General features: G+C 60.8%; 48 protein-coding genes (2 of these 48 only partly in view). 17 read left to right on the top strand and 31 right to left on the bottom strand.

Annotation, left to right across the window (positions count from 1 at the left end):
* From BUE92_RS22110 to BUE92_RS22080, 7 genes are all read right to left on the bottom strand, one after another.
* Positions 1-3604, bottom strand: partial view of a dermonecrotic toxin domain-containing protein gene (locus BUE92_RS22110; RefSeq protein ID WP_073526273.1) — the 5' portion only. 1010 nt of this gene lie to the left of the window's left edge; 3604 of the gene's 4614 nt are visible here — the first part of the coding sequence; the start codon lies at positions 3602-3604; its stop codon lies off the left edge, out of view.
* A 115-nt stretch (positions 3605-3719) separates the two neighbouring features.
* The gene (locus BUE92_RS22105; protein ID WP_073526272.1) at positions 3720-4811 is read right to left on the bottom strand and encodes a polyamine ABC transporter substrate-binding protein; all 1092 of its coding nucleotides are present in this window, start codon (positions 4809-4811) and stop codon (positions 3720-3722) included.
* Positions 4808-5842, bottom strand: a complete 1035-nt coding sequence (locus tag BUE92_RS22100) for a histone deacetylase family protein (protein ID WP_073526270.1) — start codon at positions 5840-5842, stop codon at positions 4808-4810. Before BUE92_RS22100 ends, BUE92_RS22105 begins: the two co-directional genes overlap by 4 nt.
* A 127-nt stretch (positions 5843-5969) precedes the next feature.
* Positions 5970-6962: an AraC family transcriptional regulator gene (locus tag BUE92_RS22095; RefSeq protein WP_073526269.1), complete on the bottom strand. Its 993-nt coding sequence runs from the start codon at positions 6960-6962 to the stop codon at positions 5970-5972.
* A gap of 62 nt (positions 6963-7024) precedes the next feature.
* A complete protein-coding gene (locus BUE92_RS22090; protein WP_073526267.1) occupies positions 7025-11620 on the bottom strand; it encodes a hypothetical protein in 4596 nt (1531 codons plus the stop codon).
* Between the two features lie 93 nt (positions 11621-11713).
* The gene (locus BUE92_RS22085) at positions 11714-12697 is read right to left on the bottom strand and encodes an asparaginase (RefSeq protein ID WP_073526265.1); all 984 of its coding nucleotides are present in this window, start codon (positions 12695-12697) and stop codon (positions 11714-11716) included.
* Positions 12698-12774: 77 nt separating this feature from the next.
* A complete protein-coding gene (locus tag BUE92_RS22080) occupies positions 12775-14220 on the bottom strand; it encodes an alanine/glycine:cation symporter family protein (protein WP_073526476.1) in 1446 nt (481 codons plus the stop codon).
* 800 nt (positions 14221-15020) lie between these two features.
* On the opposite strand from BUE92_RS22080, the gene BUE92_RS22075 reads away from it, so the two are divergent.
* Complete coding sequence (locus BUE92_RS22075; RefSeq protein WP_073526264.1) at positions 15021-16433, top strand: PAAR domain-containing protein; 1413 nt, start codon at positions 15021-15023, stop codon at positions 16431-16433.
* Positions 16430-16819 (top strand): hypothetical protein, encoded by a 390-nt coding sequence (locus BUE92_RS22070; RefSeq protein WP_073526263.1) that lies wholly within the window; start codon positions 16430-16432, stop codon positions 16817-16819. Before BUE92_RS22075 ends, BUE92_RS22070 begins: the two co-directional genes overlap by 4 nt.
* 163 nt (positions 16820-16982) lie before the next feature.
* Here BUE92_RS22070 and BUE92_RS22065 read toward each other — a convergent pair whose 3' ends face one another.
* From BUE92_RS22065 to aspA, 18 genes are all read right to left on the bottom strand, one after another.
* The gene (locus BUE92_RS22065) at positions 16983-18209 is read right to left on the bottom strand and encodes a hypothetical protein (RefSeq protein ID WP_073526262.1); all 1227 of its coding nucleotides are present in this window, start codon (positions 18207-18209) and stop codon (positions 16983-16985) included.
* A gap of 450 nt (positions 18210-18659) precedes the next feature.
* Positions 18660-19619, bottom strand: a complete 960-nt coding sequence (locus tag BUE92_RS22055; RefSeq protein ID WP_073526260.1) for a PDR/VanB family oxidoreductase — start codon at positions 19617-19619, stop codon at positions 18660-18662.
* Entirely contained in the window at positions 19616-20650 is a 1035-nt protein-coding gene (locus BUE92_RS22050; RefSeq protein WP_073526259.1) for an aromatic ring-hydroxylating oxygenase subunit alpha, read from the bottom strand. Before BUE92_RS22050 ends, BUE92_RS22055 begins: the two co-directional genes overlap by 4 nt.
* Positions 20651-20669: 19 nt before the next feature.
* Positions 20670-20897 carry a recombinase-like helix-turn-helix domain-containing protein gene (locus BUE92_RS22045; RefSeq protein WP_073526258.1) on the bottom strand — a complete coding sequence of 76 codons (228 nt, stop codon included), beginning with the start codon at positions 20895-20897 and terminating at the stop codon, positions 20670-20672.
* Positions 20898-20914: 17 nt separating this feature from the next.
* Positions 20915-22057 (bottom strand): FAD-dependent monooxygenase, encoded by a 1143-nt coding sequence (locus BUE92_RS22040; RefSeq protein WP_073526257.1) that lies wholly within the window; start codon positions 22055-22057, stop codon positions 20915-20917.
* A gap of 13 nt (positions 22058-22070) precedes the next feature.
* Complete coding sequence (locus tag BUE92_RS22035) at positions 22071-23036, bottom strand: VOC family protein (RefSeq protein ID WP_073526256.1); 966 nt, start codon at positions 23034-23036, stop codon at positions 22071-22073.
* Positions 23033-24529 carry an aldehyde dehydrogenase gene (locus tag BUE92_RS22030; protein WP_073526255.1) on the bottom strand — a complete coding sequence of 499 codons (1497 nt, stop codon included), beginning with the start codon at positions 24527-24529 and terminating at the stop codon, positions 23033-23035. Before BUE92_RS22030 ends, BUE92_RS22035 begins: the two co-directional genes overlap by 4 nt.
* A 9-nt stretch (positions 24530-24538) precedes the next feature.
* Complete coding sequence (locus BUE92_RS22025) at positions 24539-25342, bottom strand: aspartate dehydrogenase (RefSeq protein WP_073526254.1); 804 nt, start codon at positions 25340-25342, stop codon at positions 24539-24541.
* Between the two features lie 10 nt (positions 25343-25352).
* Positions 25353-27038, bottom strand: a complete 1686-nt coding sequence (locus BUE92_RS22020; RefSeq protein WP_073526252.1) for a thiamine pyrophosphate-binding protein — start codon at positions 27036-27038, stop codon at positions 25353-25355.
* The gene (locus BUE92_RS22015; protein WP_073526250.1) at positions 27031-27828 is read right to left on the bottom strand and encodes an SDR family oxidoreductase; all 798 of its coding nucleotides are present in this window, start codon (positions 27826-27828) and stop codon (positions 27031-27033) included. Before BUE92_RS22015 ends, BUE92_RS22020 begins: the two co-directional genes overlap by 8 nt.
* A 1-nt stretch (position 27829) precedes the next feature.
* On the bottom strand, positions 27830-28663 hold the full coding sequence (locus tag BUE92_RS22010) for an IclR family transcriptional regulator (RefSeq protein ID WP_003195671.1): 834 nt from the start codon (positions 28661-28663) through the stop codon (positions 27830-27832).
* Positions 28660-29538 carry an alpha/beta fold hydrolase gene (locus BUE92_RS22005; protein ID WP_073526249.1) on the bottom strand — a complete coding sequence of 293 codons (879 nt, stop codon included), beginning with the start codon at positions 29536-29538 and terminating at the stop codon, positions 28660-28662. Before BUE92_RS22005 ends, BUE92_RS22010 begins: the two co-directional genes overlap by 4 nt.
* 4 nt (positions 29539-29542) lie before the next feature.
* The gene (locus BUE92_RS22000; RefSeq protein ID WP_014720525.1) at positions 29543-30082 is read right to left on the bottom strand and encodes a cupin domain-containing protein; all 540 of its coding nucleotides are present in this window, start codon (positions 30080-30082) and stop codon (positions 29543-29545) included.
* Positions 30083-30095: 13 nt separating this feature from the next.
* Positions 30096-30863, bottom strand: coding sequence for an SDR family oxidoreductase (locus BUE92_RS21995; protein ID WP_143170014.1), 768 nt, complete (start codon positions 30861-30863; stop codon positions 30096-30098).
* A complete protein-coding gene (locus tag BUE92_RS21990) occupies positions 30860-31636 on the bottom strand; it encodes an ABC transporter permease (RefSeq protein ID WP_073526248.1) in 777 nt (258 codons plus the stop codon). The genes BUE92_RS21995 and BUE92_RS21990 overlap by 4 nt, the downstream gene beginning before the upstream one ends.
* A gap of 27 nt (positions 31637-31663) precedes the next feature.
* Positions 31664-32656, bottom strand: a complete 993-nt coding sequence (locus tag BUE92_RS21985; protein WP_073526247.1) for an ABC transporter substrate-binding protein — start codon at positions 32654-32656, stop codon at positions 31664-31666.
* A 39-nt stretch (positions 32657-32695) separates the two neighbouring features.
* A complete protein-coding gene (locus BUE92_RS21980) occupies positions 32696-33532 on the bottom strand; it encodes an ABC transporter ATP-binding protein (RefSeq protein WP_050499539.1) in 837 nt (278 codons plus the stop codon).
* Positions 33533-33941: 409 nt separating this feature from the next.
* Entirely contained in the window at positions 33942-35366 is a 1425-nt protein-coding gene (gene aspA, locus BUE92_RS21975; RefSeq protein ID WP_017739004.1) for an aspartate ammonia-lyase, read from the bottom strand.
* A gap of 181 nt (positions 35367-35547) precedes the next feature.
* On the opposite strand from aspA, the gene BUE92_RS21970 reads away from it, so the two are divergent.
* The 7 genes from BUE92_RS21970 (at position 35548) to BUE92_RS21940 (ending at position 41068) form a co-directional block, all read left to right on the top strand.
* Positions 35548-36468: a LysR substrate-binding domain-containing protein gene (locus tag BUE92_RS21970; protein WP_073526246.1), complete on the top strand. Its 921-nt coding sequence runs from the start codon at positions 35548-35550 to the stop codon at positions 36466-36468.
* A 168-nt stretch (positions 36469-36636) separates the two neighbouring features.
* The gene (locus tag BUE92_RS21965) at positions 36637-37017 is read left to right on the top strand and encodes a helix-turn-helix domain-containing protein (protein WP_073526245.1); all 381 of its coding nucleotides are present in this window, start codon (positions 36637-36639) and stop codon (positions 37015-37017) included.
* A complete protein-coding gene (locus tag BUE92_RS21960) occupies positions 37014-38318 on the top strand; it encodes a type II toxin-antitoxin system HipA family toxin (protein ID WP_081372210.1) in 1305 nt (434 codons plus the stop codon). The genes BUE92_RS21965 and BUE92_RS21960 overlap by 4 nt, the downstream gene beginning before the upstream one ends.
* A 196-nt stretch (positions 38319-38514) precedes the next feature.
* A complete protein-coding gene (gene purE, locus BUE92_RS21955; RefSeq protein WP_003195648.1) occupies positions 38515-39006 on the top strand; it encodes a 5-(carboxyamino)imidazole ribonucleotide mutase in 492 nt (163 codons plus the stop codon).
* An 11-nt stretch (positions 39007-39017) separates the two neighbouring features.
* Positions 39018-40103: a 5-(carboxyamino)imidazole ribonucleotide synthase gene (locus tag BUE92_RS21950; protein WP_073526243.1), complete on the top strand. Its 1086-nt coding sequence runs from the start codon at positions 39018-39020 to the stop codon at positions 40101-40103.
* Positions 40104-40208: 105 nt separating this feature from the next.
* On the top strand, positions 40209-40454 hold the full coding sequence (locus BUE92_RS21945) for a GlsB/YeaQ/YmgE family stress response membrane protein (protein ID WP_073526241.1): 246 nt from the start codon (positions 40209-40211) through the stop codon (positions 40452-40454).
* Between the two features lie 77 nt (positions 40455-40531).
* The gene (locus BUE92_RS21940; RefSeq protein ID WP_073526240.1) at positions 40532-41068 is read left to right on the top strand and encodes a DUF3299 domain-containing protein; all 537 of its coding nucleotides are present in this window, start codon (positions 40532-40534) and stop codon (positions 41066-41068) included.
* A gap of 116 nt (positions 41069-41184) precedes the next feature.
* Here the strand turns inward: BUE92_RS21940 and BUE92_RS21930 are convergent, their stop codons facing one another.
* Together BUE92_RS21930 and BUE92_RS21925 are read right to left on the bottom strand one after the other, a co-directional pair.
* A complete protein-coding gene (locus BUE92_RS21930) occupies positions 41185-42084 on the bottom strand; it encodes a D-hexose-6-phosphate mutarotase (RefSeq protein WP_073526239.1) in 900 nt (299 codons plus the stop codon).
* Between the two features lie 58 nt (positions 42085-42142).
* Entirely contained in the window at positions 42143-42547 is a 405-nt protein-coding gene (locus BUE92_RS21925; protein WP_003176975.1) for an acyl-CoA thioesterase, read from the bottom strand.
* A gap of 403 nt (positions 42548-42950) precedes the next feature.
* Between BUE92_RS21925 and BUE92_RS21920 the strand changes: the two genes are divergently transcribed.
* The 7 genes from BUE92_RS21920 to BUE92_RS21890 all read left to right on the top strand — a co-directional run bounded on the left by BUE92_RS21920 (position 42951) and on the right by BUE92_RS21890 (position 52486).
* Entirely contained in the window at positions 42951-44240 is a 1290-nt protein-coding gene (locus BUE92_RS21920) for an MFS transporter (RefSeq protein ID WP_073526238.1), read from the top strand.
* A gap of 186 nt (positions 44241-44426) precedes the next feature.
* The gene (locus BUE92_RS21915) at positions 44427-45413 is read left to right on the top strand and encodes a phosphate ABC transporter substrate-binding protein PstS (protein ID WP_073526237.1); all 987 of its coding nucleotides are present in this window, start codon (positions 44427-44429) and stop codon (positions 45411-45413) included.
* Between the two features lie 483 nt (positions 45414-45896).
* Positions 45897-47930: an ABC transporter permease subunit gene (locus BUE92_RS21910; RefSeq protein WP_178380742.1), complete on the top strand. Its 2034-nt coding sequence runs from the start codon at positions 45897-45899 to the stop codon at positions 47928-47930.
* 15 nt (positions 47931-47945) lie between these two features.
* Positions 47946-49616, top strand: a complete 1671-nt coding sequence (pstA, locus tag BUE92_RS21905) for a phosphate ABC transporter permease PstA (protein ID WP_073526232.1) — start codon at positions 47946-47948, stop codon at positions 49614-49616.
* Positions 49617-49756: 140 nt separating this feature from the next.
* Positions 49757-50590, top strand: a complete 834-nt coding sequence (gene pstB / locus BUE92_RS21900; RefSeq protein WP_003195626.1) for a phosphate ABC transporter ATP-binding protein PstB — start codon at positions 49757-49759, stop codon at positions 50588-50590.
* 70 nt (positions 50591-50660) lie between these two features.
* Positions 50661-51422, top strand: a complete 762-nt coding sequence (gene phoU / locus BUE92_RS21895) for a phosphate signaling complex protein PhoU (protein ID WP_034129125.1) — start codon at positions 50661-50663, stop codon at positions 51420-51422.
* A gap of 164 nt (positions 51423-51586) precedes the next feature.
* Entirely contained in the window at positions 51587-52486 is a 900-nt protein-coding gene (locus BUE92_RS21890) for a response regulator (protein ID WP_073526229.1), read from the top strand.
* Positions 52487-52625: 139 nt separating this feature from the next.
* On the opposite strand, the gene BUE92_RS21880 is transcribed toward BUE92_RS21890, so the two are convergent.
* The 3 genes from BUE92_RS21880 to phoB all read right to left on the bottom strand — a co-directional run bounded on the left by BUE92_RS21880 (position 52626) and on the right by phoB (position 56337).
* Positions 52626-53966, bottom strand: coding sequence for a hemolysin family protein (locus BUE92_RS21880; protein ID WP_005792528.1), 1341 nt, complete (start codon positions 53964-53966; stop codon positions 52626-52628).
* A 269-nt stretch (positions 53967-54235) separates the two neighbouring features.
* Positions 54236-55522, bottom strand: a complete 1287-nt coding sequence (gene phoR / locus BUE92_RS21875) for a phosphate regulon sensor histidine kinase PhoR (RefSeq protein ID WP_256673996.1) — start codon at positions 55520-55522, stop codon at positions 54236-54238.
* Positions 55523-55647: 125 nt separating this feature from the next.
* Positions 55648-56337, bottom strand: coding sequence for a phosphate regulon transcriptional regulator PhoB (gene phoB, locus BUE92_RS21870; RefSeq protein WP_003195617.1), 690 nt, complete (start codon positions 56335-56337; stop codon positions 55648-55650).
* Between the two features lie 152 nt (positions 56338-56489).
* Here phoB and BUE92_RS21865 point away from each other — a divergent pair, with 152 nt between their 5' ends.
* A complete protein-coding gene (locus BUE92_RS21865) occupies positions 56490-56867 on the top strand; it encodes a COG4315 family predicted lipoprotein (protein WP_073526221.1) in 378 nt (125 codons plus the stop codon).
* Between the two features lie 111 nt (positions 56868-56978).
* On the opposite strand, the gene ubiA is transcribed toward BUE92_RS21865, so the two are convergent.
* Positions 56979-57671 carry the 3' portion of a 4-hydroxybenzoate octaprenyltransferase gene (gene ubiA / locus BUE92_RS21860; protein WP_014720511.1) on the bottom strand. The gene runs 198 nt beyond the window's last position, so 693 of the gene's 891 nt are visible here — the last part of the coding sequence; the start codon falls outside the window, past its right edge; the stop codon is at positions 56979-56981.

Raw genomic sequence — 57671 nt, 5'->3', positions numbered from 1 at the left:
GTTGGTCGGCACTGGAAAACTGCTCAACCAGGCTGTTGAGCACCTCAATGCGTTCATCCAGCGACGCGCCGTTACCCCGTTCTACAATCTCATTGAAACTCTCGACGTTCAGTTCGGCGGTATCGACGATCTGGCCCATCCGCTCACGCAGCATTGCCGGGATCTGGCCTTGCTCTTCATCGATACACAGGTAGCGGCTCAGCCCGATCTCCAGAGATTTGAGTTCAATGAGGGTCAGCTGCGGCAACTCCTGGATGGTTTTGCGAATGACGGCTGCGCCCTCATCACCCAACACTTTGAGATCTTTGAAGCGCTCGTTGATGTACTCCAGGCGCTTGATGATTTCAAGGTTCAGGGTGGACAGGCTTTGCGCGCTTCGTGCCTGGTTTTTATAGTCAATGTTGACTTCGGCATCGAGGATTGAGGACGACGACTGTAAGGCGTCCTTATAGCTCACCACTTGTTGTTCCAAGGCTATCTGAGTCAGTTGTACCTGCTGTTTCAGGTAACCGCTCATGTTGCTCTGGTAAGTGGGCACGGTGTCGATGATGCTCAAGGACTTCAGTTGACTGATCGCTTCGTCATACGCCGCCAGCCGGCGGTCGACTTTACCGATGAACTCCGTGCGCCGCAGGTCCGTGGAAGGTCCGGGTTGAGCGTCCGGCACCGGCTTTGACTCAAGCACATCCAGCTGTTGGCTGGCGGCGACTGCGTCGAAGGCGTTGAGTTGGGTCTTGAGTGCCTCGATGCGCGCGGGCTGATCGACCTTGACCGCGCGCCGACGGTTTCGAAGACCGCCGCCGCGTAGTCGTAAACGGGTATCGACAAACCACCGCCCCGCCAGGTTACCGATCAGCGGTGGGCCGGTACGCACAGGCTCCTTCGGATCGATGATGACGACACTGTCGTTGTCATCCACCATGACCTCGAACCAGCGCTCGCTGACCGGTGCATACCACTTATCCGCTAGCGGATAGAGATTGAGGTGGCGACCGGGGGTTTTATTTTGTTCACCGAGTTTTTCGGGTTTGGTGACACTGAAACTGTCAAGCGTCTTGGCCAGCCCCAGTCGGCTGTGACTCAGGGCTCCTCGAGTGTGCACCGCGCCCTGATGTTTGCCGGAAAGTAGGTTGTAGGAAACATTGGCCTGTTGGACTGAGGTGATTTTTTTCTCGGCAACGGATGGTTTGCCCACCGTTTCAATCGTCGTTATTGCCGATTCAGTCTCGACCTTGGGGGTATTGGTTTGCTTGAGCGGGCGAGGGTGGCGCAGGGCGATGTGCAGCGTCAGTGCCATGCCCAGGTTAAGGAATACATCCACCAACGCTGTCCAGGACGCGGGCTGATCACCCTTGTCCACGGCCTCCTCGACGGCCTGCAGATCGTCCATGATTTGCCAGATCCAGGCGGCGATTCCAAGGGTACGGCCCATGAAGGGCAGCGCAGCGTTGAAAATCTGCCAGCCGGCATGTCGAAAGGTCGCCCAGCGTTTCTGCGCATTAGACACCGACTGGCGTGTCGCCAACTCGACCATGGCATTGGCGTTGGCCTTGAACAGCGTGGCAAAGATGTCATTCCCCACTTCCTCATCGGTCAATGTCACCGGGCCGCTCATGTACACCACGGTCAGCGGTTCGACCAGCGCGCGCACCACGGTCCAAGGCGAGGGCAGGGTGTCGGGGAAAACGTATTGGGCATAGTTGAACCTTTGCGCTTCAGGCAGCCAGGCCAACACCGACTCGCGCAAGGCGCGGTCATGCTTGATGGCGTAGAGCAGGTTTTGCCGCGACGCAAATTGCATCAGGACCGGTTCCAGCAATGGCCGATAAAGCACACAGGGGCCGGCGTTGGATTGCTTTGGGCCAATCACGAACATATTGTCGACGACGTCTTGCTCATGGCCGGGGCGCAAGGTGGGGATAAAGGCCAGGCGGCGGATGACGATGGGCTGCCCATCTACGTTGCGCTCATGTTCGTCGGTGCGCATCACGGCAGCGATGTAGCGGTAACCCAATTCATCAATGCCGTTCTGGTTGCGGATCTTCATCTGCAGGGCCAGCAGCGGCAGTTGTACCTGCAGGTGCCCGGTGTAGATCTGCTGTCGGTGGCCCGATTGCAGCGGGTCATCGAGCAGTTTCTGTTTGATCAGGGCGGGGTAGTTCTGGCCTATATCGATGTCTTCGATCACGTCTTTCACAAAGCGATAGGTCAGCCAGGCAGGTACGCCGCTGTTTGTGCCGTTGTAGTGCACCGTCGTGTTGCCCGTAGGCAAGCCGGTCAGGTTTTCCAGGGCCAGGTCGATCAGGCTGCGACGAGTGATGTCCACGGCTCCCGGAACGACAAAGGTGCCCCACAGAACCGGGCTTTCGATCTCAATCTCGACTTTATCCAGATTCAGGTTCCTGCCTTTTTCAGGGGCGCGGATACGGTTTTGCAACTGCGTCCGGGCATAGTCACGAATGGATGCAATGCCGTCCTGAAACGTTTCGCCGTGGTAATGGGTATGCAGTTGGGCCAGGTCGATCAGGTAGCGGCTGTACGCGGCGGTATCGGAGTCCGTTGCCGAGGCCAGCCAATCTGGGAGTTGGTGGTGAATTTCGCGAATATTCGACAGCTGGTGATCACTCATCTCTTCGATGCTGGGCACGATACGGGCGATGGTTGGGCCGGGCGGCTGATCCTGCAGATCGGACGCGCTGGTGCTGCCAATGGCCTGGATTTGCAGTGAGACCAGCGAGCAGGCCAGCGTATCGAAGAAGTTGTCCTCGGGCTCGTACAAGCGCCATTGCAAGGTGGTTCCCGGCCGCAGGGCACTCACCCTTGCAGGCAGCGAGGCGCCGAACTGGGCCAATGACTCGAACGTCTCATACCCGCTCACAAGTGAGTGCGTCACAACCATCTGGCGCTTGTCGTGCTCGCCCGTTAATACGGTGATGTCCATGAAGCTGAGGTGGGTGGGCTGGCCGTCTTGAAGAATATCCACATCAACCAGGTAGGCACGGCTTTTATAGGGGTCTTTTTTCAGCGCACGCCTGGCCCTGTCGGGTTCCTGGTAAACCGTGCGAGCCATGGCGCATTCGTGCTCATCCAGGCCTTGCTCTTCGGTGACGTTCCACACGTTTCTCAACGCGTTGGAGAAGGTCTGCCAGCGAGGGCCGGCAGTACCGTTGGATGCGTTCCAGAAGTCCAACTGTTGTTCCTGGAACGCGGCGAACATCAGGTCGGATAACTCGTTGATCAGACGTGCAATGGCATCGATTTTCACTGCCAGATGCACTGGAACCGCAGCGTTCGGCTGTAGCGTGAGGAAGTGTTGGCCGTCGACGTAGGTCACTCTGTCGCTGGACAGTGCCTGATGAGCCAGCACCGAGGTAAGCGATTCGACAATGGCTGGCGCACGCTCGACGGCGTTGCCGACCACGTTCCATTGAGGGCTGACCACCACGGCCAGGTCCGGGTCGATATCCAGGGCGGGATACAACTCGTTGAGTGCTGAGCGCAGCGTGGTGGCGGCGACTTCCCGGGCAGTGGGGCCGCTGGTTAATTGGGTGAGCAGGTCATAGGTACTGGGGGGGCGATGGCTATTAACGATGTCATTGGGCATGTGCAGCTCCTCTGCATTCGATGGCCCGAACGGGCTTCGAAAATAAGCAAAGTAGCGAGCTGCGTTATGTCGAGGGCGGTAGATACGTCGAGGCGCGGTCACGTCCGCCAGCGCTTCAGCTCCCGGACTTTATCCTGGTCCAGGCTCTGGTCCTGGCGCGTTCGGCTTTGCTGTCCAGAGGCTTGAGGGTGTAAAGCGTGGCCATCGCCGCTTCGGTCGGATAGAGGTTGGGATTGTTGCGAATTAACGGGTCGACCAGGTCCGTAGCGTCCTTGTTCGGGTTGGGATAGCCGACAAAGTCGCTGACCGGCGCGATCACCTGGGGTTGCAGCAGGTAGTTGATAAAGGTGTAGGCGTCCTGTGGGTTTTGCGCGCCCTTGGGAATGGCGAGCATGTCGAACCAGATCGGCGCGCCCTCTTTGGGCAGGCGCATGTCCACGGTTACACCATTTCTGGCCTCTTTGGCACGGTTGGCGGCCTGGGAGAAACTGCCGGAATAACCCACGGCCACGCAGATATCACCGTTGGCGATATCGGCCATGTACTTGGAGGAGTGGAAATAAGTGATGTACGGGCGGATCTTCATCAACAGCGCTTGGGCCTTGTCGTAGTCCTTGGGGTTGCTGCTGTTGGGGTCCAGGCCCAGGTGCTGCAAGGCCAGGGGCAGGATCTCCGAAGGCGAGTCAAGCAGGGCGACGCCGCATTGCTTGAGCTTGCTGAGGTTTTCTTCCTTGAAGATCAGGTCCCAGCTGTCCACCGGTGCGTTGTCTCCCAGGGCCGCCTTGACCTTGGCCGGGTTGAAGCCAATGAGGATGGTGCCGTACATGTAAGGCACGGCGTACTGATTGCCGGGGTCGTTGGCCTCGATCAGCTTCATCAGCTTGGGATCGAGGTGGTTCCAGTTGGGCAATTGGCGGCGGTCCAGGGGCTGGAACACGCCGGCTTCGATCTGCTTGGCCAGGAACACGTTCGAAGGTACCACCACGTCATAGCCGGAGTTGCCGGTGAGCAATTTGGCTTCCAGAGCTTCGTTGGTGTCGAAGATGTCGTACACCAGCTTGATCGACGGGTGCTGGGCCTTGAAGTCTTCCAGCGCCTTGGGCGTGATGTAGTCGAACCAGTTGAGGACCTTGAGGGTTTTTCCCTCGGCCTGGGCTGCGCCGCTGACAACCACGGCGCACAGGGCGAGCGACTTGAGCATGTTCATTGGGCTGCTTCCTCGAAACCTTCCAGCACGTTGACGGCATTGATGCCGATTTCTTCCACCGCGTAGCCGCCTTCCATCACGAACAGCGTGGGTTTGCCCAGGCGAGCAATACGCGCGCCCATGGCCAGGTAGTCCGGGCTGTCGAGCTTGAACTGCGAGATAGGGTCGTCCTTGAACGTGTCCACGCCCAGGGACACCACGATGATGTCGGCGGCGTAGCGCTCGATTTCGGCGCAGGCCTGTTCCAGCGCGGCGCTCCAGGCCTGCCAGCCGGAGCCGGCCGGCAACGGATAGTTGAAGTTGAAACCGGCGCCTTCGCCTTCGCCGTGTTCATCGGCATAACCGAGGAAGAACGGAAACTCTGCCTCTGGATGGCCGTGGATCGAGGTGAACAGCACGTCGCTGCGCGCATAGAAAATCGACTGCGTGCCGTTGCCATGGTGGTAATCCACATCGAGGATAGCGACCTTTTTACAGCCCTGATCGAGGAACGCCTGGGCCGCGATGGCCGCGTTGTTGAGGTAACAATAACCGCCCATCAAATCGCTGGCGGCGTGATGCCCCGGTGGGCGGCACAGGGCGAAGGCACTGTGGGCGCCCTGAGTGATAGCGGCCTGGGCCGTGAGGGCAACTTGCGCTGCGCTGTAGGCCGCTTGCCAGGTGCCGGCGGTAATCGGCGCGCCACCGTCGAAACTGTAATAGCCCAACTGGCCGTGCAGGCTGGTAGGCAACACGCGGCGCAACGTGCGCGCCGGCCAGGTGTAGGGCAACAGATCGCCGTCCTGGCCGTATTCGGTCCAGCGCTGCCAGGCGCCCTTGAAGAAGTCGAGGTAGTCGCGGCTGTGGATACGTTGCAGCGGCGCCAGGCCGAAATCCAGCGGCGCTTGCACGGGCCCCAGTTCCCGCGCCTTGATCCGTTGCAGCACGTGGTCAGCACGCGAGGGCATTTCAAAGCAGGGCATCAGTTGCCCGTCCATCAGTTCACAGCGGCCATGGTGTAAATGGTGATCGTCCGAGTAGATCGTCAGCATGTTGTTGTTCTCCGAAGGCTCAGTGGAATGCCTTGCAGTGTTGCCAGACGCCGGGGTTTGGAGAACGGCAGGAGCGGCCAAAAGGGGATCGATATGGCCAATGTGTCTGTCCGCTATTCGCCCCTTGCTATGGCCTGAACTGACTCGGCGCCACACCGCTCCAGCGCACGAACGCATGCCTGAAACTTGCGGTCTCGCTGAAGCCCAGTTGCTCGGCGATGCGGTAGATCGGCAGCTGATCCTCCCCCAGCAGCTGCTTGGCGCGCTCGAAGCGTAGCTCGTCGAGCAGCTCCTGATAGCTGCACCCCAGGTCGTGCAAATGCCGACGCAGGGTCCGTGCCGAACAATTCATTTGCCCTGCCAACCCCTCCAGGCCCGGAGCAGCATCCATTTGCGCGGCGAGTAGCAGGCGCACGCGCCCCAACCAGGCTTGGCGGCCGGTGAATTCGGCGTTTTGTTTGCGGCAGCGCTCCACCATGGCGCAGTGGGTGATGGGATCGGCCAGCGGTAACGGTTGGTCAAGCCAGCGCCGGTCGAAAGCAAAGGCATTGTCAGTCGCCTCAAATTGCACCGCGCAATCAAAGCGCTCGGCGTAGCGTGCCTGATAGTCGGGCGCAGCGTATTCAACGCGCGCACCGAGCAGTGGCAGGGGCTGGCCGATCAGGTCGTCGCAGATCACCTTCAGCGAGACCAGGCAGAACTCGATATTGAACGCAGCCAGGGACGGATCCTCGCGGTAGCCGCTGGCGCTGAACCAGATGCGCTGGCCGTCCTGCTCAAGGCTCAGTTCGAAAAGTGTTCCCAGCAGCGCCGGATAGCGCAGGGCCAGGCGCAAAGCGTCACCAAAGGTGGCACTGGTGAGCAGCGCGTAACCGAGCATGCCGTAGGACGACACATGCATGCGCCGGCCCAGCTCCAGGCCGATATCCCGGCGCAACGCCACGGCATTGGCGCACACGCGCATTTCCTGGTGAGTGGTGATACACGTGTCGGCGCGGCTCAGGTCGGCACCGCCGATGCCGCTGCCGGCCAACAAGGCCTCGGCGGGCACACCGTCGGCCTTGAACGTCTCAAGTATCAGGGAGACCGCGTTGAGGGTGGTCAGGTGCGAGTGCAACATGATGGTTTCCAGCCCGGGTTTGCCAGGCTGGAGCAAGTTATGTGCCGTTGTCGGGCAGGGTGTTAATGGCTCTCTTTAGCAAAAAACAAGCGGCGCGCCTGTGACAGGTTGATGGTGCTGCGATAGAAGGCAACTTGCTGTTGTGCTGTGAGCCCATTGATCTGGTCCGCCTTGCTGCCTTTTGCATGTTCTTCCGGGGTTTTCAAGCGTGCGGTAAGAAAGCGATCGGCCTGCGCCACTTCACTCGAATAATGAAAGTGTGCATACCAGAGCGCAGTACCAGTGGACTGATCGGTGATGGTGTATTCATCCAGGTAATCCTTGTTGGGGCTTTGAAGCCTGCGCCGCTTGACGGTTTTCTTGATGCTGATCAGGGTGTTGTTATTGAGCCAATCAACCCCTGAGATGGTCGGTGGCTGCTGCTTGATGAGCTTTTGCACCTGCTGCTTAGCCTGTTGGTAAAGTGCGTTTGCCGCATCGTTGAGTTGCTTGCCCAGAGTGACGGCCGATTGCTGTTGCTGGCTCTCGGTCACATTGGCCTGGGTCAGCGCTTCTTCGATGGCCTGGTTAGCCTGCTCCAACAGCTGGGCATGTTGATGGAACATCTGCTCGATGCCGATGGGCGTTCGAGAGGGCTTGTTCACTTGCTCAAGGGCACGTGTCTGGAACGCGGGCAATTGGCTCAGTAATGCCTGAGCCTTGCTTATGCTGGTTTCGACACTGGCCGCCGCCGCCGCGGGCGATGAGGTCTCGCGCTCAATATGTTCAACCCATACCCCCGGAGTTTTTTCATGGAAAGTAGCGATGATGCGCCCGGTCAGCGGTGATCTGATGTCGACAAAGGGGGTTTCGAGCCCTATCGGCGTCAAGCGCTGTTCGCCGATCAAGACGCCGTTGTAGCGCGTGGTTATGAACCTTTTTACCGGCCTGGGCGGTATTGGGGGCGGTGATGGCCGGATGCGTTGGGCCTCTTGTTGCGCGTGCAGGGGCGCCAGTTCGGCGATGGCTCGATCTGCAAAGTCACGGAGCATTTTACGCAAGCCTTCCACTTGTTCGGTCAGGGGCTGAGTGGAAACGTCTGCGGAAAAATCCTGCAAGCGCTCATCGACGAGTTGGAACTGCTCGACCAAACTGCTCAAGCCTTCAATGCGCTCATCCAGACGTTTCTCGCTGCGTTCTTGCAGAGTGTCACGCAGGGCCTGCACGGCCAGGTCCGCAGAGTCGACAATCTTGCCAATCAGTGTCCAGGCCTCAGGGGCGGTAGCGATGGATTGCGGGTCCAGGCAAAGATTTCGCGCCAGCGTCACTTGCAGGGCGCGCAGGTCGTCGCTTTTATAAGTGGGCAGCCGGGACTTGCTGCTCTGGATCAGGCGCAAGCCATCCTGGGCCAGGGTATGCAGTTCGGTGAAGCGTGATTGTGCATAATCAAGGTGCTTGATCATATCGCCGCTCAGCTTGCTCACCAGTCGTGCGTCCTCCACGTGGCTGGCATGGGGCGACGAAGCCGAATTTTCCAGCTGTTTCAGCACAGTCTCTAGTTTGGGCGCGAACGTGGTCAGCAGGTCTCGCATGCCGGCCTCATTGAGCTCCAACTGAGCTTTCACATAACCCAGTGCTTTGCGCTGGAAATCGGGGACTGGCGTAAACACATTCAACAGCATCAGCTGCTGCCGTGCGTCCTCGTAGCTTGAACTCAGGTTTTCGAGTTTTTCCACATAGGCTTGGCGCCGCGCCTGGGCCGAAGTGCCAGGGGCATCGGCGATGGCCTGGTGGGTCTGCTGCAGTTCACGTTGTGCCGCAGTTTTGTTTTTTTCGAAGGTTTCCAGTTTCGTGCGCAACGTGGCGCTCTCTGCCTGCGCCTTGTCTTTGGCGCTTTTCAACTGCTGTTTGCGGCCGCCACCGCGCAGGCGCAGGCGTGTGTCGATGAACCATTCACCCTTGGCGTTATGAATCAATGGCGGGCCAGTACGCTGGGGCTGCTTGGGATCAACGATCACGATGGTTTCGTCACCCTCCAGCGTGACTTCAAACCAGCGCGTGCCCACCGGCGCGTAATAGTGTTGGTTGAGCAAATAAAGGTGCTGGTAGGCGCTCTGTTCGCTGATGGCATCCGGCAACTGAGCAGGCTTTTCAGTTTTGAAGCTGTCCAGCAATGTTGCCAGGCTGCTGGCCGTGCGCGTAATCGCGCCGCTGGTGTGCAGCGCCAGTTCATGACCGGCCGGGAGGTGATCGGTCGTGCGCTCAGGCAGTTGTTTGACCGTAATGGGCGGGGCAACGGGGAGTTTTGCTGTCTCAGGTTCTGAGGTGATGACTTTCGTACCGGGATGACGGCTGGCGACATGCAGCGTGATGGCCATGCCCAGGTTGAGCAATACATCGGTCAGCGCCGACCACTGCGCTGGCTGGTCACCGTGCTCATGTGCATCGACGAAGGCCTGTACTTGATCGACGATCTGCCAGATCCAGGCCCCCGTGCCGGCGATACGCCCCATAAAAGGCAGGCCCGCATTGAAGATCAGCCAGCCGGCCTGTTTCAGAGTGGCCCAGCGACTTTCGGCATTGGACACCGACTGGCGGTCAGCCAATACCACTAGGGCCTTGGCGTTGGCCTCGAACAAGGTGCTGAACAGATCACCATTGAGCACTTGCTCGCCAAGGCTCATTGGGCCGCTGAACGTCCAGAGTTTGTCCGGTTCTACCAGAAAATCGGCGACGGCCCAGGGTGAAGGCAGCTCACTGGGGAAGACGTAGTTGGTGTAGTCCTGGCGCACCGAGTCCGGTAACCAGGCGAGCACCGAGTCTCGAAGGGGGTGAGATTGTGCGATGGCGTACAGCAGGTTCGCCTGTGACGGGTATTGAATCAACACCGGCTGGAACAGTGGGCGATACAGCAGGCAGGGACCGGTGTCGGCGTTTTGTGGGCCGATGACGTACATATTGGTCACCACATCCTGGCTATTGCCCTGCCGGCGCTTGGGAATGAACCCCAGGTAGCGCATGACAATGGCCTGCCCGTCGACGTACCGGTCGCTGATTTCAGGCTGCATGACGGCCGCCACATAACGGTAGCCGCGCTCGTCCAGCCCGTTCTGTTGACGGATCTTGAACTGCAGGGCCAACAGCGGCAGCTGGAGGCGCAGGTGTTCGGTGTATAGGGTTTTACGCCGCAATACCTCGGCTGGGTCATCGATCAACTTGCTGCGGATCAGCGCCGGATAAGTGGTGCCTATATCAACTTGAGTAATCAGCCCTTCCACGTATTGCACAGTCAGCCACGCTGGCAATGTGTGGCGTGTCCCCATCGTCAGGCTTTTGTTCCCTAGAGGTATCGCGATCAGATTTTGCAGGGCCAGGTCGGCAAGGCTGAAGCTGCTGGTCAGGATCTGGCCCGGCACCGGAAACAAGCCCCAGACCACCTGGCTTTCAACCTTCAGGGTCAGGGTGTCCAGGGCCAGGTGTGCGGCCTCGGGATGGTCCTTGATGATCTGCGCCTTGAGCCTGTCCAGGGCGTACTGCCGAATGTCGGGAATGCCGTCCTGGTAGGTTTTGCCTGCGTTCAGGCTGTTCAATGCGGCCAGGTCTTTCAAATAACGCGAGTAAAACACCTGGTCTGAACTGGAGGCCGTGGCCAACCAGGCCGGCAGGGATTCGCGGTACCACTGGAGCTCCGGTCCCTTGGGGGTTACCTGGCCTTGGGTCACTGTCAGTACGTCTACGTGCTGCTCGCTGGATGTGGCTGTCTTACCGCCGGAGGTGGCAATGGAGAGCTCAATTTGTAACGCGATCATTGAGCAGGCCAGCTGTTCGAAAAAGTTGCCGGAAGGTTCATACAAACGCCACTCCAAACGCTCGTATTGATCCGATAGTAACAACAGCGTAGGCAGGTACTCGCCCAACTGAGACATGTCGGAGAATTTCCGGTAGCCGGCGAACGAATGACAGAGGATGACGCTTTTGTTCTGCTCGCGCCCTAGCAGCACGGCAATGGGTACTTGATGGGAATGGGTAATTTTGCCACCGCGCACCAGATCGACGTCGACCAGGCAGGCCCGCAGCTTGAGCTTGTCGTCAGCCGTGCGGTTCGCAGAGTCGGGTGAGCGGTAAAGGGTGCGGGCCAGTGCGCAGTCTTCATCGGTCCAGTCGTCCACGCGTTGCACATTCCATATTTTGTGCAAAGTGCTGGAAAAATCCTGCCAGCGAGGACCGTTGCCGTTGCGGTGGTTCCAGAACTCCACCAATTTTTCCTTGAGTGCCTGGAGCATGACAGGAGCCAGGACATTGATCGTATTGGCGACTTCGACAATGCGCACCGGCAAGTGAATGGCAGGCTCCGCGACCGGAGGCTGGGTAAGAAAGTGCTCTCCCTCAAGGCATAGCGTCGGCACGCCCGACAGTGTTTGCGATGTCAGTTGGGTGCTGAGCGTCTTGTAGAGAGGGGGCTTGGACACAATTTGATTGTCTGCCAGCTCCCAGACCGGCGTGCCCATCAGCGTGGTGTCCGGGTTTATATGCAGGTTTGGATAAGCCTGCTGCAGGGCCTCGCTCAACAACTGGCCGGCTACCTCCGTGAGCGAGGGGCCGACGCAAAACTGGGTGATCAGCTTCTGGGTTAAATCTTCTGGCTGGGGGGCCTGCGGGGTGGCGCTTGGTGTGGTCATGGTACATCCCTGTCTTGCCGGTTGATGGGAACAACCCGAGGTCAGCGCTCGGGGCTCCCATGCTAGGAAAGGGCAAGTCAGGGTGGGGGCTACTTATCTAGCGTGCGGCTCGGTACCCAGGTCCAATTCGACCAGGCGGCGCACTTCGTCAGTGGCAAGGCCTGCGCCGATCAAGGCGTTGAGCTTGCCGAACGCCGCTTCGCGGGTCATGCCGGCGCCTGACAGCACCCCGGCCTCGCGCAGGCGACTGCCGGCTTCGTAGACGTCCAATTCCACGCCACCTTCATGGCATTGGGTAATCGCGACCACGACCACACCTTGGGCCTGCGCGCGTTTGAGGCTGGCAAGGAACTCGGGGTTGTCGCTGGGACCGGTACCGCTGCCGTAGCACTCCAGGATCAACGCCTGCACACCGCTATCGATCAGGTTGTCCACCAGCGCTGCACGCAGGCCGGGCACCAACGGCAACACGCCGATATCGGCAATGCCCTTGGGTTGGCGACAGTCCAGCGCGGCCGGCAGTGATTCGGCGCGGGCCATACCGCCCTGGCGTTGCAGGGCGGCAAACGGATGACGGCCGAAGCTGCGCACTTTGGCGCAACGGGTCGGCGCCAACAGCTGACCATGGAAGTACAGTTGCACCCCCGCCGGCAGGCCTGCGCCGAGCGCGGCCAAGGCACCGCTGACGTTTTCCCAGGCATCGCTGTCGGGGACCCCGGCAGGCAGCATGGAACCGGTGAACAGCACCGGGGCAGGCAAGCCAAGCAATTGGAAGCTCATCGCCGCCGCACTATAGGCCAGGGTGTCTGTGCCGTGCAGGACGAGCACCGCATCGCAGCCCTCATCCACAGCTTCTACCACGGCGGTACGCAGGCGCTGCCAATACTCGGGCGTCATATTGGCGCTGTCGATCAACGGTGACATTTCGCGAAAGCGCCAGGCAGGCACGGGTTGGTCTGCCAGTTGTTCGCGCATGCGCGCTTCAAAACCAGATGCGGGCGCCAGGCCATTGGCGCTGGCCTGCATGCCGATAGTGCCGCCGGTGTAGAGCACCATCACGTTGTTAGCTGAAAGCATTGAAAAATCTCCTGAACGAAAAACGCCGCCGGGCCCAGAGCATGCCCAAGGCCGGGCGGCGTGTCATCTAGCGGTGATTAACGTTGTGCTTGAGCGCTCAGTTCAGCCGCCGGTGCCGCTTCAGGTTTCACCGGGTTAGCCGGCCAAGCCTTGCGGTCCAGGTCCAGGTCAGGGAACTGGCTGGAATCGAACACCGGGGTCTTGATACCCGCCGCACGCTGGTTGTCGTAGTCGTTGAGGATGCGCATGGCAATCTTGAACAGGAACGCCAGGGCGAACAGGTTGACGAACGCGAGCATGGTCATGGTGATGTCGGCGAAGGCGAACACCGTGCTCAGGTTCTCGATGGAACCCCAGAAGATCAGCACCAGCACCAAGGCGCGATAACCCATCAGCACCTTGCGGTTGTTGCCGACCAGAAAGCGCAGGTTGCTCTCGCCCAAATAGTAGTTGTACATGATCGAGGTGAACACGAACAACGCCAGGGCCACCGAGATGAACATGCGGCCCCAGTCACCCACCACCGCCGCCAGGGAGTTCTGGGTCAGGGCAATGCCGTCGCCTTCAAAGCCTGGGGTGTAGAAGCCGGACAGCAGGATCAGCAACGCAGTGCAGGTGCAGATCACGAAAGTATCGAGGAACACGCTGAACGCTTGCACCACGCCCTGGGCGATCGGGTGCTCTACCGACGCCACTGCCGCCACGTTAGGCGCACTGCCTAAGCCTGCTTCGTTGGCGAACACGCCGCGTTTCACGCCCATGATGATCGCGCTGCCCACCAGGCCACCGAAGGCTTGGTCGAGGCCGAAGGCGCTCTTGACGATGGTCGCGAGCATGGCCGGTACGTGGTCGAATTGCAGCACGATCACGTACAGGGTCACGGCGATGTAGACCAGGGTCTTGACCGGCACCAGCAGGTCGGCGATCGAGGCGATACGCTTGATCCCGCCAATGAACACCAGGCCCAGCAACACCGCCAGCGCGAGGCCGGTGTAGGTGGTGTCGAGGCCAAAGGCGTTATTGAGCGAGTGAGTCACGGCGTGGGCTTGCAGACCGTTGAAGGCAAAGCCGAAGGTCACCAGCAACAGGAACGCCATGACCATCCCCAGCCAGCGCTTGTGCAGGCCGTGCTGGATGTAATACGCCGGGCCGCCACGGTAGGTGCCTTCAGCGTCGGTGCGCTTGTACAACTGGCCGAGGGAGCACTCGATAAAGCTCGAAGACATACCCACCAGTGCGGTGACCCACATCCAGAACACGGCGCCCGGGCCACCCAGGGTCACGGCAATACCGACGCCTGCGATGTTACCGGCACCCACACGGCCGGCCAGGCTGAGCATCAGCGCCTGGAACGAGCTGAGTTGACCGGCGCTGCTCTTGAGGCTGTCTTTAAACACCGAGAACATGTGGAAAAAGTGACGCAATTGAACGAAACGCGAGCGGATCGTGAAATAACCGCCGAGCCCGACAATGAGCACGATCAGTACTTTCCCTGAGAGGAAGTCGTTGATGACTTCGAGCATGGAGTGTTCCTCGCTGATTTTTCTGATGGCAAACGCAGGACGGTCCGACACATCGCTCGGCACCAGGCAGTGCACGACGCTCGATCCCCATCCTTTTGCGGGTGTTGTTATTCATGCGCTTTCGCGTGGTACCCGGGCCTCGTTACCGACGGCCGCAGACGCGAAGAGGGGCGGCACTATACCTAGCTGCGCGCCAGCCGTCTGCAAGGGGCGCAATTGACCGAGGAACGGTCAATAGGAAAAGGCGCGCTGGGGCCGATAAATATCTTACCTGTGGCGAGCGAGCTTGCTCGCGCTGGGTCGCGAAGCGGCCCCGGAAAATGGGACTGCTGCGCAGTCCAACGGGAGCAAGCTCCCTCGCCACAACAGCCATTTGACGACCGTGCCTGGAAACCCGATGCTCAAGGACGCTACAGCGTCGTCAAACAATCAGCAGACGCTTTTTTTATGCCTGCCCTTTGTGCTTTATGGCGGCTGAGCGTGGGAGACCTTCGGGTCTGCCGGGTTCCTTTTGCCCCGGTTTCCAGCCCGCGTACAGCTGCCTCTCTTCGCCTGGAAATGTTAGTGGCAAGTAATTCGCGCCCGGTGCACGGCATCGGGTGCCGCAGCCCTATCAGATTTATACGACGAAACTCCCGGAATCGTCCGACTTTACCCTAAGTAAATCCCTCTCCAAAGTTTGGCTTGCCGCTGACTTTCCCTTACTCGTTTACCTCGATTGAAATGCGTCACGCGTCAGTTTTCTTATCGAGGCGGGGAGGAAAGCACGACCAAACACTATATGGATAAAGGGCAAAACAATGAGTGAAGGGTACTTTGTTGGTCTAGGTGACAAAACCACATGCGGCGGTAAGATTCTCGACGGTGACCCCAGGGTAAATATGCACGGTGTTCTCCACGCGCGCGAAGGCGACCGAGTGACGTGCGGGAAACACACAGGGACTTACCAGATTCTAGGCGGCATTTCCCATATTCAAAGTCATGGAAAACGTGTCGCTGGCACGCTGGATAGCTTCAGCAGTTGCCCCTGTCGAGCTCGCCTGATTCCCTCGGTGTACTCGGCCACCTACTCAAACCAGAGCGCCGCATCTCCTATGGGGCAGCGAGTTGCTTCATCGAATGCATCAGCTGTAAATGGCAGCCCTGCAGCACCGCGTCAATCTGGTTTCGCGCCATCCGCTCATACAGTGCCAACAACATACAACGGTGCGCACGGCCAGGAGCCTGGCTTCTATATCGTGCCGCAGAGCATGACCCGCGAGGCGCTGGAGGCCACACTTTTTCCGACGCTCGACCCGGCTGTAATGCGCAAGCTTCAGGCATTGAATCCCAATACGAGCCACGTCAAAGCCGGCTCGATGATCGTGCTCAGCGATCCGAACAACACCTCCTGCACCTATCAGGAAGCGCAGCTGATGCAGGCTGCACAACACGTCAGCGCATCTCTGGACTCGCTGACGCCGGACGAGGCCGACTTTCTGTATCGACACGGTGCCGAGATCGCTGGCTTTATCGGCCATACCTCAACCTGGCTTGGCGTTAGCGCTGTGGTGATGGAAACGCACATGAACAACCTACGCGACACCCTCCAAGCTATCGAACGTTTACATCAAGAAAATTATCGCCAACACGGCCACCTCAAGTCGTCGCAGTTCTTCACCGATCGCCAGCGTCTTATGAACCAGCTGGATGCCCACCTGCTCAACTCCACGCGATTACGTGGCCAAACCACCCTGGGCGACCACCCCAAGTTGAAAACAGCCCTGGGTATTTCCAGTCGCAGTCTGGTGCATCACTGGGACAAAGCGGGTGGGCCTGGGCAGATTCCGGGTTATTCGGCGCATGTGGAAGCGACCAGCCGCGCGGCCAGATACATGAAGGCAGGTGGTTACATCGGAATTGCCCTTGGCGGCGTATCCGCCTCATTGGCGATACAGCAGGTTTGCAATAACGATTCCGGAGCGGCTTGCGAAAAGATCAAGTTTACAGAGGGTGGAAAGTTCGGCGGTTCGGTTGTCGGCGGCGCATTTGGTGGATCGGCAGGCGGTGTTGCTGGTGGCGCGATCTGTCTGGCGCTTGGTGTTACGACAGGTATAGGGGGCGTTGTGTGTGTCGCGACTTTGGTTGGGGCAGGCGCATGGGCGGGCACGACTATCGGCGGTACGCGTGGAGAACAGATAGGAGAAAAACTGTACGAGAAAACTTTGCCATGACAACGGATGAGTCTTGGAACGCCTGGTTAGAAATTTGGCTTTTGGCCAGCCCATTCCTTCTAGGATTAACGGGTCTCGCGCTAAACCTATATCTTACTCACCGTCACATGGATGCCATAAAAGAGGCTTTGAAAAACAGCCGTTATATCTATCTTTGGGGAGACAGCCTTGGGAAGCGCGGTTTGATTTGGTCTCTTTTGGAAATGTCACAAATAGCCGGAATGATCCTGATGCCAAAGGTGCATATCCGGCACGGCAACTTGGATCCAGTGGACTTTGAAAACTTCCCACGCTATCTCAAACGTCTTCTCATCATCACTACGACGCTGATCTGTACGGCTCTGATTTGGTTGGCGGCTGCATACATTCTGGCAAAGTTCAGGTAACCCAAACGGGCCTCACCCGAGGCCCGATATCAGCAAAAAGCGAACTGCCAGCGCACAACCCCTGTGGGAGCGGGCTTGCTCGCGAATGCGCCATACCAGCCACTACATACGTTGACTGACCCACCGCCTTCGCGAGCAAGCCCGCTCCCACAAGGGGTCTGTGTCAGAAGTAGTAACCGATGTTGACGTTGGTGCGGTAATACCAGTCGTTGCTACCCACCGAATTGGTGCTGGTAAAACCGCTGCCATTCTCCGCACCGCCATAGGGGTTGGCATTGCGCGCCCACGTGAGATCGACCCAGGCCATCACCGGCATCGCCAGGAACTGCGCGCCTACGGTGAACATCTGTGAGTCGTCCCAGGCGCTTTTGTCTTTCATCATTCGGCTGTAATCGCTGTACAGCTTGATCTTCTTCAGTTGCCCCAGCCGGGGCGTGTGGATGTCGTAGCCGACGTTGAGCGAGGCCAGGCTGGCCTTGGAGGCGATCAGGTACGCAGGCGTCAGGCCATTGCCGCCCATCAGCACCGAGTCGTTGCTCACGCCGCTCGGGTTTTCGGGGTCGTATTCGTAGCGGATGGCTTGGGTGGTGACGGTCCACAGGCCCTTGCTGATGATGGCGTGTACGCCGGCGGCCCAGTAGTCGCCATTGTCTTTGGTGGTGGCGTTGTAGAGCTGAGCGGTGGCGAGCGAGGCTCCCACTTCGGTCTTCCAGCCCTCGTTGTTGAAGGTGCGCGCCACGCGGGCGTTGAATTGGTTGCGCTTCTCGTTGTCCTGGCGCGACTGGGTGAAGGCAATCGCGTTGTCATTCAAGTCGGCGTAACGCCCCACTTCCGGCGAGTAACGCAAATCGCTGGGCAGCATGCGCGGGAAAAATCCGAGCTGTACGTCCCAGTCCTGGTCCTTGTAGCTGTATTTGAGGCCGGTGCCGGCACTCACCGCGTAGCCCATGAAGAACGGCAAGTGGTAGCTCCAGCCAAATTGCGGATAAGGCTCCAGGCCGAAGGGTTTGAACGGCGCCCCCAGTTGCAGATTGGAATTGGCGTTGAGCCGATAGCCCACGAAGCCGCGATCAATGGCGCGCTTGCCGTCGTCCTGGAACCAGTAGCCGATGTCGCTGTAGAGGCTCTTGTAGGTAGCCTGGACATCCAGGCGGAACGTATCGAACAGAAACCGGCCGTTGTTCTCGGTGGTGTCCCAATGCTCGTCGCGGTAGTTGGTGCGCAGCGCCCCGCCGATGTCCAGGCTGCTGTCGCCGCTATCGCTGCGCCAGGAAATATGCGGGAAAGGTTTGTTGGCGGCGTTGGCCCGTACCGGCTCGGAAGGAATGGGTTCTGCGGCGAAACAGCTGAAACTGACAAACATCAATCCTGCACACAAGACGCGCTTCATAGAGACCTCTCTACCGGGTGATCGGCAACACTCGTCCGCTTGCCTTTAAAGGCAACTAAGGAAGGAGCGGGTCTTACCGGGTTTAAGTGTTGGTTATTATTGTTTTATCGGCGAAACGCCGTTTAATCAGTGAATGCGCAGGAGTAGAGCAGGAAGTGTGCCAGGCCGCTTGTTAGTTTGTATTTAATAAAAATATCATTAAAAACAATTGTTTATATGAGAAACAAAGCTGCTTGTATAACCCATGAAACAACCCGAAAGTGCGGTAACAAAGTTGCCCGTGATAGGTGCGTATTTATTGCACGCTGCCAATGAAACGGGCACTTTGCGGGTGATCCTGTAGGAGCGAGCTTGCTCGCGAAAAACGTTAACGATAATGCGTGCACCCTGGAATAACGCGGTGCCTGGACGTTCTTCGCGAGCAAGCTCGCTCCTACAAGGGGTGGGGGGTTAGAGGTCGAGCACCAACCGTCGGCTCTTGCAGCCGGAAACGCACACCATCATCGATTTGTTTGCCGCCCGTTCGGCCTTGGTCAGCACCCCATCGCGGTGGTCGATTTCGCCTTCCACCACCCGCGTCTCGCAGGAGCCACACACGCCTTCGCGGCAGCTGTGATCAATGTCGCAGCCGGCGTCAAGCAGCACATCCAGCAAACTCAAGCCGGGCTCCACCGCGAGGGTCTTGCCGGACCTTTTCAGTTCAACGCTATAGCTGCTCTGGGCGTCTTCGCTGGGCGGCAGTTCGGCGGCGGCAAAGCGCTCGATGTGGGCATGGGGATAACCCAGGCGCTCACAGGTACTTTCGAAGGCGTCGAGCATCGGCGTCGGGCCGCAGCAATACAGGTGTGTATCCGCAGGTTGGCCGGCGAGGTAGGCGGCAAGATCGGGCGGCACGCCTTTTTCGTCGTTGAAGTGGTAGGTCACTCGCGCATCGAGCCCACTCAAGGCTTCCGCCAGCGCCGCTTCCTGGCGTGAGCGGGCGCAGTAGATCAACTCGGCGGATTTTCCCAGCGCCAACAACTGGCGGAACATGCAGTAGATCGGCGTGATACCGATACCGCCGGCCACCAGCACACTGTGGCTGGCGCTCAAGTCCAGCTCGAAGTTATTGCGTGGCGGCGAAATCGACAACGGCATGCCGACCCGCAACTGGCTGTGTACATACTCCGAACCGCCACGGCTGTTGCGGTCACGCAGGATACCGACCACATACCGCCCACGGTCGCTGGGCGAGTTGAGCAGCGAATAACTGCGCACCAGGCCGTTGGCCAGGTGCAGGTCGATGTGCGAGCCGGCGTCGAACGGCGGGAACACGGTATCGCCCAATGGCCGCAGTTCGACGCTGATGATACCTTCAGCCTCATAGCGCAGGGTGTGGACGCGGGCGTTGAGGAGCGCGGCTTTGTTCATGGCAATTGCTTCGCGTCGATCAGTTCGAGCTGGGCTTTGGCGGCGTTCTTCAGGTAGCGTCGCAGCCGCACGACGCCCAAGTCGTGCTGGTAGAGGTTTTCACGCTGATTGGCATCCGGCTCCATGAATTCCAGCAGCACCCGGTCTTGTTCCAGCACCGCCCAATGCCGCGCTTCCAGACGGTTCTTGTACAAGAAGCGCCAGGTGTCACGCTGCCAGCCGGTCAGCGGGCGGCAGCGCCAGTGAAATGCGGCGGCCAGCGAACGGCTGCTGGGGGTGTAGCTGCCGATGATGGTGAAGTTGCCGCCGGGGCCGCCGGTTTTCGGGTAGGGGATTTCCAGGCGCAGCCAGTGGCAGTCGTTGTCCACGAACTCGGTCCAATCGAAGTTCACGCCGCGCTGGCCCTCCTTCTCAAAGAAAAAACCGGTGTCGGTGTCGCGGGTGACGAACTTGGCGGTGGCTTCACCTTCGCTCATCGAGTGCGACATCTTGTGCAGGTAGGTGCCGTGCATCGGGTCCATGACGTTGTCGATCACGTAGCGATAGTCGCCTTTCCACTCGGTGTAGCAGACGAAGCTGCTCCATTCGGGCGAGGTCAGTTGTTCGGGCAGCACCAGCTCCGGCGCAACGTCCAGGTGCGGGTCGGTGGCGTTGAACAAAAAGATCGCCCCCGCGGCTTCGCGGGTGTGGAACATACGCGTGGGCCGGCTGCCCTCCAGCTTGCAGCCGGGGCTGCCGGGTACCTTGGTGACGGTGCCGTCGCAGCGCACTTCGACGCCGTGGTAAGGGCATTGCAGGCGATCGCCCAGCACCGGCCCTTGGGACAGCGGGGCGCCGCGATGGGGGCAATGGTCTTCCAGTGCGTGAACGCTGCCATCGTTGTCGCGCCACAGGGCGATCTTGTAGCCCAGGCGTCGTATCGACAGCGGCTTCTCGCCCAAAAGGTCCGACGGCAATACCGGGAACCAGAGGTCTTTGAGGCCATTGGCCAGATGCTGCTCAACAGGGTCGGCGGTCAGTTGCATGTTCATTTTTATTCCTTCTGCCGGGTCATTCGCCCAGCCGGGCCATCAGGGTTTGGTAGGCATCTTCGGTCCACTCGCCGCTGGTCAGCGGGCACGGTGGGCCGGCCAGGTTCAAGTGCGCGAGCAGGGCCGGCAGTTCGGTCACACCACTTCCAAAAGCGCGCTCGATGGAGTCGCCCAGCAACTCTTCGAACTGGGTGTTGGGCCGTTTACGTGCCTGATGGGGTTGCAGGTAGGGTTCGTGAGTACTCATGGTGTTGACCTCCGTATTCAGGCTGCGTGAGTTGTCGAGACGCCCCAGGCGTCGTAGCCGTAGACCCAATCGGCGTTACCGCCGTCCTTGAGCCACTGGTTGCCCCGCGAGCCGATCTGGATTTGGCTGGTGCGTTCCAGGCGCGCTTGCTGGTAAGCCTGCAACGCGCCGGCCACCGAGGCCTGGCTGTCGAGGTCTTGCAGGTGGCGTGCGAGTACCACCGCATCTTCGATGGCCTGGCCGGCGCCCTGGGCCATGAACGGCATCATTGGGTGGCAGGCATCGCCCAGCAGGGTGATCGCGCCCTTGGACCAGAACGGCAGCGGGTCGCGCTCATACAGCGCGGTCTTGAGTACATCGGTGCAGGCATCGAGCAGGGCACGGGCGTCCGGGTGGAACGCCTGGTAGTGGCTACGCAGCTCATCGGCATCGCCGGCGCTGGTCCACGACTCTTCGTGCCAGCTGTCCTGGGCGGTGGTGGCGAAGATAAAGATGTCTTTGCCCTGGTTGAGCGGGAAGGTGACGATCTGGCTTTGCGGGTTCGGCCCCCACCATTTGGTGAACGCCTGGATGTTCGGCACATGCGCCACCTGCTCGGCCGGCACCACCGCGCGATACGCCACCACGCCGGTAAAGCGCGGGTGCTCTTCGCCAAACAGCGCGTTGCGCACCACCGAGTGGATACCGTCGGCGCCGATCAACACGTCACAGCGGTGCTGGCTGCCATCCTTGAAGTGCAAGGTAATGGCGTCGTCAGCCTGTTCTATCCGTTCGGCACGCTTGGCGAACTGCACGTTGTTCAGTGGGAACACCTCGGCCAGGGCCGCGAGCAGGTCGGCGCGGTGGATGGTCAGTTGCGGCGCGCCGTATTTCTGTTCGGCGGCGTCGGACATCTCCAGGCGCGATGTCTCTTCGCCTGTGTCCCACATGCGGCTGATGCGGTGAGTAGGGCGGGCCGCCGGGATGCGCACGGCTGGGCCAATGCCCAGGCCATCCAGCGCACGGACCGCGTTGGGCGTGAGGTTGATGTCGGCACCAACCCGCAAAAACGCCTTGGACTGTTCGAACACGGTGACCTGGTGACCGGCGCGATGCAGGGCGATGGCAGCGGTCAGGCCGCCGATACCGGCACCGGCGATAGCAATATTCAGGGAAGGCATGGGCGACTCCTGCTCAAGGTTTCGGTTTGTCGGTGAGGAATTTGCCTTGCGGCGCCTCGACGTGTTGCTGGCGCCGGGTGTTGCCATCGATACCGCCAGCAATTGCCCATTCGGCGAACACCGTGGGGCCGGGCTCAAAGGTGCGTGGCTGCCATTCGCCGGTCAGTTGGTCTTCATCGGCGTAGTACTCCACCAGCGCGCCTGCCGGGTTCTTGAAGTACCAGAAAAACGCCGAAGACACCGGGTGGCGGCCCGGCCCGATTTCGGTCGGCCAGCCGCTGCGGGACACATGCATGCCACCGCCAAACACTTCGTGAACATCGCGTACGGTAAACGCCACGTGGTTCAGTCCGGCCCGTGGTGCCGGCAGTTGCAGCATGAACAGGTCGTGGTGCCCACCTTCTTCGGCGGTGCGCAAGAAGGCCCCGCGGTCCGGGTAACGGTCCGAGGCCTGGAAGCCAAAACGCTCGTGGTAGAAGGCTTCGCAGGCGTTCACGTCCTTGACGAAAAACACCACATGGCCGACTTCAATCGGCGTGGCGCGTTCATAGATCGGCGCCGCCTTGTTGATCCGGCCCTTGGTCTGCCAGGTGTTGTGGCCGCTGCATTCAATCTCCAGTTCACGCTTGCGCGTGACTTGCAGGCGGATCGCCAAACCGTTGGGGTCGGTGCAGCCGATGCGCCCGTCACGTTCGACGAACCCCGGGTCATTGGCGATGCGCTGGCTGTACAGCGCCAGGTCCGCCGTACTGGCGACGCCCCAGACCACTTCGCGCACCGTAGAGCCGGCTTCGATGGCCGGCGGCAGGTCCGGTTTGTTCAGGTCGGCAAGCACTACGCGGCAGCCGTTGAGGGTCTCGAACACCACTTCATCCGGTTGCGCGCTGACTTGGGTCAGGCCCCAGTCGCTGAAAAAGCGTACGCAGGTGTCCAGGTCTTCGACGCCATAGGTGACTTCATCAATGCCTAACACGCTCATTGCGCTACCTCTCGTGGCACACCGGCCCAGGCCAGTGGCTGTTCGTTCATGCCCCAGTAGAGGCTCTTCTGTTCCATGTATTGCAGGATGCCCAGGCGACCTTTTTCACGGCCCAGGCCGCTGTCGCGCCAGCCGCCGAACGGCGTGGAAATCGAGAACTGCTTATAGGTGTTGATCCACACCGTACCGGCCTGCAAGCGCCGACCCAGCGCCCAGGCGCGCTTGTAGTCACGGGTCCAGATGCCGGCCGCGAGGGCATAGACACTGTCGTTGGCCTGCTCCAGCAGTTGGGCTTCGTCGTCGAAGGGCATGGCCACCAGCACCGGGCCGAAGATTTCCTCCTGGCATACTTGCTGGTGGTTGCCCAGGCCCTCCAGGATGGTCGGCGGGTAGAAGTAGCCCTGGTCATACACACCACCGCTGGGGCGCTGCCCACCCAGGCGCAGGCGCCCACCTTCGGCCAGGCCGAGGGCGACGTAACGCTCCACGGATTCGCGGTGGCTGGCGCTGATCAACGGGCCCATCTGTGTGTGCTCGTCGGCTGGGTCGCCCACCCGCAGGTTCGCGGCGGCGGTGACCAGGCGCTGCATAAAGGGCTCGTACAAGGCGCGGGCGATGAACAACCGCGAGCCGGCGATACAGGCTTCGCCCGACGAGCTGAAAATGCCATACAGCACCCCGGCCACCGCATGCTCCAGGTCGGCATCATCAAGCACGATGGTCGGTGATTTGCCGCCCAGCTCCAGGGACACCGGCATCATCTTGTCGGCGGCAATATGGGCGATGTGCTTGCCAGTGCGCGTACCACCGGTAAACGACACGCGCTTGATCAGCGGGTGGCGCGTCAGCGCATCCCCCAGCAACGAACCCTTGCCCGGCAGCACGCTGATCAATCCCTTGGGGAGGCCGGCCTCTTCACACAGACGCGCCAGGCGCAGGGCCAGCAGCGGGGTGATTTCCGCCGGTTTGATCACCACCGCATTGCCCGCCGCCAGTGCCGGCGCAACCTTCTGCGCCTCGCTGGCAATCGGCGAGTTCCACGGGGTGATCGCGGCGACCACGCCCATCGGTTCATACACGCTCATGCTGACGAAATCACCGCGTGACGGGGTGATGGTTTCTTCCAGGGTCTCGCAGGCTGCGGCGAAAAATTGAAAGGTGCCGGCAGCACTGGCTACCAGGGCGCGGGTTTCATTGATCGGCTTGCCGTTGTCCTGGCGTTGCAGCTGCGCCAGCTCTTCGCTGTGCAGGCGGATCAACTCGGCGATGCGGTACAACACGCCGGCCCGCTCGTGAGGTTTACGCTGGGCCCAGCCGCTGTGCAGGAACGCCTGGTGCGCGCCCTGAATGGCTTCTTCCACGTCCTGCAGGTCGGCGGCATTGAGCCAGGCCACGGCTTCGCCGGTGGCCGGGTAGCGGCTGGCATAACGCTCGCCACGGCCTGGGCGCCACTGGCCGGCGATGCAGATGGGTAATGTCTGTTCGGTGTTCATCGACGGCTCCTAAATGGAAATCGCGTGGGCATGGTTGCCCAAGGCACGGACCACGCTGTACACGGTCAGCGCCGAGGTCTTCGGGTTGGCCAGCAAGGGCTTGCCGCGCAGGCTCAACTCGAAACGGCCAAAGGCGCCCCGGGCTTCGAAGTGGTGGACGTTTTCATCGCTGTGGGGATCGGCGATCAACGTCACATGGGTGCGGTCCAGGCCCAGTCCGGCCAGCGACAGAGTGGCGGCGACGTTGGCGTTCTTGGGGTACAGCCGCGCGGCTTCGCGGGCGTTGCCCTGGAAGATCACTGTGGCTTCCTGAATGGTGTCCAGGTCACAGGCTTGTTCGCCGGGCGTGTTCTTCCAGGCGCGGGCGGGTTTGCGGCCGGTGTAGTTGACCGCGTCCAGCCCGCCGACCTTGGCCGCCGACAGCGCATCGATGCCGCCGATGGCGCCGGGTAGCAACTCGATGCGGGTCTTGCCGCGCTCGGCGGCGGCCTCCAGGCGCTCCACCAGGCCGACTTCGGACAATGCGCCCACCGACACAATCAGGCAGGCAATGCCACGCTCCAGCGCCGGCAGCACATGTTCTTCAATGGCGCGATGGCCGGCGCACTCCACCAGCAGATCCGGGCGGGCATCGGCGGGCAAGGCGGTCAGCACCTGCGGCGGTTGCTTGAAACTGGCCAGGCGCTGGCGTACCAAGGCTTCGGAACCCTGGGACGCGATGACGTAATCCACGCACAGCTGTGGATCATTCTCCAGCAGCTCCAGCACACCGACGCCAATGGCGCCGCAGCCGATCATGGTGATATGCAGCATGGTGCGATCCTCAGGCGGTGGCCTTCTGGGCTTTGGTTTCACTGTTGGGCGGCCCGGCAAACTGGGTGGCGAAGTTGCCGACGCTGAGCATGTCTACTTCCAGCAGGAACGGGCCCGGCTGGCTCAGGGCGCTGTCGACCACCGTGCCGAAGTCCTTGAGGTCGGTGACCAGGCCATGGCGCAGGCCCAGGGACTCGGCAAGCCTGGTGTAGTCCGGGGTGTGCAGGTCGACGTAGCAATGGCGGCTGCCGTAGACCGCATCCTGAATATTGCGAATCACCCCGTAGCGCTGGTCGTTCATCAGCAGGATCACCAGGTTGGCGCGCTCCTGCACCAGGGTCGCCAGCTCACCCAGGTTGAGGATGAAGCCGCCGTCACCTGCGATTGCGAACACTTTGCGCTCAGGCGCCGTTTCCGCTGCGGCGACCGCTGCGCCGATGCCCATGGCCAACCCCTGACCAATTCCGCCGCCCAAGGCATGAACACCCGCACGTGGGTGATACAGGGTCAGCAGGCGGTTGCCCCAGATGCTGTTGGACAGGGTCACATCGCGTACCCAGGAGAAGTTGCGCCCGGTCACTGCCTGCAATTGTTCGACCATGGCCGAGTACGGCCCGAGGTCGGCCATCAGTTGGCTACGTGATTGTTCGCGCACGGCTTTGAGTTCAGCGAGAAAGCTCGGGTCGGTGTGCAAGCGACCTTCCAGGCGATCAGCCAGGCCTTCGAGCGCCAGCGCCGCGTCGCCGCAGACAAACAGTTCGCTGGCGTAACTGCGACCTTCGATCGCCGGGTTGGCGTCGATACGCAAGAGGTTCGAAGGCAGTTTCAGGGCGTACTTGAAGGTTTCGTTACTGCGCAGGCGCGAGCCGGCGATCAGCAGTGCATCGCAGGTTTGCAGGAACTGTTCGACCCGCTTGTTCTGCGAAAAAGCCCCCAGGCAACGCTCGTCGTCTTCATTGACCACGCCGCGACCTTGCGTGGAGGTGATCACGCCCACGCCCATCGTTAGCAGGCGCTTGACCTGTGCGCCGGCATGCCGGGCGCCGCCGCCGAGCCAGAGCATCGGCCGCTTGGCGCTGGCCAGGCGGTCGGCCATCAGGTCGAGGGCTTCCGGTGCAGGCACGGCCACCGGGATCGGCAGGGGCGACAGGTCGGTCGGCATCGGGATAAAGGTGGACTGGATGTCGATGGGGATTTCAACGCTCACCGGCCCGGTGGGCGCGGTCAGGGCGGTCTGCACCGCGAGCTTCATGGTGCTCAGGGCGGTCTCGACACTGCGTACGCGAAAGGCGGCCTTGGACACCGCCTTGAGCATGTTCAGCTGGTCGCGGGCTTCATGGATGTAAGCCAGTTCCTGGTCCAGGTACGGCGTTTCGATTTGGCCGGTGATGTGCAGCAGCGGGGTGCCGGCGGTCTGGGCTTCGACCATCGCACCCGCGGCATTGCCAGCAGCGGTGCCGGTGGAGGTCAGGCACACACCCAGGCCGCCGGTGGTGCGGGCGTAGGCGTCGGCCATGTTGGCGGCGCCGGCTTCACCCCGGGCCATGACGAAACGGATATTGCCGCGTACCGCAAAGGCATCGAGGATCGGCATGTTGTGGATCGAGATCACGCCGAACACAGCCTTGACGTCGCATTGCTCGAGAAAGGCGGTGATGGCAGCGCCCACGGTGACAGTGTTGTTTTCATTACGCATGGCGGGACAGGCCTCCGGATACATCGATATGGCTGCCTGTGGTGTAAGCCGACAGAGGCGAGGCCAGAAACAGGATCGCGCGGGCCGCTTCAATCGGCAGGCCCAGGCGCCCCAAGGGAATGTGTTTTTGTTGTGCCAGGCGTGCGGTCCACTGCGCCCAGCCGAGGTCGCGTTCTTCGCGCGCTTCGAAACGCCTGCGCCATTGCCCGGACTCCACCAGGCCAATCAGGATGCCGTTGACGCGGATGCCCTGCGGGGCGAATTCAGTGGCCATTGAACGCACCAGGTTCTTGAGCCCGGCGCGTGCGGCGGAGGTGGCGACCATGTGCGGTTCGGGCTGGCTGGCCAGCAGCGAATTGACGCAGACGATGGCCGCGTCAGGCTGGTTTTCCAGCTGAGGCTTGAAGGCGCGCACAGGGTTGATCACCGAGAAAAACTTCAGGTTCAGCTCTTCGGTCCAGGCGCTGTCGGTGGTGTCGGCAAAGGTCGAGACCCGGCCTTGCCCGGCGTTGTTGATCAGCACGCTGGCCGCCCCCAGCGCAGCCAGGCTGGCGCCGGCAAACGCGTTGACCGACTCGGCATCGAGCACATCGCAGGCCTGGGCCAACAGGCGAGCACTTGGGAAACGCTCGCGCAAACCGGCTTCAGCACGGCGCAGGCGCTCTTCGTCACGACCGCAGAAGGCCACTGCCGCACCGGCTTCCAGCAGCAGTTCGACACAGGCCAGGCCGATACCCGAAGAACCACCGGTGACAATGGCGACGCGGCCCTGCAATTGGTAAAGGCTCATGTCAGTCTCTCATCAAGGCGGTGACGCGGGGCTGCCCGTTATGGGCGCCGCCGTTGTAGTTGAGCAGTCGCGACAGCTCATCAGCGCTGCGGCGTACCTGATTCAAGAGTTCTTCAAAGTTGACGTGACCGATCTGCGCCGTGGGGATGGTCACGCCCAGGGCCGCGACGATGCCGCCGCTCTGGTCACGCACCGGCGCGGCCACCGTGGAAATCGCCGACTCGAAAAAGCCCTCGCCGCTGACAAACCCGCGCTGGCGGTCGGCCTGGACCAGGTCGAACAGCGCCATCACGGTTTTCGGCGTGCAGGGCGAGTGTTGTTCCAGGTGCTCTTCGGGGTACAACTCGCGCAACTCGGCCAGCGACAGGTCTTCGAGCAGGATGCGCCCCAGCACGGTGGCATGGGCGGGCAGGCGGGTGCCGACGTTGACGGCGTTGGAGAACACCGAAGGCGGTGAAACCTTGGCCACGTAGACAATCGAGCGACCGTCACGCACCACCAGGTTGCTCGGGTAGTTGACCCGGTCGCACAAGCGCGCCAGCAACGGCTGGCCAAGCTCGGTCAGCTCCAGCGACGCCAGGTATTCGAAGCCCAGGCGCAGCACGGACATGCCGAGGCGGTATTCATTGCCGCTGCGGGTGACGAAACCCATGGTCTCCAGGGTGGTCAGCAGGCGGAAGATGGTCGAGCGGGGCAGTGCCAACCGGCGTGCCAGCTCCGGCGCGGTCAGGGTGCGGTTGCGCCGGCTGAACTCACAGAGCAGGAGCAGGCCACGCTCCAGGCCTGGAACGATGTATTTGTCCTGAGCGTCTTTGAGCAGATCGGAATCGTTCATTGGGTTCTACCTGTCAGGGATTGTTGGAGGGCATAGGCCAGGCGCCCGGCCACCACTTGCGGTTGTTCGATGGGGCTGGCGTGGCCGGCATCGGCAATCAGGTTGAAGCTGGCGCCCAGCGCCTTGGCCACGCTCAGGCAGGCCTCGGCGGGGGTGATGCTGTCGGCTTCACCGCAATGCACCTCGCAGGGCATGGCCGGTTGGCCATGGCGCAGCAGGTCATCGCCGCACAGCAATTCAATGGCCTGGCGATAACCACCGGGGTTCAGGCGCGCCATGTTCCAACGCACCCAAGCCAGGGCCTGGGGCGTGGCACGGGGCGACAACATGTGGGCGCTGCGTTGTTCGGCCAGGCCGGCGATGCCCAGGCGTTGCAGGTTGTCCAGGCGTTGCTGACGCACCTGTTGGCGCTGTTGACCAAGCGGTGGTGCGCCATAGCCGCGCGCCGGGCTGATCAGCACCAGCCGGTTGACGCGATGGGCCTGTGAACTGCGGGCGAACGCCAGGGCGGTGAGGGCGCCAAGGGAATGGCCGACCAGCACACATTCCTCGACACCCAGTGCATCCAGCATCTGCGCCAGGCGGGCTGCGTACTGCTCAGCCTTGGGCGCATCCGACTCCAGCGGGCTGGAATCGCCGTAGCCGGGTGCCTCCCAGGCGATGACCCGGGCCTGAGAGGCCAGTTGCCGAGCCACCTGCAGCCAGGACGCCGCGCCGGAGCCGATACCGTGCAGCAACACCACCACCGGCCCCGCGCCACATTCGCGCAACGCCTGCTGACCACCGGCCGAGGCCACCAGGCGTTGGGGAAAATCACGCTCCAGCTGGGCTTGCAGGTCGGCCGTCGGCGCGGCTTGAGAGAGTCCTGGCAGCATGGGCTTATCCGCGCTTGATCGAAGCCAGAGGGTGCTCTGGCGGATAGGTCGGGGTGATGGGTTTTTTCGCACCGAGCATCACGCACATCAACGCATCTTCATCGCCGATGTTGATCTCTTCGCGGTACACGCCCGGCGGTACGGAAATCACGTCGCGGTCGGTAAGGATGGTCTCGAAGCGCTCGCCGTCTTTTTCCAGCACCACTTTGAGCTTGCCGCGCAGCACGAAGAACACTTCTTCGACGTCAATGTGCAGGTGCGGCGGGCCTTCGTGGCCGGCCGGGATCACCATGGTGGAGAAAGTGAAATGCTCCGACGGGATGGTGTTCATGTCGGTGCTGATACCGGTGCCACCGGTGCCGATGTAGCGCATTTGTGCACGGCGGAACTTGGGGTCGTAGTCGGCCTGGAACTTCAGCGCATCCCAGTCGTACTTGCGCGTTTCGTAACGCGCGATACGGGTGTTCATCCAGCTTTCCAGGCTGGCACCGGCCGGCCGGTCCCAGCTTTTCGGGGTGTCGTTTTGGGCAGATAGATCAGTCATGACAGTCTCCAGATCAAGGCATGACGAACCCGCCGTTGACCGGCAGGGTTTGTCCAGTGATGAAGCGGGCAAGGTCGGACAGCGCGAACAACACGGCGCCGCTGACGTCTTCGGGCAATTGCGGGCGCTGAATCGCCCGCTGGTCGTTGTACAAACGGTGGCGTGCCTCGGGCACGTAGGCGGTGGCTTCCACCAGCACCAGGCCAGGGGCGATGGCGTTGACCGTGATGTTGTCGGCGCCCAGCTCGCGGGCCAGGCTGCGGGTCATGGCGATGATTGCGCCCTTGCTGGCGACATAGGCCAACAGGTTCGGCGCGCCCCACAGGGGGGTGTCGGAGGCCAGGTTGACGATGGCGCCGTGGCCGCTGGCACGCAGCGCTGGCAGGCAGGCGGTGGTCATCAGCCAGGTGCCGCGTACGTTGACTTGCATCACCTGATCCCAGGTGTCGATGCTCAGGTCTTCGCAGCCTTTGCCGCCGGAGTTGGTGATGGAGGCGTTGTTCACCAGGCCATCGAGGCCGCCCAGCAAATCGAGTGTCGCGCTGATGCACGCCTGGATCGACGCCGGCTGGGCCAGGTCGACAGTGACTGCCTGCACGTCCAGTCCCAGGGCCTGCAGTTCACAGGCCGCCTGTTGCACGCGTTCTTCCAGCACATCGGCAATCACCACGCGCGCACCGGCCTGGCCGATGGCCTGGGCGAACCCATAACCCAGGCCACGGGCGCCGCCGGTTACCAGCACGCGACGACCTTCGAGCAAACGATTCCGGTCGTTCATCATTGCGTGCTCAACATGGCTTTGGGCATGTAGTGCAGGACGCGTTTTTCCGCCCACACCACGGCGCCGTAGGCGACCACCCCAATCAGGGTGAGCATGACGATGGCGACGAATACACCGGCCGTGTTGCCTTGGCCCTCGGCGTCCACCAACAGGAAGCCCAGGCCCTGGTTGCCGCCGACCAGTTCACCGACGGTGACGCCGATCACGGCCAGGGTCGAGGCGATGCGCAGGCCGGAAAACAGCGCGGCCATGGCTGAAGGAAATTCCACCAGGCGGAAGATCTGCCAGCGGCTGGCGTTCATGGTGCGCACCAGGTTGATCATGTCCGGGTCGACCGTGCGGATCGCCGAGAGCACGTTGATCATCACCGGGAAAAACACGATCAGGATCGCGATCAGAATCTTCGGGTAGATGGTGTAGCCCAGCCACATCACGAACAGTGGCGCAAAGGCAACTTTCGGTGCGATCTGCAACGCAAGGATATAGGGCGACAGCATCGCTTCAGCCGCGGGCGACAGGCCCAGGGACACACCTATCATCACGCCCAGCAAGGCGCCCAGGGCGAAACCGACGACAATTTCCATGGCGGTGATCAGGGTGTGTTGCAACAGGCCGCCGCTGTGCCACATCACCAGGCTTTCCTGGGCCACGCGGCTGAGTTTGGGCATGACGAATTCGGGCATGCCGAGCAGCTCGGGGCCCCACTGCCAGAGCGCCAGGAACAGGATCAGCAGCGCCACGCTACCGAGCACGGAGGGGTTCAGGTTTTTCATCGTATGCGTACCTTGTTGTCCGGTGCGTTATTGCGCGGCGACCGGGCTGTCGACGAATTGGTTGGTGAACAGCTCATCCAGCGGGGTTTCCCGGGGGACGATGCCTTCGCTCACGTAGAACTGGCGGACCTTGTCCAGGCGCTCGGGGTCGATGTGCCCCAGCACAGGCTGGTTGGCGTAGACGTGCTCGACATAGAGCTTGAAGATCTTCTCCAGCGAGTCTTCCTTGCCGGCGTAGGTCGGGACCGCCTTGGCAAAGGTGACGGCGGCGGCGCGCGGGTCCTGGATAATGTCGTGCATGCCTTTGAGGGTGGCCTGGACCACGCCGCGCACCACGTCGGGGTGGTTTTTGATGGCATCATCCGAGGCGAGGATGGCCTGGGCCATGCTTTCGAAAATCTGCGCTTGGGGAATCAGCTTGATCTGCGCGCCGGCTTCTTCGGCGGTGACCATCCAATCGGGCACGCCGGCCATGGCCTGGGCCTTGTTGGCTGTAAACAACTGCCAGACTCCGGCAGGCCCTGCGGCCTGGATGTCTACGTCGTTCTTGCCAAGGCCGGCTTTGCGCAACGAAGCGAGCAGCGCGTAGTAGGTGGTATCGGAATACGACATCACCGTCATGGTCTTGCCCTTGAGGTCGCTGACGTTATTGATGTTGTCCTTGGAATGGGTGGCGATCATGGTCACGCCGCCCGCGCCCAGCACCGCCACGGCGCGCACCGGGATGCCGTTGCCGCGCACCATGATCGGTGTGTCGCCGATGGCACCCCCGAGCAGGGCATTGCCGGCGCCGATCTGCTTGGCCACATCCACACCGCCCTTGGCGGCAATGAACGTGAGGTTCAGGTCCTGGGCCGCGTAATAGCCTTTTTCCTTGGCGATGATCCACGGTGCAAAGGCTGGCAAGTTAGGCGGGGCCGGCAGCAGGTACGTGACGTCGGTCGGCTGCGCCTGGGCCGCGCAGGCCAGGCCCAGGCCAAGGCTGAGCGCGCAAAAACGTTGGAACAGAGACTTGAGCATGGGAACTCCTGAATCGGTTGGGGGCCGCAAGCGCGGTAATCAGTGCAGTTCGGTGTCGGCGCCGACGTGCAGCAGCTCCATCAGGCGACCGACCAGTGGGCCGATCTCCGGTAGCTTGCGACGCTCCAGCGGGTTGTCGCGAAACGGCAGGTCGATGCTGATTTCTTCGATGATGGTGCCGGGGCGGGCGCTCATGACCAGCAACCGGTCGGACATGGCGATGCCCTCGATCAGGTCGTGGGTGATGAACAGCGCGGTCTTCTTTTCATCGAACAGCATCCGGGCCATGTCCTGCTGCAGGATCATCTTGGTCTGGGCGTCGAGGGCGGAAAACGGCTCATCAAGGAACAACACCTGGGGGTCGATGGCCAGGGTGCGTGCCAGGGCGGCGCGTTGGCGCATGCCGCCAGAGAGCTGGAACGGGTAGTGGTCGGCGAAGCCATTGAGGTGGCAACGGTCGAGCAAGTCCAGGGCCACCTTCTGCCGGGTCGCGCTGGGCACGCCTTGAATCTCCAGGCCCAGTTCGACGTTGCGGCGAATGCTGCGCCAGGGCATCAGCAAATCTTTTTGCAGCATGAACGCGACTTGCGGCACGGGCCCGGTCACCGGCTCGCCGCCCACGAAGACTTCTCCTTCAGTGGGCCGATACAGGCCAGAACCCATATTGAGGATGGTGCTCTTGCCACAACCAGACGGACCGATGATCGACACGACCTCGCCGCGACGGATCTTGAAGTTCACATCGCGAATGGCAAAGGGCGCTTCTGTTTTACCTTTGGCTGGGAAACATTTACCGACATTACGGAATTCAATTTCAGTCGGCTCCAGCTCTTCCTTAAGTGCGGGCGTATTCCATTGGGGCGTCACGGCGTACATCTCTTTCACAGCCATCAGGAAGGTACTCTGGTCTGTTTTATAGGTGATACGCCGTTTAGTGCATGAACAATGCCAGTGAGTTAATTCCTACAAATGTTTGTTGAATTACCTTTTGAATTAATGGGTTACGAGATTATGACTAAATATTGGACGTTTCATATATGAAACCATTGTTTTTATATGGCACGAAACTGCACACCGTTTGTGCATGCGATGGGAACTTGCAATGAATGAATGCTTTTTCAAGTAACGCTGAAGGTGTGATGTTTTATATGTGAAACGCACTAACAGCGCTTTATATAAGAAGAGGAATTTCGGGCAAAAAAAAGGGCTTGAAGAACGAGTCTTCAAGCCCTCAAAAGGTGAGAGGTGTCTAGTCCCTCAGCCTGGTGAGCGGTGCAACAAACGCTTAGGCCTTCAGCGGCACCAAACGTGGGGCAATCATATTTTCGGGGCGCAGGATGTCGTCGAGCATGGCGTCGTCGAGCAAGCCTTCTTCACGCACCAGTTCCAGCACGCCGCGCCCGCTTTCAAGAGCGATACGCGCAATGCGGGTGGCGTTTTCATAGCCGATGTACGGGTTCAGCGCGGTGACCAGGCCGATGGAGTGTTCCACCAGTTCGCGGCAGCGGGCTTCGTTGGCGGTGATGCCGACGATGCAGTGCTCGCGCAGCATGTCCATGGCGCGTTGCAACAGGCGGATCGAGTCGAAGATCTTGAAGGCGATCAGCGGCTCCATCACGTTCAACTGCAATTGGCCGCCTTCGGCTGCCATGGTCAGGGCCAGGTCGTTACCGATGACCTGGAACGCTACCTGGTTGACCGCTTCCGGGATCACCGGGTTGACCTTGCCGGGCATGATCGAGCTGCCTGGCTGGCGCGCCGGCAGGTTGATCTCGTTGATGCCGGTGCGTGGGCCGCTGGACAGCAGGCGCAAGTCGTTGCAGATCTTCGACAGCTTCACGGCGGTACGCTTGAGCATGCCGGAGAACAGCACGAAAGCGCCCATGTCGGAGGTGGCTTCGATCAGGTCGGCCGCCGGTACCAGCGGCTGGCCGCTGATGGTGGCCAGGCGTTGTACGGCCAGGGCCTGGTAACGCGGGTCGGCGTTGATGCCGGTGCCGATCGCTGTGCCGCCCAGGTTCACTTCAGTGAGCAGTTCTGGCGCGAGAGTTTTCAGGCGGGCCAGGTCTTCACCCAAAGTGGTGGCGAAGGCGCGGAATTCCTGGCCGAGGGTCATCGGCACGGCGTCTTGCAATTGGGTACGGCCCATTTTCAGCACGTGACCGAACTCGACGCCTTTGGCGGCGAACGCCTGGATCAGGCTGTCGAGGCTGGCCAGCAGCGCGTCATGGCCCAGCAGCAGACCCAAACGGATCGCGGTCGGGTAGGCGTCGTTGGTCGACTGCGCCATGTTCACGTCGTTGTTGGGGTGCAGGTACTGGTATTCGCCCTTCTGGTGACCCATGGCCTCCAGCGCGATGTTGGCGATGACTTCGTTGGCATTCATGTTGGTTGAAGTGCCGGCGCCGCCTTGAATCATGTCCACCACGAACTCTTCGTGGAAATCGCCGCGGATCAGACGCGCGCAGGCTTCGCTGATGGCAGCATGCTTGGCTTCGCTGAGCTGGCCCAACTCGCGGTTGGCGTCAGCGGCCGCTTGCTTGACCATTGCCAGACCGACCACCAATTTCGGGTAATGCGAAATCGGAACGCCCGAGAGGCGGAAGTTATTCACCGCTCGCAGGGTCTGGATGCCGTAATACGCTTGAGCCGGTACTTCGAGTACGCCAAGCAGGTCTTTTTCGGTACGGAATGATGCAGCAGAGGACATGACGGAAATCATCTCAATATGGACCCGGAACTGGCCGGAACGCTGCGAATGCTAGGCTTGTGGAAGTTTTTGGGCCAATGCTGTTAAGCACTGGCCTATGCACAAACGGCATAATGTGGATGTGACCCGGTTATCTTGGCGGGCGTGTGTGCCAAAATGGTGCATTCCGTGGGAGGCAGTGATGAACCTTGAGAGCAAGTGGTTGGAAGACTTCAGCGCCCTGGCGGCGACGCGCAGCTTTTCCCAGGCGGCTGAGCGGCGCTTTGTCACCCAGCCGGCGTTCAGTCGGCGTATTCGCAGCCTTGAAGCCGCCTTGGGCCTGACGCTGGTCAACCGCTCGCGCACGCCCGTGGAGCTGACAGCAGCGGGGCAGTTGTTCCTGGTGACGGCGCGCACCGTGGTCGAACAGCTCGGCGAAGTGCTGCGCCATTTGCATCACCTCGAAGGCGGGCAGGGCGAAGTGATGCAAGTGGCGGCGGCGCACTCCCTGGCGCTGGGTTTCTTCCCCCGCTGGATCGCACAACTGCGCAATGAAGGCCTGAACATCGCCACGCGGTTGGTCGCCACCAACGTTGGCGATGCGGTGCACGCCCTGCGCGAAGGCGGTTGTGACCTGATGCTGGCGTTCTACGACCCGGATGCGGCGATGCAAATGGACGCCGAGATTTTCCCGTCGCTGCACCTGGGTAACACCGAAATGCTCCCGGTGTGCGCCGCCGATGCCGAGGGCAAGCCGTTGTTCGACCTGGAAGGCGAGGGCAGCGTGCCGCTGCTGGCCTACAGCGCCGGCGCGTTCCTTGGCCGCTCGGTGAATTTGCTGCTGCGTCAGAGGGCTCTGCGCTTTACCACCATCTATGAAACCGCCATGGCCGACAGCCTCAAGAGCATGGCGCTCGAAGGCTTGGGGATCGCCTGGGTGCCGCAGTTGAGCGTACGTGCGGAGTTGGCGCGCGGCGAACTGGTGGTGTGCGGCGGGCCGCAATGGCATGTGCCGCTGGAGATTCGCTTGTACCGCTGCGCGTTGGTGCGCAAGGCGAATGTGCGGTTGTTGTGGCGCAAGCTGGAAGGTGGGGCAGCGCAAGGAGACCGAGGTCTCGCTTGAATGAAATTGAGTGGTTTAATGCTCAATAGATCGCTTTTTATCATGTTTTGATCACTTTTCTGCCCAAAAAGTATTGTTCAATGCGTAATCACTTGTCGGGTAAATATTGGCTAGAATACTGATCAAAGGTTTGTGTAAATCCATCTTTTGATCAGGAAACTGCACAAAATGCGAATGACGACGATGAGTGAGCAAGCTATCGCACAAACGATTGGCTCGCGTGTTGAAGCCTTGAGGGTGAAGAAGAACATCAATCAGGAAACGGTTGCCGAGGAGGCGGGTATTTCCCGCACGACGTTACGGCAGTTGATGGCGGGCAAGGGCACCTTGCTCAATCTGATTGCGGTATTGCGGGTGATCGGGGAACTGGATCGGTTGAGTTCTCTGGTCGAGGAGGTGCGTTCAAGCCCCATCCAGATGGCGAAAATGGCTGGGAAAAAACGTCAGCGCGCCTATACCACCCGCAAAGACTCATCCGAAACCATCTCTATACCGGGCCAGAAAAAGCGCCTTGTGCCCGACGCAGTCAAAAAGGACACCCGTTGGTGATTGCACAGATCTATTTATGGGGTTTATACGTCGGAGCGCTCAATTGGGACGAGACAACCCAGGTGGGCGAGTTCGAATTTTCACCCGAGTTTGTCTCCACGGGGCTTGAGATCTCGCCCATTCACATGCCCGCCCGCGCCGGGTACACCTACGCATTCACCAACCTGAACCGGGAAACCTATAAGGCGCTTCCGGCGATTTTTGCCGACTCGCTTCCGGATGACTTCGGTAATGCATTGATCAACGCATGGTTGGCGCAGCAGGGGCGCGACAAGCTTTCGTTCACTCCGGTGGATCGACTCCTCTACCAAGGTAATCGCGGTATGGGCGCGCTGGAATATCGGCCGGCCATGAATACTGAGGCTAATGAGGCCGAAACCATCGAGATCGCGGCGTTGGCCCAGTTGGCTGGGGAGGTGCTCTCGGGGCGCCAAAGCCTGGAGGACCGGCTGACATCCAATGACCCTAGCGTCGACGACGCCGCGTTGCAGCGCTTGATTCAGGTGGGCACAAGTGCCGGTGGCGCTCGCGCAAAGGCGATCATTGCCATCAATAGCGAAGGGCACATCAGGTCAGGGCAGGTGCCAGCGCCCAAAGGTTATAGCTACTGGTTGCTCAAATTTGATGTCGCAAAAAACACCGATGTGCTTGCCGATAGCCAGGGGTTTGGTCGCATCGAGTACGCCTATTACCTGATGGCCAGGCAAGCAGGTGTGGTAATGACTGAGTGCCGTTTGCTCGAAGAGGGTGGGCGTGCCCACTTCATGACCAAGCGATTCGACCGGACCGATGAAGGTGACAAAATTCATACCGCGACCTTGTGCGCACTGGATCATGCTGACTACAACAAACCTGGCGAGTACTCCTACGCCGAGGCCCTGAACGTGTTCAGGGCGCTGAAACTGGGGCGCCGGGAGGCGGAGCAGTTTTTCAGGCGCATGGTGTTCAACGTTATCGCTCGAAACCAGGACGACCACACCAAGAACATCAGCTTTTTGCTGGACACTGACGGTACCTGGTATTTGTCGCCTGCCTATGACGTTACCTGGTCCTACATGCCTGGAAACTTCTGGGTCGACAGCCATCAGATGAGTATCAACGGTAAGCGCGACAATTTTGTGATGGCTGACCTGCTCAGTGTGGGCAGCCAGATCAAAGGGCTGAAGGCCAAGCAGATCATCCGAGAGGTGCATGAGGCGGTGACGCAATGGCCTGTGACCGCTGCAAAAGTGGGGCTCTCGTCGGTCATGATCGATGCCATTGCCAAGACCCATCGGCTGGACCTTTCGCCTGACTCTTAAGTCAATAAAACCGCCACTTTGCGCCGCTAGACAGATGGTCATCCCAGGGGCTGTTTATCTGGATTATTACGGTATACTGCGCGGCCTTCGGCCGGTCCAAACCGGCCTTAATTCGTACACCAAGCCACGCCGGTCTCCCGCGTGGCTTGTTGTTTTTTGACGCGCCTGCGGGCGCCCAGAGAGAAGAGGCACGACGATGAGTGCATTGGTTGGCGTGATCATGGGCTCCAAGTCCGATTGGTCCACCCTTAGCCACACCGCCGATATGCTGGAAAAACTCGGCATTCCGTACGAAGTGAAGGTGGTCTCCGCCCACCGCACCCCGGATCTGCTGTTCCAGTATGCCGATGAAGCAGAATCCCGTGGCATCGAGGTGATCATCGCCGGTGCCGGCGGCGCGGCGCACTTGCCTGGCATGTGTGCGGCCAAGACTCACCTGCCGGTGCTTGGCGTGCCGGTGCAGTCGTCGATGCTCTCGGGCGTGGATTCGCTGTTGTCCATCGTGCAGATGCCGGCCGGCATTCCGGTGGCAACCCTGGCGATCGGCAAGGCCGGCGCGATCAACGCAGCCTTGCTGTCGGCCAGTATCCTGGGCGCCAAGCACCCGCAGTTTCATGCGGTGCTGAAAAAATTCCGTGCTGAGCAGACAGACAGCGTGCTGGACAATCCAGACCCACGCATCGCCTGAGGTTGTTATTGATGAAAATCGGTGTAATCGGTGGCGGCCAACTGGGCCGCATGCTGGCTTTGGCGGGTACGCCGCTGGGGATGAACTTCGCTTTTCTGGACCCGGCGCCGGACGCCTGCGCTGCGGCCCTGGGTGAACACCTGCGGGCTGACTACAGCGACCCGGATCACCTGCGCCAACTGGCCGATGAAGTCGACCTGGTGACCTTCGAATTCGAAAGCGTCCCGGCTGAAACCGTGGCCTTCCTGTCGCAGTTCGTGCCGGTGTACCCGAGCGCCGAAGCCTTGCGCATTGCTCGCGACCGCTGGTTCGAAAAGAGCATGTTCAAGGACCTGGGTATTCCGACCCCAGCCTTCGCCGACATCCAGTCCCAGGCCGACCTGGACGCCGCGGTCGCCAGCATCGGCCTGCCGGCGGTGTTGAAAACCCGCACCCTGGGTTACGACGGCAAGGGCCAGAAAGTCCTGCGCACCGACGCCGATGTGGTCGGCACCTTTGCCGAGCTGGGCAGCGTCGCCTGCCTGCTGGAGGGCTTCGTGCCGTTCACCGGTGAAGTTTCGCTGATCGCCGTGCGTGCTCGTGATGGTGAAACCCGCTTCTACCCGTTGGTGCACAACACCCACGTCAACGGCATCTTGAAAGTGTCGGTAGCCAGTACTGACCACCCGTTGCAGGCCCTGGCCGAAGATTATTCCAGCCGTGTGCTCAAGCAGCTGGACTACGTTGGCGTGATGGCGTTCGAGTTCTTTGAAGTCGACGGCGGCCTCAAGGCCAACGAAATCGCCCCGCGTGTGCACAACTCCGGGCACTGGACCACCGAAGGCGCCGAGTGCAGCCAGTTCGAAAACCATCTGCGGGCGGTGGCGGGCTTGCCGTTGGGCTCCACGGTCAAGGTCGGCGAGAGCGCCATGCTCAACTTCATCGGCTCTGTACCGCCGGTGGAGCGTGTGATGGCGATCGACGATTGCCACGTGCATCACTACGGCAAGGCCTTCAAGGCCGGGCGCAAGGTCGGCCACGCCAACCTGCGTTGCAAGGACCGCGCGACGCTGCAAGCGCAGATTCTCAAGGTCGAAGCGCTGATCGCCGAACAATAAGCCTCTCCCCGGCGGGAACCATTGGGGTTCTGCGTCTCTCTGATTGCAGGATGCCAAAGCCTGACTAGGCTTTGGCATGACTCATACCAATCAGAGGGAAATGCCATGGGTATCATCGGAACCATCTTTATCGGCTTGATCGTCGGCCTGCTGGCGCGCTTCCTCAAGCCTGGCGACGACAGCATGGGCTGGATCATGACCATCCTGCTGGGTATCGCCGGTTCCCTGGCCGCGACCTACGGCGGTCAGGCCCTGGGGATCTACCAGGCAGGCCAGGGTGCAGGCTTCATCGGTGCGCTGGTGGGTGCCGTCGTGTTGCTGGTGATCTACGGCCTGATCAAAAAGAAGTAATCAGCCGACAAAGTCCTCTGCGCTGCGCAGGCGCAGAGGGCTAGAATGCTCGGCACTTGTATTTGCCGAGCCTCTCCATGCGCCGTCTTCTGTTAACGCTTCTTCTGCTGGGCTCTGGCCTGGCGCACGCTGGCGAACTGCCGGAAACCGATTGGCTCGACCTGATGCCGCTGTCGGATCAGAAAGCCCTCGAGGCCATGCCCGAAATAGACCACAACTCCCCCGAAGCTCAAGGCACGTTCACCGAAAAGGGTGGCTTGAAGCAGAGCAAGGGCCTGCCTGCGGTGATGTATTCCACCAAGACCGTAGCGGCCATGAACGGCAAGAGTATCCGCATTGGCGGCTATCCGGTGCCGCTTGAAACGGACGCCAAGGGCCGCAGCACGTTGTTCTTCCTGGTGCCTTACCCGGGCGCCTGCATACACGTGCCGCCACCGCCGCCTAATCAACTGGTGCTGGTGCGCTATCCCAAGGGGTTGAAGCTGGATGACATCTACACGCCGCTGTGGGTCACGGGCACGTTGAAGGTGGAGAAGGTCAATAACGACTTGGCGGATGCCGCGTATGCGCTGGAGGCCGGGAAGGTGCGGGTGGTGAAGGAGTCTGATCTCTAAAGCCCAAAGCATAGCCCCTGTGGGAGCTGGCTTGCCTGCGATAGCAGCGCCTCGGTGTTTCTGACACACCGAGTTGTCTGCATCGCAGGCAAGCCAGCTCCCACATTGGATTGGGTTTACAAGGCCAGGGTCGTGACGCTCACGCCCAAGGTGTGGCTTTCGCCGGGCGCCAGGCTCACCACATCGTCCAGCACGTTGGCCGTCTCGATGCACAACATACCCTGCCAGCCGTCATCGGCCATATCGTCGAAAGCCTTGGCGCGTTCGGTCCAGGGGTTCCAGACCACGGTGGATTTCGAGCCTTCGCTGGTGAGCTGGATACGGCGCTGCCAATCGCTATCGACGATATTCAGCTGTGTCGGCGTATTCAGGTAAATGCGGTCTGTTTCGGCGCTGAAGTGCAGCAGTCCGGCTTGCTGTTTCTCGGCCCACCCATCGGCGGTGTCGATGTAAGCCACGCCATCCAGGCCCTCGACCTGCACCTTGCGCACATCGCTCACGGCGAAGTAGGTGTGCAATGCCTGGCTGAGGGTCACGGTGTCGGCGCCGCGGTTGTGGCTGGTCAGGCGGATGTGCAGTTGGTCGTCCAACAGCAGGCTCAGCGTCAGGTCTACCTGATGGGGCCAGCCTGGAAAGCCGCCAGCCGGCACCGGCAATACCAGGTCCACTCGCAGCGTCTGGCCGTCGAGTTCGGTGTTGGCCAGTTCCCAGCGTGCGGTGCGCACAAAACCGTGGGCGCCGGCAGGCTGATCGCTCTGGCGCATGGCTTTGACGCTTTGCGGGTTGCGGTCGAACACCCCGAACCAGGGCCAGCACACCGGTACGCCGGTACGAATGCCTTTGCCCTGCTTGAACACTGCCTCAGGGTTCGGCCAGATCAGTGGCTGTTCGCCCTCGCGCTGGTAACTGAAGATATGCGCACCCTGTTGGGCCACCATCAGCTCGGTGCCGTTGTGGCGGATGCGCCAGCAGTCCAGCTCGTCGATTTTTACCGTCTCAACGTGGGGCGTAGGCATAACAAAGCTCTCTTAGTGGCAGGCAATGGGGCAATTGACCGTTAAAACCCGGCGAGGTTTAACGCGCCCGTGACGGTACCGAGCGCGTGCGGCCGCTGCCATCGATGGCGACGAACACGAATACGGCTTCGGTCACCTTGCGCCATTCGCTGGACAACGGATCGTCGCTCCACACTTCGACCATCATCTGGATCGAGCTGCGGCCGATTTCCAGGGCCTGGGTATAGAAAGAAAGCTGCGCACCCACGGCCACCGGCACCAGGAACGCCATGCGATCAATGGCCACGGTGGCCACGCGCCCACCGGCGACCTTGCTGGCCATTGCCGTGCCGGCCAGGTCCATCTGCGCGACCAGCCAGCCGCCGAAGATATCGCCAAAACCGTTGGTTTCACGCGGGAGCGCGGTGATTTGCAGGGCGAGATCGCCTTGCGGGATAGGATCTTCTTGTTCGAGTTCGATCATGCCGAGGGTGCCTCTGACCCGTGACGCTTCATGGGTATTTCAAGTGGATAGCCGTCTTCTGGAAAAACGTTTGCGCACCAACATACACCGCTCGATGCGTTTCTCGTAAGGCGAACTAAAGGGAAACTCTGCCAAATCGGCTGGATGGCACCCAACAACGTTTTGGCACAGCAGCCCCTCAAGACAGCGGGTCTGGCGCTTGCACCGGCGAGTATATCGAGACCCTGGCGCCACGACGACCTCCCGACGCTCATTTGGTCGGTAAATAGGCGCTGTATCGGGGCTTTTGCGCGCAACTGTGCTCCTGGCGCTGTGCTTTTTCAGGCGATTTGCTATCTTGCCAAACCCGCCGCAAGTCGGGCGTGCAGTCCTTTACGATGATTACTATAAGAGAAGCCTTGCCATGTCCTCCGTGCCCGCAAGCAGTGCGCAACCCTCGCGCCCGCTGACCCGCAACGACTACAAAACCCTGTCGCTGTCTGCCTTGGGTGGAGCGCTGGAGTTCTACGACTTCATCATCTTTGTGTTTTTCGCCACTGTGGTCGGGAAACTGTTCTTCCCTGTCGACATGCCCGAATGGCTGCGCATGATGCAGACCTTCGGCATCTTCGCCGCCGGCTACCTGGCGCGCCCCTTGGGCGGCATCGTCATGGCGCACTTTGGTGACCTGCTGGGGCGCAAGAAGATGTTCACCCTGAGCATCTTCATGATGGCCGTACCCACCCTGATCATGGGGCTGCTGCCGACCTATGCACAGATCGGCCTGTGGGCACCGCTACTGCTGCTGTTGATGCGCGTGATCCAGGGCGCAGCCATTGGCGGCGAGGTGCCGGGCGCCTGGGTGTTCGTCTCCGAGCACGTCCCGCCGCGCCATATCGGCTATGCCTGCGGCACCCTGACCAGCGGTCTCACCGCCGGTATTCTGCTGGGCTCGTTGGTGGCTACCGCCATCAATAGCGCCTATACGCCTGAACAGGTCTCTGATTACGCCTGGCGGATTCCTTTCCTGCTCGGCGGCGTATTCGGCCTGCTGTCGGTGTATCTGCGTCGCTGGCTGCATGAAACCCCGATCTTCGCCGAGATGCAGCAACGCAAGAGCCTGGCCGCTGAGCTGCCCTTGCGCGCCGTGTTGCGCGATCACCGTGGCGCCATTGTGCTGTCGATGCTGCTGACCTGGCTGCTGTCGGCCGGCGTGGTGGTGGTCATCCTGATGACCCCGACGGTGCTGCAGACCATCTACCACTTCAGCCCTACGGTTGCGCTGCAAGCCAACAGCCTGGCCATCGTGACCCTGAGCCTGGGTTGCATCGCCTCGGGTGCCCTGGCCGACCGTTTTGGTGCCGGCCGTGTGCTGGTTACCGGTTGCGCTCTGCTGCTGGTGACTTCCTGGACGCTGTATCACAGCCTGATGGCCCACCCCGACTGGCTGTTCCCGTTGTATGCCCTGACTGGCCTGTTTGTCGGCACCATCGGCGTAGTGCCCTACGTGATGGTCAAAGCCTTCCCGCCGGTGGTGCGTTTCAGTGGCCTGTCGTTCTCCTACAACGTCGCCTATGCCGTTTTCGGTGGGCTGACGCCATTGGTGGTGTCGCTGCTGATGAAGGAGAGCCCGATGGGGCCGGCTTACTACGTGGCTATCCTCTGTGTGATGGGGATGGCGGTAGGCAGCTACTTGTGGAAACGCGGCCGCTAAAACCAGCCTGATCAATGTGGTGGGGGAGCAAACACCCTCATCACAATGAAAGTGTTCATTCTGTTTTTTACTTTACCTTGCGATAGTGGCCTTTCATCTAATTGTCATATATCAGACATAGAGTGTTCACACGGCCTGCCGATACTTGGCCCCGATCCAATTATCCCTATCTGCTAGGAGCAAGGCATGAAACTGAAACGTTTGATGGCGGCAATGACTTTTGTCGCTGCTGGCGTTGCGACCGCCAACGCGGTGGCCGCTGGTGTCGATCCGGCAATCCCGGCTTACGTCAAGACCACTGGTGTGTCGGGCAACCTGTCCAGCGTCGGCTCCGATACCCTGGCTAACCTGATGACCCTGTGGGCCGAGGGTTACAAAAAGGAATACCCGAACGTCAACATCCAGATTCAAGCTGCCGGCTCTGCCACTGCGCCACCTGCGTTGACTGAAGGCACCTCCAACCTGGGCCCGATGAGCCGCAAGATGAAGGACACGGAACTTGCGGCCTTCGAGCAGAAGTACGGCTACAAGCCAACCGCTATCCCGGTTGCCGTGGATGCCCTGGCGGTATTTGTGCACAAGGACAACCCGATCCAGCACCTGACCATGGAACAGGTCGATGCGATCTTCTCCTCGACGCGTCTGTGCGGCGCCAAGGCTGATGTGAAAACCTGGGGCGACCTGGGCGTGACCGGCGACCTGGCCAACAAGCCAGTGCAACTGTTCGGGCGTAACTCGGTATCCGGCACCTACGGCTACTTCAAGGAAGAAGCCCTGTGCAAAGGCGACTACAAGCCAAACGTGAACGAACAACCGGGCTCGGCCTCGGTCGTGCAGTCGATCAGCTCCTCGCTGAACGGCATCGGTTACTCGGGCATCGGCTACAAGACCGCCAGCGTGAAGACCGTGCCATTGGCCAAGAAAGGCAGCACTGAATTCGTCGAAGACACCGAAGAAAACGCCCTGAACGGCAAGTACCCGCTGTCGCGTTTCCTCTACGTATATGTCAACAAAGCCCCGAACAAGCCACTGGCGCCGCTGGAAGCTGAGTTCGTGAAACTGGTGCTGTCCAAGCAGGGCCAGGAAGTGGTAGTCAAAGACGGCTACATCCCACTACCAGCCAAAGTCGCCGCCAAGGCCCTGGCTGACCTGGGTCTGAAAGAAGGCAACTAAGTAGCTGGGCTGGGTAGAACCGGCCTTCTGTAGGAGCGAGCTTGCTCGCGAAAGGCGATAGGGCACCGCGTTTATTCAGAAACGGCGCGTTATCGTTGACGATCTTCGCGAGCAAGCTCGCTCCTACAGAAACTCCTAATTTTTTATCCGCTGCCAGCCCTGCTTCGCGGCGGATTTGTTGCGTCACTGCACTGTCATCTTTCTGTCATACAGGATCGCTAGGGTGTGCGCATGAATGATCTGGCCAATTCCACCATGACGACGACTTCCCCTCCCAAGCGCATTGATTTCAATACGCCTGAGCTGCAACGCAAGCGCCGAATCCGCGCGCTCAAGGATCGCTTCACCCGTTGGTATGTGCTGGTCGGCGGCCTCGCCGTGCTGGCTGCTATTACCCTGATCTTCTTCTTCCTCGCCTACGTGGTCGCGCCGTTGTTCCAGGGCGCCTCGTTGACCAAGGAAGACGCGTTGACGCCCGCCTGGATGCAGGACGCCGGCAAGCCGTTGATGATCTCCCTCGAAGAACAGAACCAGGTCGCCATGCGGGTTTCCGACAAGGGCCAGGCGCTGTTCTTTGCCGTGGACACCGGTGCCGAGCTCAAGCGTGTCGACCTGCCGATTCCGGCCGGTACCAGCGTTGCTTCCATGGGTGAAGATCAGCCGGGCAGCCCGCTGGTGATCCTCGGCTTGTCCAATGGCCAGTCTTTGGTGTTCCGCCACACCTATAAGGTGTCGTACCCGGACGGCAAGAAAACCATCACCCCAGCTATCGAGTACCCCTACGGCGAAACGCCGATCGTGCTGGATGACGCCGGTCGCCCGCTGGAACACGTTGCGCTCAACGCCACCGACACCTCCCTGGTGGTGGCAGGTTCCGCCGGTTCGCACTTGAACGTGCTGACCCTGAGCCGTGAAGAAAACATGATGACCGGTGAAGTCACCAGCGAGCAGAAGCGTGTCGAGCTGCCGCAGATGACCGAGCCGGTGAAGGCGATCTTCATCGACCCACGCCAGCAGTGGCTGTATGTGATCAACGGCCGTGCCCTGGCCGATGTGTTCAGCCTGCGAGACAAGAGCCTCAACGGGCGCTACAAGCTGCTGGAAGACGCCGACACGGAAATCACCGCCAGCACCCAGTTGGTCGGCGGCATCTCGCTGATCCTGGGTAACTCCAAAGGCGGCCTGGCCCAATGGTTCATGGCCCGCGACCCCGATGGCGAACAGCGCCTGAAGCAGATCCGCACCTTCCAGATGGGCACCGCGCCCATCGTCGAAATCAGCGCTGAAGAGCGCCGCAAAGGCTTCACCGCCCTGGATGCTGCTGGCCAGTTCGGCGTGTTCCACAGCACTGCCCACCGCACCTTGCTGGTGGACCCGGTGGTTGACGGCCAGGGCGTGTTCGGCATGTCGCCACGGGCCAACCGTGTGATCGTCGAGGCGGGCGGCAAGCTGCAACCGCTGTTGCTCGACAACCCGCACCCGGAAGTGTCGTGGAGCGCGTTGTGGAGCAAGGTCTGGTACGAAAACTACGACGAACCTAAGTATGTCTGGCAGTCCACGGCCGCCAACACCGATTTCGAACCCAAGATGAGCCTGGCCCCGCTGACCTTCGGTACCTTGAAGGCCGCGTTCTACGCCATGTTGCTGGCGGCGCCACTGGCGGTTGCTGCAGCGATCTACACCGCTTACTTCATGGCGCCGAGCCTGCGCCGCAAGGTAAAGCCGGTGATCGAGCTGATGGAAGCCATGCCGACGGTGATCCTCGGATTCTTCGCCGGCCTGTTCCTGGCGCCGTATGTGGAAGGGCACCTGCCGGGCATTTTCAGCCTGTTAATGCTGTTGCCGATTGGCATCCTGGTCGCCGGCTTTGTCTTCAGCCGCTTGCCTGAGTCGATCCGCCTGCGCGTTCCCGATGGTTGGGAAAGCGCGATCCTGATTCCGGTGATCCTATTCGTGGGCTGGCTCTCGCTGTACATGAGCCCGTACCTGGAAACCTGGTTCTTCGGCGGTGACATGCGCATGTGGATCTCCCACGATCTGGGCATTACCTACGACCAGCGCAACGCGTTGGTGGTCGGTCTGGCCATGGGTTTCGCGGTGATCCCGAACATCTACTCCATCGCCGAAGACGCCGTGTTCAGCGTGCCACGCGGCCTGACCCTGGGCTCCCTGGCATTGGGCGCCACGCCGTGGCAGACCATGACCCGCGTGGTCATCCTCACCGCCAGCCCGGGCATCTTCTCGGCGCTGATGATCGGCATGGGCCGCGCCGTGGGCGAGACCATGATCGTACTGATGGCCACCGGTAACACCCCGGTGATGGAGATGAACCTGTTCGAGGGCCTGCGCACCCTGGCGGCCAACGTTGCGGTGGAGATGCCCGAGTCGGAAGTGGGCGGCAGTCATTACCGCGTGCTGTTCCTCTCGGCGCTGGTGCTGCTGTTGTTCACCTTCATCATGAACACCCTCGCCGAGCTGATTCGTCAGCGTCTGCGCAAGAAATACTCGTCGCTTTAAGAAAGGTAGAAGTCTGTGAAACAGAACTCCCTGAATGGATGGTTCAAGAGCGGCGCCCCCGGCGTCTGGATCAGCGGTGGCGCGGTGTCCATCGCGGTCATCATGACCATTGGTTTGCTGGCTGTGATTGCGGTGCGGGGCCTGGGCCATTTCTGGCCGGCCGACCTGATCCAGGCCAACTACAACGTGCCAGGCCAGGCCAACCATATCGTGATCGGCGAAGTGGTGCAGAAAGAAGAAGTGCCGCGTGAGCGCCTGAAAAGTGCGGGCCTGCCGGTGCCGGACCAAGGCCCGGAATTCATGACCCGTGAGCTGATCAAGGTCGGCAACCGCGACCTGAACGGCAACGACTTCACCTGGATCGTCGGTGAGTGGCTGAAGGACCAGACCAAGCCTGCGAACCTGATGGCCATCGAGCGTCGTGAGTGGGGCAACTTCTACGGCACCCTGGTCAACGTCAAGCAGGACGGCAAGGTGATTGCCGAAGGCGAGGCCGCGTGGCCGGAGCTGCAAGCCCGCGTGGACCGCGTGAACAAGCTGGCCGCTCAGCTCAAGAGCCTGGAAAAAACCGATATCGGCGCGATCAACGCAGGGCTGGAGCGCATCCGCCTGCACAGTCGCAAACTGGAACTGGAAGGCAAGCTCGACGCCGCCGCCCAGGCCGACATGGACGCCGACCGCGCCGAGCTGAACGCCCGCTACCAGGACATCGAAGCGCGCCTGGCCGACCTGCATGCACAGTTCAACCGCGACGCCCTGACGGCGCGTGACGGCAACGGCAAGGAAGTGGAAATCGGCATCGGCAAAGTGGTGCACGCCTACCAGCCGAACGCCATGGGCACGATGACCAAGATCGGTTTCTACTTCAGCAAGGTCTGGGAATTCCTCAGCGATGACCCGCGGGAAGCCAACACCGAAGGCGGGATCTTCCCGGCCATCTTCGGCACCGTGATGATGACCCTGATCATGGCAATGATCGTGACCCCGTTTGGCGTACTGGCCGCGGTGTACCTGCGTGAGTACGCCAAGCAGAACACTTTGACCCGCATCATCCGCATCGCCGTGAACAACCTGGCCGGCGTACCGGCCATCGTCTACGGCGTGTTCGGCCTGGGCTTCTTCGTGTATGTATTGGGGGGCTCGGTCGACCGTCTGTTCTTCGCTGAAGCGCTGCCTGCGCCGACCTTCGGTACCCCGGGCTTGCTCTGGGCCTCGCTGACCCTGGCGCTGCTGGCGGTGCCGGTGGTGATCGTGGCCACCGAAGAAGGCCTGGCGCGGATTCCTCGCACCGTGCGCGAAGGCTCCCTGGCATTGGGCGCGACCAAGGCGGAAACGCTGTGGAAGATCGTGCTGCCGATGGCCAGCCCGGCGATGATGACCGGCATGATCCTCGCCGTGGCGCGTGCCGCCGGTGAGGTGGCACCGCTGATGCTGGTGGGTGTGGTGAAGCTGGCGCCGTCGCTGCCACTGGATGGCAACTACCCGTACCTGCACCTGGACCAGAAGATCATGCACCTGGGCTTCCATATTTATGACGTCGGCTTCCAGAGCCCGAACGTCGAAGCCGCACGGCCGCTGGTGTACGCCACCGCGTTGCTGCTGGTACTGGTGATTGCCACGCTCAACCTGTCGGCGGTGTGGATTCGTAACCACCTGCGCGAGAAGTACAAGGCGTTGGACAGCTAATTGAAGTGAACGCGGATTACATGTGGGAGCGGGCTTGCTCGCGAATGCGGTGTGTCATTCAACACACCTGGCGACTGATACGACGCATTCGCGAGCAAGCCCGCTCCCACACAATGAATTGGTAGCACAGGGAGCATCCCATGCAACACGAAACCCAATCCCACGGCATCAACATGTCTGCCCTGGGTCGCGACAAGCAAAGCCTGAGCCTGGCCCAGGAAACCGTGGCCATCGAAGTCCCTGGTCTGAGCCTGTACTACGGCGACAAGCAGGCGCTGTTCGACGTCAGCATGAACATCCCCAAGCAACGCGTGACCGCCTTCATCGGCCCGTCGGGCTGCGGCAAGTCCACGTTGCTGCGTACCTTCAACCGCATGAATGACCTGGTGGACGGTTGCCGTGTAGAAGGTGCAATCAACCTCTACGGCACCAATATCTATCGCAAGGGCGAAGACGTGGCCGAGTTGCGTCGTCGCGTGGGCATGGTGTTCCAGAAGCCCAACCCATTCCCCAAGACCATCTACGAAAACGTGGTCTACGGCCTGCGTATCCAGGGCATCAACAAGAAGCGCATTCTCGACGAAGCGGTTGAGTGGGCGCTCAAGGGCGCGGCATTGTGGGACGAGGTCAAGGACCGCCTGCACGAATCGGCACTCGGCTTGTCCGGCGGCCAGCAGCAGCGCCTGGTGATCGCCCGTACCATCGCCGTAGAGCCGGAAGTGTTGCTGCTCGACGAACCGTGCTCGGCCCTCGACCCGATCTCCACCTTGAAAGTCGAAGAGCTGATCTACGAGCTCAAGTCCAAGTTCACCATCGTCATCGTGACCCACAACATGCAACAGGCGGCGCGGGTTTCCGACTACACCGCCTTCATGTACATGGGCAAGCTGGTGGAGTTCGGCGACACCGACACCCTGTTCACCAATCCGGCGAAGAAGCAGACCGAAGACTACATCACCGGTCGCTACGGCTAGGAAGCTGTGGTTCTGATTGCACTGACGCTGCGGTTCTCCGCACCTTACCGGACGCTCCAAGGACGCCAACATGATTAGCAAAGAAGGCCTTACCCACCACATCTCCGCGCAGTTCAACGCCGAGCTTGAGGAAGTGCGCAGCCACCTCCTGGCGATGGGCGGGCTGGTGGAGAAGCAAGTCAATGATGCGGTCACCGCGCTGATCGAGGCCGACTCGGGCCTGGCTCAACAGGTGCGTGAGATTGATGAGCAGATCAACCAGATGGAACGCAATATCGACGAAGAGTGCCTGCGCATTCTTGCCCGCCGCCAGCCAGCGGCCTCGGACCTGCGTTTGATCATCAGCATTTCCAAGTCGGTGATCGACCTGGAGCGCATCGGCGACGAAGCCACCAAGATTGCCCGCCGCGCCATCCAGCTGTGCGAAGAGGGTGAGGCCCCCCGTGGCTACGTGGAAGTGCGCCATATCGGCGATCAGGTGCGCAACATGGTGCGCGATGCTCTCGACGCCTTCGCCCGCTTTGACGCCGAACTGGCGTTGTCGGTGGCGCAGTACGACAAGATCATCGACCGCGAATACAAGACTGCGCTACGCGAGTTGGCCACCTACATGATGGAAGACCCGCGCTCGATCTCGCGGGTCTTGAACATTATCTGGGTGCTGCGTTCCCTAGAGCGTATCGGCGACCACGCGCGCAATATCTCGGAATTGGTGATTTATCTGGTGCGCGGCACCGACGTGCGGCACATGGGCCTCAAGCGCATGAAGGCCGAAGTTGAAGGCACTGCTGATCTAATCCCTAATGTTCCGGGCGAATCTGACGATAAGTAAGGTTGCCCGAGAAATTAACGCCCGGCCTCTGGCCGGGCGTTTTCGTTTGCGGCATCTGAATTTTTTGCACAGCAGGCGCCATAAAGTCCTTCTGTGACCCGCGAGTTTTGGCAAAATGCCATCAGTCAGGCGTTTTGCAGACGTTTTTATAGGATGAAGGGTCGATGAGTAAAGTCAGTGTGTTGGTGGTGGATGACGCCTCGTTTATTCGCGACCTGGTGAAGAAGTGCCTGCGCAATTACTTCCCCGGGATCAAGATCGAAGATGCGGTGAACGGCAAAAAGGCGCAATCCATCCTCATGCGCGAAACCTTCGACCTGGTGCTGTGTGACTGGGAAATGCCGGAAATGTCCGGCATTGAGCTGTTGACCTGGTGCCGCGAGCAAGCGCACCTGAAGGCCATGCCGTTCGTCATGGTGACCAGCCGTGGCGACAAGGAAAACGTGGTGCAGGCGATTCAGGCGGGGGTTTCCGGCTACGTCAGCAAGCCGTTCACCAACGAGCAGTTGCTCAACAAGGTCAAGCAGGCCCTGCACAAGATCGGTCGCCTCGATGCGCTGATTGCCAGCGCGCCGACCAAGATGAACTCAGCCTTTGGCAACGACTCCCTGAGCGCGCTGACCGGCGGCAAACCCGAAGCGGTCAAGCCGGCCCCGGTGGCGGCGCCCAGCAAAGGCCTGCTCAACACCCCGCCAATCAAGGCCCCCGCAGCAGCGGCGCCGGCTGGCAGTCGCGGTCAGGGCCAGTTGCGCCTTTCCAGCGGCACCCAGCAATGCGTGATCAAGGCCCTGAGCATCAAGGAAGCGTTGCTGGTGGTAAAGCGTGGCGAGGTCCTGCCACAAGTCCTGGAAAGCGCCGTGCTCGACCTTGAACAGGGCGACAACGCCGAAGTCGCACGGCTCAACGGCTACCTGCACGCCATCGTTGCCTACGAGCCCAAGCCCGACAGCGACTGGTTGCAACTGACCTTCCGCTTTATCGACCAGGATGCGCAGAAGCTGGACTACATTTCCCGCCTGATCGCCCGTGGCACGGCGCAGAAGCATTTCGTGCCGGGTGCTTAAGCACAGCGACACCTGCCCCTGTAGGAGCGAGCTTGCTCGCGAAAAACGTTAACGATAACGCGTGCTTCCTGAATAAACGCGGCGCCTGTGCGTTTTTCGCGAGCAAGCTCGCTCCTACAGGAGGCGCCCGGTTCTACAGTCAGTCCAGCAGCAGCACCTTGGCCAATACGATCTTCGGCCCTTTCATCTTCTTGATGATGATTCGCAAGCCTTCAACTTCCAGCACTTCTTCTTCTTCCGGCACGCGTTTGAGCGTGTCGTAGATCAGGCCGGCCAGGGTTTCGGCTTCGATGTGGTCCAGGTCGACGCCCAGCAGGCGTTCCACCTTGAACAACGGCGTGTCACCACGCACCAGCAGTTTGCCGGGCTGGTAGGCGAGGATGCCGCGCTCGGCCTTGCGGTGTTCGTCCTGGATATCACCCACCAGCACTTCCAGCACGTCTTCCATGGTCAAGTAGCCGATGATCTTGCCGTCGGCTTCTTCCACCAGGGCGAAGTGCGCGCCGCCTTTGCGGAACTGTTCCAGCAGTTGCGACAGCGGCATATGCCGCGATACGCGTTCCAGCGGGCGGGTCAATTCGGCCAGGTTGAACGATTCGGGGATATGGTCCAGGGCCGCCAGTTCCAGCAGCAAATCCTTGATGTGCAGCAAGCCGACAAACTCGTTGCGAACCGCGTCATACACCGGGTAGCGGCTGAATTTATGGCGACGGAACAGCGCGAGGATTTCCTTGAGCGGGGCGTTGAAGTCCAGGGTCACCAGGTCTTCCCGGGAGTTGGCCCAGTCCACCACTTCCAGCTCGCCCATTTCCACGGCGGAGGCGAGTACGCGCATGCCTTGGTCGCTGGGGTCCTGGCCACGGCTGGAGTGCAGGATCAGCTTGAGTTCTTCGCGGCTGTAATGGTGCTCATGGTGCGGGCCAGGCTCGCCTTGGCCAGCGATGCGCAGAATGGCGTTGGCACTGGCGTTGAGCAGGTAGATGGCCGGGTACATTGCCCAGTAGAACAGGTACAGCGGCACTGCCGTCCATAGCGACAGCAGCTCGGGTTTGCGAATCGCCCAGGATTTGGGGGCCAGCTCACCGACCACGATGTGCAGGTAGGAAATCACGAAGAAGGCGGCAAAGAACGACACGCCCTTGATCACCTCCGGCGACTGCACGCCGATCGCGCCCAGCATTGGCTCGAGGATGTGCGCAAAGGCCGGCTCACCGACCCAGCCCAGGCCCAGGGATGCCAGGGTAATACCCAGCTGGCAGGCCGACAGGTAGGCGTCGAGCTGACTGTGCACGGTGCGCAGGATCTGCCCGCGCCAGCCGTTCTTATGGGCGATGGCCTCGACGCGGGTGGCGCGCAGTTTGACCATGGCAAATTCCGCCGCAACGAAGAAACCGTTGAGCAGTACCAGGATCAGTGCAAAAAGAATCATGCCGAAATCGGCGAAGAGTGTAGCGAGGGTAATGCCAGGGGAAGGGTCCATGATGGGGTTTTGCAGGTTCCGTGTGTTCAATAAGGGGTGACAGGTGGGCCTGAAAGGCAGGCACAAGTCGGCCAATGTAGCGGCTGACGGGGCGCTTGCCTAGTGCCCGCTGCCGGGCGGGGCTGCAATGCTTGCTTTGAAGCAACACAAATCCAGTGTGGGAGCGGGCTTGCTCGCGAATGCGGTGGGTCAGTCAGTTTATTCATTCACTGATACACCGCATTCGCGAGCAAGCCCGCTCCCACATTTAGCCCTGTTGTGTTTCGAGATTATTTATCTTCTTCGAGTGCCCGCGAACGCGTCACCTGCGCCGGCGGAAAATGGCAGGTAAAGGTACTGCCATGCCCCAACACGCTGCTGATTTCCAGGCGGGCCCGATGGCGCAGCAGCACATGCTTGACGATGGCCAGGCCCAGCCCGGTGCCGCCGGTGTTGGAGTTGCGGCTGGAGTCGACACGGTAGAAGCGCTCGGTCAGGCGCGGCAGGTGCTTGGCGTCGATACCGATACCCGAGTCCTGCACACTCAGGTGCGCGCCGTGCTCGTCGGCCCACCAGCGAATGCGGATATTGCCCTTGTCCTGGGTGTACTTCACCGCGTTGAACACCAGGTTGGAGAAGGCGCTGCGTAGTTCGCCCTCGCTGCCCTTGAGCAATACGGTTGGGTCAGCCTCCAGCGTGATCTGCTGCCCGCGTTCGCCCGAGAGGGCCTGGGCGTCGTTCTTGATCGTCTGCAACAGGCTCTGCACGGCCACGGGATGGTTGTCCGAGGGGTAGTCCGTGGCTTCGAGCTTGGCCAGCAACAGCAGGTCGTTGAGCAAGGTCTGCATGCGCGAGCCTTGCACCTGCATCTGCTGCAGGGCGCGGCTCCAGCGTGGGTTGATCTCGTCGACATTGTCCAGCAACGTCTCCAGGTAGCCGCAGATCACCGTCAACGGCGTGCGCAGCTCGTGGGAAACGTTGGCGACGAAGTCCTTGCGCATCTGTTCCAGTTGATGGATGCGTGTCACGTCGCGCACCAGCATCAAGTGCTCGTTGTTGCCGTAGCGGGTCAGGTACAGCTGGATGCGCACGCGGTCGTTGGTGGGCGAGGGGATTTCCAGGGCTTCTTCGTAGTTGTCCTGCTCGAAGTATTCCTTGAAGCGCGGGTGGCGCACCAGGTTGGTCACCGGCTGGCCGCTGTCCTGAGGCGTCTTGAGGCCCAGCAGGGTCTCGGCGGCACGGTTCCACCATTCCAGGTTGCCGTCGCTGTCGAGCATGATCACCGCGTCCTTGAGCGCGGCGGTGGACTCCTGCACCCGGTCGATCACCGCTTGCAGGCGCCCGCGTACCCGTTGGTCGCGGCGCTGCAGGTGGTAGATGCTGTCGAACACCTCGCCCCACAGGCCATAGCCATCGGGGGGTGCTTCATCGGGTTTGTGCTGGCGCAGCCATTCATGCAGGCGCAGCAACTGCTTGAGGGTCCAGCCCAGGTACAACGCGATGCCGGCGGCCAGGCTCCAGCCGTAGTAGCCGCTGACCAGCCCCACCAACAGGCAGCCGGTGACCAGCAAGAGCATGTGGCGGATCAGGGTGCCATGCCAGTTTTGGTTCAAGGTGCGTCCTTCGGAGCAGTTTCAAGTTTCAAGCTGCAAGCTCCAAGCTTAAGCAGTCCCGCTTTAACTTGCGGCTTGCGGCTGATTGCTCAACCTTTGGTTGAAAACCGATAGCCGGTGCCGCGCACGGTTTGTACCAGATTCTCGTACGCATCGCCCAAGGCTTTGCGCAGGCGGCGGATATGCACGTCCACAGTGCGCTCTTCCACATAGACGTTGCCCCCCCATACCTGGTCGAGCAGTTGGCCGCGGGTGTAGGCGCGCTCCTGGTGAGTCATGAAGAATTGCAGCAAGCGGTATTCGGTCGGCCCCATCTCCGCAGGCTTGCCGTCGATGGTCACGCGATGGCTGATCGGGTCCAGGATCAAGCCGTCGACTTCGATAGGCGCTTCGCCATCGGTCGGGCCGGCGCGGCGCAGCACGGCTTTGAGGCGCGCCACCAGTTCCCGTGGGGAAAACGGCTTGGTGATGTAGTCATCGGCGCCGACTTCCAGGCCCTGGATCTTGTTGTCCTCTTCGCCCTTGGCGGTGAGCATGATGATCGGGATATCCCCGGTCAGCTCGTCACGCTTGAGACGGCGGGCCAATTCGATGCCCGAGGTGCCGGGCAGCATCCAGTCGAGCAGGATCAGGTCCGGCTTGCGGTCGACGATAATGGCGTGGGCCTGCTGGGAGTTCTCCGCCTCCAGGCAGTCATAGCCGGCCATTTCCAACGCGACGGCGATCATTTCGCGAATGGGCGCTTCGTCGTCAACGATCAGAATGCTCCTGCCAACCATGCTCAATCCTCTTGTCATTTAACTGTCTTGCGCCGCATTAGATAACGGAATTATTGCAGTCGTGTGACAGTAATTTAGTCGCTTGGGCAATTAACGGCACTCTGAACTACCCTTTGGGTCCGAATCCTGACAACCACAAAAGGAAGGTTCCGATGACTTACAGCACTGTTTCCTGGAAAACCCTGCTGGTATCTGCGGTGTTGACGCTGCCAGGGTTGGCGTTTGCGGCAGAGCCGGCGATGACCCAAGACGGGATGTTGGTGGACCACAAGGGCATGACGCTCTACACCTTCGACAAGGACGCTGATGGCAAATCAGTGTGCAAGGACCAGTGCGCGACCAACTGGCCACCGCTGAAGGCAGAGTCCACCGACACCAAGACCGGCGATTGGACGGTGATCACCCGCGACGACCAGACCAGCCAGTGGGCCTACAAAGGCAAGCCTGTCTACACCTACAAGGACGACAAGAAAGCCGGTGACAAGACCGGTGATGGCAAGGGTGGCGCCTGGCATGTGATCAAGCCCTGACTAAGTGGCGGCTTTGAGGCCTTCGCGAGCAAGCCCGCTCCCACATTTTGATTTGCGAATACAGTCAAATGTGGGAGCGGGCTTGCTCGCGAAGGCGTCACCGCAAAATCCTCAGCGAACCGCGTAATCCACCACGATCCCGACAAAAATCGCCAGCCCCGCCCAGTGGTTATGCAAGAACGCCTTGAAGCACTTCATGCGGTCCCTGTCCCGTGTGTACCAGAACTCCCAGACAAAACAGCCCGCTGCCGCCAGCAACCCCAGGTGGAACCACCCGCCCAGCTCGAACCGTGCGCCGGCCAGCAACAGGCACGCCAGCGCCAGGCCTTGCAGGGTGAGGATGATCACGCGGTCAGCGTCACCGAACAGAATGGCGGTGGATTTCACCCCGATCTTCAAATCGTCATCGCGGTCGGTCATGGCGTAATAGGTGTCGTAACCCACCGTCCACAACAGGTTGGCGATGTACAGCAGCCACGCGGTGGCAGGCAAATGGCCGGTCTCGGCGGTAAACGCCATCGGCATGCCCCAGGAAAACGCCGCGCCCAGCACCACTTGGGGGTAATAGGTGTAGCGCTTCATGAACGGGTAGCTTGCCGCCAGTGCGAGGCCGCCCAGGGACAGCAGGATGGTGCTGGCATTGGTCAGCAGCACCAGCAGGAAACTGATGCCCATCAGCACGGCAAAAAACACCAGCGCTTCCTTCGAACTGATCTTGCCGCTCACCAGCGGGCGTTGCTCGGTGCGTTTCACATGGCCATCGACCTTGCGGTCGGCCCAGTCATTGATCACGCAGCCGCCGGC

Source organism: Pseudomonas fluorescens (genome assembly GCF_001902145.1).
Taxonomy (GTDB): domain Bacteria; phylum Pseudomonadota; class Gammaproteobacteria; order Pseudomonadales; family Pseudomonadaceae; genus Aquipseudomonas; species Aquipseudomonas fluorescens_BV.
Note: the sequence above shows the minus strand (reverse complement) of the source record. Positions and strands in the feature narration are given on the sequence as shown.

Bases quoted from the DNA above. Each gene is read 5' to 3' on its own strand.
- BUE92_RS22085 (WP_073526265.1), bottom strand. From the start codon at position 12,697: ATGCTTTCAGCTAACAACGTGATGGTGCTCTACACCGGCGGCACTATC.
- BUE92_RS22000 (WP_014720525.1), bottom strand. From the start codon at position 30,082: ATGACTGATCTATCTGCCCAAAACGACACCCCGAAAAGCTGGGACCGG.
- BUE92_RS21995 (WP_143170014.1), bottom strand. From the start codon at position 30,863: ATGATGAACGACCGGAATCGTTTGCTCGAAGGTCGTCGCGTGCTGGTA.
- BUE92_RS21940 (WP_073526240.1), top strand. From the start codon at position 40,532: ATGCGCCGTCTTCTGTTAACGCTTCTTCTGCTGGGCTCTGGCCTGGCG.
- BUE92_RS21890 (WP_073526229.1), top strand. From the start codon at position 51,587: ATGAGTAAAGTCAGTGTGTTGGTGGTGGATGACGCCTCGTTTATTCGC.
- BUE92_RS22025 (WP_073526254.1), bottom strand. From the start codon at position 25,342: ATGCTGCATATCACCATGATCGGCTGCGGCGCCATTGGCGTCGGTGTG.
- BUE92_RS21915 (WP_073526237.1), top strand. From the start codon at position 44,427: ATGAAACTGAAACGTTTGATGGCGGCAATGACTTTTGTCGCTGCTGGC.
- BUE92_RS21945 (WP_073526241.1), top strand. From the start codon at position 40,209: ATGGGTATCATCGGAACCATCTTTATCGGCTTGATCGTCGGCCTGCTG.
- BUE92_RS22045 (WP_073526258.1), bottom strand. From the start codon at position 20,897: ATGAGTACTCACGAACCCTACCTGCAACCCCATCAGGCACGTAAACGG.
- BUE92_RS21910 (WP_178380742.1), top strand. From the start codon at position 45,897: ATGCAGGACGCCGGCAAGCCGTTGATGATCTCCCTCGAAGAACAGAAC.
- BUE92_RS22075 (WP_073526264.1), top strand. From the start codon at position 15,021: ATGAGTGAAGGGTACTTTGTTGGTCTAGGTGACAAAACCACATGCGGC.
- BUE92_RS21930 (WP_073526239.1), bottom strand. From the start codon at position 42,084: ATGCCTACGCCCCACGTTGAGACGGTAAAAATCGACGAGCTGGACTGC.
- BUE92_RS22100 (WP_073526270.1), bottom strand. From the start codon at position 5,842: ATGCTGACGATCTACTCGGACGATCACCATTTACACCATGGCCGCTGT.
- BUE92_RS21950 (WP_073526243.1), top strand. From the start codon at position 39,018: ATGAAAATCGGTGTAATCGGTGGCGGCCAACTGGGCCGCATGCTGGCT.
- BUE92_RS22065 (WP_073526262.1), bottom strand. From the start codon at position 18,209: ATGAAGCGCGTCTTGTGTGCAGGATTGATGTTTGTCAGTTTCAGCTGT.
- BUE92_RS21920 (WP_073526238.1), top strand. From the start codon at position 42,951: ATGTCCTCCGTGCCCGCAAGCAGTGCGCAACCCTCGCGCCCGCTGACC.
- BUE92_RS21880 (WP_005792528.1), bottom strand. From the start codon at position 53,966: ATGGACCCTTCCCCTGGCATTACCCTCGCTACACTCTTCGCCGATTTC.
- BUE92_RS22010 (WP_003195671.1), bottom strand. From the start codon at position 28,663: ATGAACGATTCCGATCTGCTCAAAGACGCTCAGGACAAATACATCGTT.
- BUE92_RS22090 (WP_073526267.1), bottom strand. From the start codon at position 11,620: ATGACCACACCAAGCGCCACCCCGCAGGCCCCCCAGCCAGAAGATTTA.
- BUE92_RS22020 (WP_073526252.1), bottom strand. From the start codon at position 27,038: ATGCGTAATGAAAACAACACTGTCACCGTGGGCGCTGCCATCACCGCC.
- purE (WP_003195648.1), top strand. From the start codon at position 38,515: ATGAGTGCATTGGTTGGCGTGATCATGGGCTCCAAGTCCGATTGGTCC.
- BUE92_RS22105 (WP_073526272.1), bottom strand. From the start codon at position 4,811: ATGAACATGCTCAAGTCGCTCGCCCTGTGCGCCGTGGTTGTCAGCGGC.
- BUE92_RS21925 (WP_003176975.1), bottom strand. From the start codon at position 42,547: ATGATCGAACTCGAACAAGAAGATCCTATCCCGCAAGGCGATCTCGCC.
- BUE92_RS21865 (WP_073526221.1), top strand. From the start codon at position 56,490: ATGACTTACAGCACTGTTTCCTGGAAAACCCTGCTGGTATCTGCGGTG.
- BUE92_RS21985 (WP_073526247.1), bottom strand. From the start codon at position 32,656: ATGCTCAAGTCTCTGTTCCAACGTTTTTGCGCGCTCAGCCTTGGCCTG.
- phoB (WP_003195617.1), bottom strand. From the start codon at position 56,337: ATGGTTGGCAGGAGCATTCTGATCGTTGACGACGAAGCGCCCATTCGC.
- phoR (WP_256673996.1), bottom strand. From the start codon at position 55,522: ATGCTCTTGCTGGTCACCGGCTGCCTGTTGGTGGGGCTGGTCAGCGGC.
- aspA (WP_017739004.1), bottom strand. From the start codon at position 35,366: ATGTCCTCTGCTGCATCATTCCGTACCGAAAAAGACCTGCTTGGCGTA.
- BUE92_RS22040 (WP_073526257.1), bottom strand. From the start codon at position 22,057: ATGCCTTCCCTGAATATTGCTATCGCCGGTGCCGGTATCGGCGGCCTG.
- BUE92_RS22095 (WP_073526269.1), bottom strand. From the start codon at position 6,962: ATGTTGCACTCGCACCTGACCACCCTCAACGCGGTCTCCCTGATACTT.
- pstB (WP_003195626.1), top strand. From the start codon at position 49,757: ATGCAACACGAAACCCAATCCCACGGCATCAACATGTCTGCCCTGGGT.
- BUE92_RS22015 (WP_073526250.1), bottom strand. From the start codon at position 27,828: ATGAGCCTTTACCAATTGCAGGGCCGCGTCGCCATTGTCACCGGTGGT.
- BUE92_RS22050 (WP_073526259.1), bottom strand. From the start codon at position 20,650: ATGAACATGCAACTGACCGCCGACCCTGTTGAGCAGCATCTGGCCAAT.
- BUE92_RS21990 (WP_073526248.1), bottom strand. From the start codon at position 31,636: ATGAAAAACCTGAACCCCTCCGTGCTCGGTAGCGTGGCGCTGCTGATC.
- BUE92_RS22070 (WP_073526263.1), top strand. From the start codon at position 16,430: ATGACAACGGATGAGTCTTGGAACGCCTGGTTAGAAATTTGGCTTTTG.
- BUE92_RS21980 (WP_050499539.1), bottom strand. From the start codon at position 33,532: ATGTACGCCGTGACGCCCCAATGGAATACGCCCGCACTTAAGGAAGAG.
- BUE92_RS22030 (WP_073526255.1), bottom strand. From the start codon at position 24,529: ATGAACACCGAACAGACATTACCCATCTGCATCGCCGGCCAGTGGCGC.
- BUE92_RS21970 (WP_073526246.1), top strand. From the start codon at position 35,548: ATGAACCTTGAGAGCAAGTGGTTGGAAGACTTCAGCGCCCTGGCGGCG.
- BUE92_RS22035 (WP_073526256.1), bottom strand. From the start codon at position 23,036: ATGAGCGTGTTAGGCATTGATGAAGTCACCTATGGCGTCGAAGACCTG.
- BUE92_RS22005 (WP_073526249.1), bottom strand. From the start codon at position 29,538: ATGCTGCCAGGACTCTCTCAAGCCGCGCCGACGGCCGACCTGCAAGCC.
- BUE92_RS21965 (WP_073526245.1), top strand. From the start codon at position 36,637: ATGCGAATGACGACGATGAGTGAGCAAGCTATCGCACAAACGATTGGC.
- phoU (WP_034129125.1), top strand. From the start codon at position 50,661: ATGATTAGCAAAGAAGGCCTTACCCACCACATCTCCGCGCAGTTCAAC.
- BUE92_RS22080 (WP_073526476.1), bottom strand. From the start codon at position 14,220: ATGCTCGAAGTCATCAACGACTTCCTCTCAGGGAAAGTACTGATCGTG.
- BUE92_RS22055 (WP_073526260.1), bottom strand. From the start codon at position 19,619: ATGAACAAAGCCGCGCTCCTCAACGCCCGCGTCCACACCCTGCGCTAT.